This is a genomic window from Wohlfahrtiimonas populi (assembly GCF_002006795.1).
GTDB lineage: Bacteria > Pseudomonadota > Gammaproteobacteria > Cardiobacteriales > Wohlfahrtiimonadaceae > Wohlfahrtiimonas > Wohlfahrtiimonas populi.
In genome coordinates, this window is sequence record NZ_MVDN01000004.1 from 1 (window position 1) to 57,671 (window position 57,671).

Below are 57,671 nucleotides of genomic sequence, written 5' to 3' on the forward strand. Positions count from 1 at the left end.
TCAACACCTTGCAAGTTACCACGACGACGGTTCAAGTCACCCATTACATCACCTAAGTAATCTTCTGGAGTTTCAACCTCAACTTTCATCATGGGTTCTAACAATACAGCACCTGCTTTACGAGCACCTTCTTTGAAGCCCATAGAACCAGCAATTTTAAACGCCATTTCGTTTGAGTCAACTTCATGATAAGAACCATCGAACAATGTTACTTTTACGTCAACAACTGGGAAGCCTGCAAGAACACCATTTTCCATTTGCTCTTGAACACCCTTATCAACCGCAGGGATGTATTCTTTAGGAACAACACCACCAACGATTTGGTTAACGAACTCGTAACCTTCACCAGATTCTCTTGGCTCGATACGCAACCAAACATGACCGAACTGACCACGACCACCTGATTGGCGAACGAATTTACCTTCTTGCTCGATAGATTTCTTGATTGTTTCACGGTAAGCAACCTGAGGCGCACCAACGTTACACTCTACAGCAAATTCACGCTTCAAACGCTCAACGATAACTTCCAAGTGAAGCTCACCCATACCACCGATAATTGTTTGACCTGATTCATGATCAGTTGAAACACGGAATGATGGATCTTCTTGCGCCAAACGAGATAAAGCAAGACCCATTTTCTCTTGGTCGCCCTTAGTTTTTGGTTCAATTGCAACAGAGATAACTGGCTCTGGGAACTCCATACGCTCAAGCGTAATTATATTCGCTTGTTCACACAAAGTATCACCAGTTGTTACGTCTTTCAAACCTACCAACGCAACGATATCACCTGCGCGCGCTTCATCAATTGGATCACGATCATTTGAGTGCATTCTGAACATACGACCAATTCTTTCAGAACGTGATTTAACAGGGTTATATACTGAATCACCTGATTTGATTACACCTGAGTACACACGAATAAACGTCAAGTTACCAACGAATTTATCATTGATAATTTTGAACGCCAACGCAGAGAACGGCTCATCATCAGTTGAATGACGCTCAGCTGGCTCACCATTTGGCAACTCACCACGAATCGCTTCGATGTCTGTAGGCGCTGGCAAATAACGAATAACGTTATCCAACATTGCTTGAACACCTTTATTCTTAAACGCTGTACCACATTGCGCAGGAACAATTTCAGAGTTCAACGTACGAATACGCAAACCTTTATAAATTTCTTCGATAGTCAACTCACCTTCTTCAAGGTATTTTTCCATCATTTCTTCTGAGCTTTCAGCAGCTGCTTCAACCATAGCTGTACGGTATTCTTCAGCTTGAGCTTGTAAGTGCTCAGGAATATCACGATATTCGAATTTCAAACCTTGACTTGCTTCATCCCAGTAAACTGCTTTCATCAATACTAGGTCAACAACACCTTCAAAGTTTTCTTCTGCACCGATTGGGATCTGAAGAGGAACTACGTTTGCACGTAAACGCTCTTTCATTTGCTCCATTACACGGAAGAAGTCAGCACCAGTACGGTCCATTTTGTTTACAAATGCCATACGTGGAACTTTATATTTATTCGCTTGACGCCATACTGTTTCTGACTGAGGCTGAACACCACCTACAGCACAGTAAACCATTACAGCACCATCTAATACACGCATTGAACGCTCAACTTCGATTGTGAAGTCAACGTGTCCCGGAGTATCGATCAAGTTGATCAAATGCTCTTGGAATTGGTTATCCATACCTTTCCACCAGCAAGTTGTTGCTGCTGATGCAATTGTAATACCGCGCTCTTGTTCTTGATCCATACCATCCATTGTTGCCGTACCATCGTGTGTTTCACCGATTTTATGCGTACGACCTGTATAGAATAGAATACGTTCAGAAGTAGTAGTCTTACCAGCGTCGATGTGAGCACTAATACCGATATTACGATATCGATTAATTGGCATTGTACGAGCCATATTTATTTCCTTCTATTTAGAAAATTATCTTAAAAACGACGATGCGGCACCATCAATACTGATAGCACCGCATTACATTCATACTAAAAACACGCGACTACTACCAGCGGAAGTGAGCAAACGCTTTGTTCGCTTCTGCCATTCTGTGTGTATCTTCACGTTTTTTCACTGCAGCACCACGACTTTCTGCAGCATCTAATAATTCTGCCGTCATTCTACGTGACATTGATTTTTCTGAACGCTTACGCGCAGCATCAATAATCCAGCGCATAGCCAAAGTATCACGACGAGTTGCGCGAACTTCGATTGGAACTTGATATGTAGCACCACCAACACGGCGAGATTTAACCTCAACCTTAGGGCGTACATTTTCCAATGCTTGATCTAATACAGCCATAGGATCTTCGTGACCCTTCTCTTTAATACCTTCTAAAGCGCCGTATAAAATGCTTTCAGCAACGGCTTTCTTACCAGAAACCATTACCATGTTCATGAATTTCGCCAACGTTTTGCTACCATAAACGGGATCTGGCAAAATATCACGTTTTGGGACTTCTCTTCTTCTTGACATGAGATACTCTCAACAAATACTAAATCCTAACTAAAAGACCTTTTCAAAGAACAACTACTTATTCTTTAGGCTTCTTAGCACCATATTTTGAACGACCTTGACGACGTTTTGCAACGCCCTGCGCATCCAAAGCACCACGAACTGTGTGATAACGAACACCTGGAAGATCCTTAACACGACCACCACGTACTAATACTACGCTGTGTTCTTGCAAGTTATGACCTTCACCACCGATATAGCTCGATACTTCGAAACCATTCGTTAAACGCACACGACAAACTTTACGTAAAGCAGAGTTTGGCTTCTTTGGCGTAGCTGTATAAACCCTAGTACACACACCACGACGCTGAGGACAGCTTTGTAATGCAGGTACGTCAGATTTGTCAGCTTTGATAGAGCGTGGACGACGCACTAACTGATTTACTGTTACCATTAAAATTCAATCCTATGATTATAAAAATTATACATAAGCCAATCTTGGATAAAATAATCCAAAGATGCGAGATTTTATAAGACTGTATAGAAAGTGTCAAGTTGCGTAACAATTAACTCGACCTTTTCTTGCGAAACCCCAAAGGGATAAATGATACTTTTTGGCTAGCTGAACAGCCTTATCTGTAGGCGCTGACATTGTTACCAAGATTGGAATTTTAATCGCAATTGTTTTTTGCACAATTTCAAAACTGGCGCGCGAACTCATCAAAATAAAGACATCTTGAACGTTAACATTCAATTGCATCATCGCACCAATTAATTTATCCAATGCAACATGGCGACCAACATCTTCGCGAGTCATCATTATATCACCCTTTCTATCACATAGAAATGCTGCATGCGATGCGCCTGTTTGCTGACCATAATCCTGTACATCATAACTTTGTGACAATGCCTTTTGAATGTATTCATAAGTAATCGGTTCAGCGGGCATTAATTCAGCTAAAGTTTTCTCAACCAATGAAAGATTTTCAACACCACAAACACCACAACCTGTTCTCGCACTCATTTTGCGCTGATTACCTTCCAAACGGCTCATGAGAATTGGCTCAATTTCAATGTGCAATTCAATGCCAACTTGTGTTTCTTGAACCTTAACAGATAAAATCTGCTGTGCAAATTGCACAATGCCTTCAGTTAAACTGAAACCATACGCAAGATCTTCTAAATCTGTTGGCGTACACATCATTACCAAATGTGGCACACCATTATAGATAAATTGAATCGGCTCTTCTGAGATCAGATAATCATCTTTCTCATAATGATCAGCATCCTGATAGCTCACTACTTGGCATTTTTTGATCGCTTCCATAAGGCACACAATATCTATAATGAAATTCTGATCATTCTATCACTCTGGAAAGTAATAACGTATTTTTTGCTGAACATCGCAACCAATCTGCCACTGCCCTGCCACAATCAATGGCAAACGATACAAACAAGGGATCAACTCAATCACCTCATCAGTTGTTACATATTCAAATCCCACTAAACGCTCATCAAAAAATGGCTGACCTTTTAAATATATGCCAATAATACTTTGGCGAGTTTGATCCTTGGAATCCAACGCTGCAAATATCACATTATTTTTAATCAGCATTGCATCCAGCTTTTTTTGATGAATGATCATTCGCCAATTAGGATTTCTAGCATCATTGATATTCATTGTGACAATATCGCTATAATCATAAGCTGAATATTGATTCAGACGAAACTCAAACATCATACTCACATCAAAATGTAATTCTGCAATCGGGATCCACAAATGATAAAGCATCTCTTGCTGATTAATCTCATCTTCAAATACCAGCACAATTTCATAATGTGAATTGTGAATTCGCATAGTTTGATCGGCTAACTTTGGCAAATTATCTGATTCTATTAATGTAATTTCTTTAGAGAGCACGTCATTATTTAATATTAATTGCCAAGCATTTTCAGAGCCAATGATCTTCGCAGAATATTGTTCATCATTAATTTCATGCTGCCAATCTTCTTTCGCCATCAATTGATCAATCACTAAACGATCACCCAGATTATCCAAGCTTGCTAACCAAATGCGATGTGCAAAATGCCCATCATGACAATGATTGGCCAACTGTGCTTTGTGTAAAGACAAATCCCCTTCTATATTCTCATCAGGTAAATGCACAACATCACAGTGCTGCCACTCTTCCAGCTCATCATCTGACAAGCTTCTAGATACTTGCTGAATATTTTCTTTTCCTGCGTTTAATAACTTCTGACGATTATTCGCAGCACTTCGCGCCATCAACATATCTGAAAAATATTGTTGGTTCACAATGAACAGCATGCCCGCCAATAAATATAGTGCTCCCACCAGAATCACAACAATTGCTAGAATACTTCCTTTGGATTTCTTCATAGGTTCAGCAACCTTATATATAGTGCTTGTAGTTTAAGATTCGTAGGCGATAAATATGGCATCAACACATTTAAATTGAGCACTTGCCAATCCTCTTCTGAATGCTGAACAGCAAAGCCTTTTACATTGGGAAAACGCATATGATTAGAACCATCTAAGAAATTATGAATTAAATAATACTGATCCTTTTCATAACTCACATATATTAATGAACGATTAATTTTGTAATATTGAATATGTGATTGATTGCTTAAATGACGCTGAACATCGCTTTCAGATTGACTTGTAACTTTATATTGATTCAATCCTGACTTTTGATATCTACCCAATAAATAAGATTGGCAATCTGTTATGAATAGATAACCAATTGCACCTTTCACTTCATCCACATTTATGATTTCGCCATTTTGCACAACCAATGGCACTAACTCGATAATTTCTAATAAATCACTATCTGCGAGCGTTTTTAATTTATAGTCATTCAAAATTAAGCTGGAAAATTGTTGATCAGCATCTAGCATTACAGTCGTTTCAACTAAGTCTTCCGAATTTGCTGGATGCAAAATCACTCGTTCATGTCGTGCAATGAATGGCGCGATGGGATGATTGGATTCAGTTGCTTTATATTGTAACCATTCAGGATTCAAGCAATGTGGCTGAAAAATTGCTCGCCCCAATATGAAGCGAAGATAACCCGCAACTTCCAAATAATCCTGTGATAATTCGAGCTTAATAATCTCTTTATGGCTATTTTTAGATAAGGTTAATAAAAACCCCATCGAGGATAATAATAACAATAAGCCAATTGCCATGGAAACCATCAATTCAATTAAAGTAAATCCCATGACTTTTCGCATCAAAACCTCACTGAATAATCTTGATCAAACTGATTTTCATCGGACAAGAGATTCTCTTGGCGCTTTAATAGCTCATGATTGCTCACCATCATCGTTGCATGATATTGATAGGCAATCATGACAATCCCAACTATAATAGCAAGCGCAATCATCACTTCCACTAATGTCATTCCTTCATCGATCATTTTCCTTTTCATGAGTGAAATTTACATTAATTAACAATTATTGAACAATATATTTTATTAATTGTCATGACTAGAAAAATTCTTCACGTTGATATGGATGCATTCTTTGCTCAAGTTGAGCAGAGGGATTTTCCACAATATAGAAACAAACCTTTAGTGGTTGGCTCGGCAGATTCTCGCGGTGTTGTGGCAGCTGCCAGTTATGAAGCTCGTAAATTTGGTGTCTATTCCGCAATGCCATCTTCCACTGCTAAAAAGAAATGCCCGCATTTAATTTTTGCGCCACATAGATTTGATGTTTATCGCTCTGTTTCTCAACAAATCCATGCAATTTTCGCAAGATATACAGAATTAATTGAGCCATTATCATTAGATGAAGCTTATTTGGATGCCACAGCCATTACTCAACATGGGCAATATGCAACAGAGATTGCCAAAAGCATCCAACAAGCCATTTATAAAGAATTAAACTTAACATCTTCTGTGGGTGTTTCTTATAATAAATTTTTAGCCAAAATTGCATCCAATATGCATAAACCTTTTGGCATTACAGTGATTACTCACAAAACTGCCATAAAAATATTAGAAGAATTACCCATTGAAAAGTTCTATGGCATTGGACAGCAAACTGCCAAAAAAATGCATCGATTAGGTATTAAAACAGGATNAAAGCATCCAACAAGCCATTTATAAAGAATTAAACTTAACATCTTCTGTGGGTGTTTCTTATAATAAATTTTTAGCCAAAATTGCATCCAATATGCATAAACCTTTTGGCATTACAGTGATTACTCACAAAACTGCCATAAAAATATTAGAAGAATTACCCATTGAAAAGTTCTATGGCATTGGACAGCAAACTGCCAAAAAAATGCATCGATTAGGTATTAAAACAGGATTAGATTTAAAACAAAAATCCCGTGAAGAATTAAAATTACACTTTGGTAAATCTGGGGAGTTTTATTATCAAAATGCGCGTGGCGAAGATAATCGCGCCGTTGATCCCATTCAAGAAACTCAATCTGTGGGCGCTGAAAATACCTTTTCAAAAGATATCATTTCAACAAAAGACATCCAAAAAGAAGTGGATATTCTCATCACAACATTATTAGAACGATTATCCCACGATGATTTTTACGGCAAAGGTATCTCGATCAAGATTCGCTTTGCAAATTTCGCAGCCGTTACCCGTAGCAAAACATTCAGCACTGTTTTACCTTATGAACGTGAATTCATTGATCAATGCTTTTGGGAATTGTTCAATAGCATTCCTAAGCAACCCATTAGATTAATTGGCATTACCATTCAGTCACCAGATCCATATCATCACCAACAAATTCAGCTACCTTTTTAATTTGCAGCACAGCGACCAATGCGCGTAAATGTAATTTTCTCCACATAATTAATCGCACGAGTATATGGAATTGTTGTTAACGAGCGCTCCAATACATATTTATTGTAAGCTTCTTTCGTGAGCTTATAAGAGTCCATCGTTGTAAGTTTTTGCTCATCACATTTCAATAGATATATCTGACTATTACGAGTATTTTCGGCTGTCATTCTACATTTACGCTTGTTCGCTTGGGCTTGTTCTAATAATGTTTGTGCGGTATAGATTGGTAACAATTCACCCAATGCAAAACAACGCTGTTCTGATTTTTGACCTTCTTTATCATGATCAAAGTCTACGCGCCATTCGCCTTCCAACATAGGTAAAAATGTTGGGCTTAATACTTCAGCATAACTGATGCCATACAACAATAATACACATACACCTAATAAATATTTAAAGATTTTTGTATTCATATCCATAACCATTCATTGGCGTTATTCGCCATTTATTTTTTTATTAACAATAGAAATACGGTAAATCACTGTTTACTTACCAAAAAGTTAACGGTATTTTTATTTTACATAAATTAATATTATTATCAACTATATTTACATTTATATTACTTAAAAAATTTATGCAACAGAAAAATAAAATTATGTTAAATTATTTATTATAGAACAAAATATAAATTTTATAGGTCCTTTAGATAATTCTGTGCCCAATCATACGCAGTTTCGTGCCAATCCTGCTGAATGCCTTGCCAATATGATTTTGCTTTTTCCAAATCGCCTTGATTTGCAGCCAATACCCCCAACTGCAATTGCGCCCAAGCATAATTAGCATCCGTTAATTCTCTTGTGATTGCCTGCCAATATTGCTCTGCTTCTTTGAGATTCGCTTTGCTCTTTTCTAATTTGCCTAAGCTGTATAAAGCTTGACCGTAGCACCATTCGCTTGAATGAGCATCAATATTTTTCCAATGGATTTCTGCTTGCGCCTCATCACCTTGATTCATGGCGAAGTCTGCTAAATAGAGTTGCGCCCAAGCATAAGAGTTATAATCCCAATCTTTCTCAATTTGCGACCAATAAACTGCACCAGCTTTTTGATCCTTACGTTGATCTTCCAATTCGCCCAAATTAAATAGCGCCTTGGCATAGCAACGCAAATCCCAATCCTTTTGGATGGATTGCCAGTACGCAATTGCCGCATCTTTATTATCACGATTAGATTCTAATTCACCTAAATTCAATTGTGCTTGTGCATAACAGGATTCATTCCAAGCCAATTCAATGGATTGCCAATATTGAATGGCTAAATCTAGTTCATTCTGCTCTTCTGCTAAATCGCCTAAATACAATTGAGCCAAAGCATAAATGGATAAATCCCATTCGGCGTAGATCTTTTGCCATGCTTCACACGCCTTTTCAACTTCACCATTTGCGGAACAAGCCATTCCCAAGAGCAGTTGCTTTCTCGCAGAATTAAATGGACGATCTGTATCGATCGACTCTAAAAACTCCGCTGCATCCGCATTTTCTTGTTCGTACAATAATAACTCTGCATTATGTAACAAATGATCAACACCTGAACTCATTTGGCTTCTCCCGATTAAACTAGGTCGCCATTCTACGCTATCTTGCACTAAATGCATTAATTAGGATCAATTGTTCTGAAGGTTAAGTTAACTCTTGCTGTTTTAACTTTCTTTGTGGGCGGTAAACGGTGCTGCCAAAAGGCTTGGGTTTCATCTTTCATAATGAGCAAACTGCCATGCTCTAAATCAATGCTGACTTTCTCTTCACTGGCTTTATGTTTGAACCAAAATTTACGTTCTGCGCCCAAAGTTAAAGAAGCAATCGCCCCATTCTTTTTGAGATCCTTTTCGCCATCACTGTGCCAAGCCATTCCCTCTTCACCATCATGATAGAGATTCGCTAAGCAGGAATTGAAAGTTTCCCCTGAAGTTTCTTCCACCAATTGCTTCAATTCTAATAACGCAGGCAACCAAGGCAAAGCTTCTTTCGTTGTATTGGAATAGGTATAAGAGAAAGTTTGATCGCCATACCAAGCCACTTTGCGCTTTGTGAAAATATGCTTACCATAAATCACAGCTTCATCGCTCTTCCATGCAATATGATTCAAAAGCTCATTAAAATAATGATCCGCCGTTGCTTCATCCATGATTTTACCGAAATATAAAACAGTGCCATCATAAGGCAAAAGGTTAATTATTGGATCAATCTCATCATCAAATAAGCTCATGGTTTGCTGTTTCATGCTAATCTCACTTTAATCATTACTACCCATTAATATAGAGATATACAGCTGATGAAGCCAGAAGAATAAAACAGATGCTATGTGTGATCCAAATCCATCTATGATGAATATAATCTTGCGCTGATAAAAAACGATGGCTTGCCCAAAGATAAATCTGGCTCAAACCAAATAATAATAACCATGTTGATGCACTAATAATCCATACAAGAATCATCCCATGAAATGCAGAATTTACAAGCCAAACAATGGCAAATCCATAAGCAACAAATAACAATGTTACTTCAAAAATAATTCTAGAAAGATAAATAACTTGTGAATATGATCGAATTTTATCAATCTTTTCTACTTTGGATTCACGCTGAGTTGGTGAAAACAGATCAATCCACTCAAATAATCCTAAGAACCATTCAATGATTTTCATATTGTGAACCTTAATTATTTTAGTTTTGATATAAAGATAATTGATTATAATCGTACTCATTATTTTTACAGCAATATCTTAGGCTTTTATGACTGAATCCATTAAACCTTTTCACTTTTTAATTCACGATGATGGCAAATCATCATTCTTCTTTATGTCGGATGCTTTTTATAATGATCCAATCATGGATATTTTAGAAGCGCAAACAGGCACAAGCCGCGATTATTTCAACGGTTATGCTTGGCAAAAAGTTGTGGCTAAATTCATTGAAGAGAGTTTCAGCGAATCCGCTCACTTAATCGAATTCGATCCCGAAGCAGATATGTTTTCAGCAATTTCTACAGATGTGGAATTATTGAAAACTGTAGCGATTGAGTTTCAAGCATTTTTAAAAATAAACTTGGCAAAGGTAAGTAGATACTAATCTATATTTAAGTAATTAAATTTTATTTTTCGGGGCGAAATTATTATGAGTACATTTCCATATTCTCTAGCAATTATAGATAACATAAGACAAAACTATGAACGCTTCCGATTTATAACCGCAAACCAAATACATAAGGGGCTATATTATGACAAGCAACAGATTTATGCAGTTATAGAAACTGATGAGGCAAGTCTTCTTGATCTACAAAACATTTACGATGAGTGGCGCACCTTAGCTATCCCACCTGCAATGATTACAAATAAAATATTACCTGAGTTTATAAAACTACCCACAAGAAACCCATATGAAAAAATTAATCACTTTGGTTTTCCTTTAAATATATTTGAATTCCATAATCTATTAGATTTAAATATACCCAAAAAATATCATCCTTTTACGGCAGATATACTATGGGGAGATAATACGTTTACTTTAACTTTTGCTACAGAATTAGAAAAAAACTCAAAAGAAGAAATCCAATTAATTTGTGAGTCTATTGGATATCAAGGATATAAATATATTTTTAAAACAAATACAGACTTAAATATATCTTCTGAAAAGAAACTCTCTACAGTAAAAAATCCAAGCCAACTTAATTTGATACCTAGTAGCAATATACAAAACCAATTTCACAAAAGCATACTTGAACAATATGAAGAGGATGAAGAATTTTGGTTAGAAAATAAATTTTCCATTTTTAATGGTAACCAAAAACTTGTAATAAATGATTTTTTACCCAAACCTTTTTTATTAAATGCATCTAAATGCTTCATAGATGCATCTGTTTTTATTCGACAAAACCTGCGAGTTTATTTATCTATTTATGAGCAAGTTATTATTGCTTTGCCATTTAATAGAACTGATGATCATGATTTTTATAACATGTTCAAACTAAAGGAACATGAACTTACAACTCTCATTCAAAGAGGCAGGCTCATTTTTGTGATTCCACAAAATTTGAATAGATACCCAGAAAAAATTATACGAACTATTCTTGAGGCAAATTCTAATGCTATTCTTTTCCCTAGAAAATTAGCTGCATCTACCATATTAGGAATACAAAATAGAACAGGAGCAATTAGCACTACATTTTCTAGCGATGCACAATATGACTTTTTACATTTTTGTTATACATCTAATAATATAGGCTTAATAGATTTAGCCAATGCCCTAGCACACCAATGGTCATTTAATGAATTTGTTATTGACACCCAAGGACCGATCTCTGTAAATCAAATTGGTTTATCAAATTTAGCAATAGAAATATATAAACGACAAGGCAAAGATTTTTCTATAGAATTCAATTCTGCTAGTAGCGGTTTTGAGTTTGCACAGGGCTTAAATGCGCACCATTTCCCATTTGACTCTGATAGCTATTCAGAAGTAAATGCATGTAATATACTCAGCGGGCTATATAATGGCGTTCATCAAAAAACAAATTATTTGCAAGAATCTAAATTAGAAATACTTCTTAAAGATATTTTGGCTATTAATAATGATATGAATATATTAGAAATGGATGATGTATTATCAAAAAACCTTATTCGTAAAATCCCTGATATATTAGCCAAATTCACCACCTTAAGCGAAGATGAGAAAGAAGAAAAATTATATGAGTTACGCAAGGATATAAGGCAAATTGAAAAATCTAATGATCGATTACAAAAATTAGATTTTAGTGGAACCGCTATTCCTACAATAGCAGGCGCAATAATGGCTTACAATGGAATTCCAGAAGGAGGGTACTTATCTCTAAGTTCTTGGATACTAAAAGCTTTATCAATATATCTACCATCTTCTACGATTGAAAATAATCCTATTTACACCAAGTTACAAAGCTTAAATTATCGCGTACCTAATGAAACAATTATCATTAAATCATATAGAGACTCAATAAAATCCCTATAAAACAAAACCGAGCGTAGCTCGGTTTTATCTTTTCTAATCTAGGTTAATTCAGCGATTAAACCGAAACATCCACCAATTTGAATTGTTTAACATCAAATAAGCCATTAGATGTTAATTTCAATGCAGGGATTACTGGCAATGTCATAAACACCAATGTCATCAATGGGTGGAACTCATGGGACAAGTTGAATTTATCACGCGCTGTAATGATCAAATGCTCAATGATTTCTGCAACTTCTTCCGCTGTTTGATTCGTCATCAAACCGCCAATTGGCAATGGTAAATGCGCTAATACTTCGCCATTTTGCACCAATGAGAAACCACCTTTGATTGCTTCAATGTCTTTCACTGCTGCCAACATATCCGCATCATTATCACCAACCACAACGATGTTATGTGAATCGTGCGCAACTGAAACCGCGATCGCACCATTTTGAATGCCGTAGCCTTCCAAAATACCAATGCCCATTTTACCTGAAGCATGATGGCGCTCGATCACTGCCATTTTATTCAATGCACCATTTGCTTTAGCATTGAATTGACCATTTTCATCACGCACAACATTCACTTCCAAGTTCTTCGTCACAACGCTTTTTGGAATCACGCCTATCGCGCGTGCTTTATCACTTGTTAAGTTCAATGCGAAATCTTCAACGGAAATTGGCGCAATATTGATTGTATTCAATACATCTTCACAATGATATTCAGGCAACTCGATCAACATTTTGCCATCGCGTGCAACTTCTGTACCCATTGAGAATACGTGCATTGGCTCGAAATCTTTTAGATCTTTAACAATCAACAAGTCCGCATCTTTACCCGGTGCAATCGCGCCTTTATCATGCAAGCGGAAGCATTCTGCACCATTTAATGTTGCCATTGTGATTGCGATCATTGGATCAACACCATATTCAACGGCTAAACGTAAGCTCTTATTGATATGACCTGTTGTTAAGATATCATCTGGTTCACGATCATCCGTACAGAATACGCAACGGCGTGAGTTTGCAGGCGTAACCGCTGGCAACAAGTTCAATAGATCCTTACAGGTTGAACCTTCACGGAGCAAAATGTATTGACCCATCTGCAAGCGTGCCAACATACCTTCTGTATCACTACATTCGTGATCTGTCATCACACCAGAAGCAACATAAGCATTCAATGCCAAGCCTTTAACACCTGGGCTATGACCATCGATCACACGGTTATGACGCTTTGCCATCAATAATTTATTGATCATTGGTTCAGCATGATTAATTACACTTGGGTAATCCATCACTTCGCCTAAACCTAAAACACCTTCATCTGCAAATAAAGACTCTAAATCTTCAGCTTCTAAAACTGCACCCGCTGATTCAAATGGCGTTGCAGGCACGCAAGATGGCAACTGAATTTTTACATGCAAAGGTAAGTTACGGCTCGCATCCAACATATATTGAATACCTTTTACACCACAAACGTTACCAATTTCATGTGGATCAGCAATGATTGTCGTTGTACCAAAAGGTAAAATCGTGCGTGCAAATTGTGCTGGCGTTAATGATGATGATTCAATGTGAACATGGCCATCAATCAAGCCTGGCATTACAATGCCACCTTTCGCATCTAAAGTTTCTTTCGCATCGTAAACATGGCCAATACCAACCACTTTACCATCACCAATTGCCAATGGACCTTCGATCAATGTTTGATTATAAACATCCACAACTTTACAGTTAGTGATGAGCAGATCAACTTGCGCTCTACCTGCTGCCATATCAATCAAATGATTTAATTTTGCTTTCTCTGACATATTTGTTCCTCAAGATTCCTGCAACTCTTTTCCCTTATGGGAAAAGAGTATGTTTTATTGAATATAAGATAAATTACTTACCTGCAATTCTACCGTGGCTACAGCTACATTTTAGTACAGGTTCTGCAACTGCTTGTGCTGCGAAATCAATCACACCCAAATCTGTGATAGCAAAATCAGGAATCGCCGTGATTTGTAAACAGCACATATAGAACATTGGATCAGGTAAATCACAGCCTAAATCACGTGCTAAGTTGAATAACTTCTCTTCTTCAATCGCCATTGCTTCAGGCTCTAAATCAGACACAATGCCCGCGATTGGTAATGGTAAGAAACCTAAGATTTCGCCATCTTTCACGATCACTTGTCCGCCACCTTGTGCTGCCAAATGGTTCACTGCAATTGTCATATCTTTGCTATTTGTACCGATACAAACTACGTTGTTATCATCAGGTGCACATGAGCTTGCCATTGCGCCGCCTTTCAATTTCCAACCTGTTACAAAACCAACCGCTGGTTTCACATCTGTAATACCAAAGCGCTCGATCACTGTTGCGTATAGAACATCTTGTTCCAAATCAGGCTGAACAACACCATCAATCACTTTCAATTCTACATTGCGAGCTTTACGCACGAATGGTACATCGAAATCTACTGCCAATGATAAAGCATGTACTGAATCTGCATCCAATTCTGTCTTCACATTCATGTCAGCTTCAGCAACTGGCTTCATTTTCATTGTGTTCAACAATAATTCGCTACGCTTTGGTGGTGTTAATGTTTTGCTCATTTTACCAGCTTCAACAACTGTTTCACCTTTTGCGATCACTGTATCGATTTCAAACTTCACTAAGTCTTCAACCATCAAGATATCAGCATAACGTCCTGGAGAAATTGAACCCACTAAATGATCCACACGATAAGCTTCCGCTGAGTTGATAGAACCCATTTGAATTGCAGTCAAAGGATCAACACCGTTTGCAATCGCCATACGGATCAATTTATCCATGTGACCATTTGCTAAAATTTCTGATGCAACAACATCATCTGTACAGAAGCTCACACGGCGTGCAACACGAGGATTTAAATGCGTTACGATCTTCATATTCTCTTCCAAGAAGTGAGAAATTGAAGATTCACGAATGATTACGAACATGCCTTTACGCACTTTTTCCATCATCTCTTCGTGGTTATAGCTTTCGTGATCCAAACGAACACCCGCACATAGTACTGAGTTCAATTTTTCACCACGATTCATTGGTGCACAACCAAATACAGGTAAGCGGTTTTCACGTGCTAATTCTAATGCACGCATTACATCAGGATGTTTGTTTTCTACGAATTCAGAAACAGTTTCCCACACGCCGAAAACTTCAGGCCACTTTTGAACTTCTTCATGAACTTCTGCTGTTACGTTAAATGCAACATTACTTTGTGGCAATGTATATGGCGTGAAGAATGGCAAGCCCCAGAATACATGCAATGGTAAATCATCAATTTCAGCTAAAACTTCTTTGATGCCTTCCAAACCAGTTGTTACAACGTATTGATCTAAACCAGAAACAATACTTGTTGTACCATGAGGAACAACTGCTTTTGCAAAACTTGTCATAGACAATTTACTGCATTCGATGTGCAAGTGACCATCGATTAAACCTGGCACTAAATATTTACCTTTCGCATCGATGATTTCTGTTTTCTCACCAATGTAAGCATCTACATTGCCTGTTGCTACGATCTGTGTTTTGTAGATCGCAACATCCGCAGGATAAATTTCGCTAGATGTAACGTTTACCAACATACCGTTTTTAATCACGCGGTCCGCTGGAATTTTAGCTGCGCCTGCATCAATCATTTCACGAATAGGTTCTCTTCTCATGTTTTACTCCTGATAAAACTAAATAAACTCAAATTAAAATAAATTTAAAACTCTATGCTCTGCCTTTAAGGTTGAGCGAACTCAGTATGTTTAGTCTTTTACAAAAAGATGTAGCGCAATAAAAATAGAAGCGCCATGATGCCTGTGCACCATGTAATGTCTTTGAATTTACCTGCGGCAATTTTCAATACAACGTAAGTAATGAAGCCCAATGCGATACCTTCTGTGATTGTGAAAGTAAACGGCATTGCAACTGCTGCAACGAATGATGGTGTTGCTTCTGTTAAATCTTCCCAGTCAATTTTAGCCAACTCAGAAATCATCAAAACGCCGATATAAAGAAGCGCGCCCGTTGTTGCATATAGCGGAATCATTTTTTCCAATGGCGAGAAGAACAGTAATATTAAGAATAACAAGCCAACGCCCACAGACATCAAGCCTGAACGACCACCAACAGCAACGCCTGAAGCACTTTCGATATATGCTGTTACTGCTGATGTCCCCATATAAGAACCCACAGCTGATGCACTACTGTCGATCAATAATGATTTTTGCTGATTAGGATAATTGCCTTGCTCATTGGTTAAACCTGCTTTTGAAGTCACAGCAATGAATGTGCCTGATGATTCAAATAAGTTAATCAACATGACTGAAACAATGATGCCAACCATAGATGCACTAAATACATCTTTAAAATCTAAATGCCCTGCAACAGGTGCAATAGATGGTGGCATACTCACTAAACCGTGATAAGAAACTTCAGGATCAATCAATAAAGCAATCGCTGTAATCACAACAAATGAAATCAAAACAGAAGCATAAACATTGCGCTGCGCGAGTACGATTACAATTAAAAATCCTAGAGCACCCAAAGCAAATGAAATACTTTTAGGATCGCCGAGTGCAACCATTGTGTCTGGATTAGCAACGATGATGTGCGCGTTATGCAAGCCAATTAATGTGATTAACAAGCCACAGCCAACGCTGATCCCGATTCTCAAAGAATATGGAATATTGGAAACCATCCAATAACGAATTTTGAATAAAGACAATAAGAACAGAGAAACAGCACTGAGGAAGATCAATGTCATCCCTGTTTCCCATGTGAGGCCGTTCGCCCCAACTAAAACATAAGCAAAGTAAGCATTAATACCCATTCCTGGTGCTAATGCGATTGGCAGTTTTGCAACTGCACCCATTAAAACTGATGCAATGGCTGTGATTAAAACAGTTGTCACAAACACAGCTTGTGTGTCCATACCCGCTGCGCCCAAAATTTTTGGGTTAACAAACGCGATATAAACCATTGTGATAAAGGTTGTGAAAGCAGCAATTAATTCCTGCTTAATCGTTGTATTGTGGCGCTTTAGTTCGAAATATCGTTCTATAAAGGCTAACACTTGTGACTCCTAGATAATTTAGATGAAGTGCATCGATGAAGATGCTGATTTGAAAAGGTAACTTAAACATTTGCTTATATTTCTTTGGGTATGTCTTTAAGTCACCTCCTTCACCTATTTAATCTAGCGTCGCCTAGCGAATGTTAGAAAGGAAGGAGATACAGCTATGCTGATCCCGCTCTCGCGGTATCTTGGGGGGTATTAAAATGCGATAAAACATTTAAAGTCCTCTAGCTGTATTCAACATGAAAATATGTTTCGCATTGTAAGGATATTTTACTGAATGTCAAATTTGAATAATCTGGTTAGTTATTTTCTGAATTATTAAACTTCTCTAATAACTCATTCATTTCTTTCTCATTGCTCTTAGGTGTTTGGGTTAAAAAGTATAGACCAAAACAGAAAATTACTACCATGTATACAATGAGTTCCACAATAGAGCCCATATCATCTCTAGGAGATAATCGAATATTGATGTAATCACGCAGCATCAATTTTAATAACAATAGAATGAAAACAAAAAATGCAAATAAACTACAACATAAAGCCAATAATTTTAAAAATTTATAGCCCAACTTATCAAAAAAGCTTAGTGGCTGAATACAAATTTTATTCTCAATCAAATCAAACTTAAAGCGATAATAATTCAAATCCCTTCTGTATAAAACAATAGAATCATGCGTCAATAGCTTCATTATCTTCATCGATAAATCTGATCTATGGATTTTAGTAAGTTTAAATAGTACTTCTTGATCACGCCTTTTATTCAGCAATTTTTTCAGACCATGATCTGTGGCTGCATTAATATATTGTTCATATCTCTTTAATGATCTGTAATTTAGATATTCTTCAATTGGTCTTAAACGGTGCAATGAATAGAACAACAAACACACAAATAAAATAATAAATGTTGCCATAGTTGGATTTTGAAAAAAATCTTTCAATATTTCAAATAACTTATCCATGTTTCCTCTATCATTTTTTATTTAAGATGATCATACAAGAATCACCAAATTTTATCTTATTCTCATGAAGAAAATTGGCAAGATCAATTTGAATAAGCGTATGATAAAACGATAACAAAAAGATGGAGAATAATATGTCGACTCACTATTTAAACCAAAACCAATCCTACTGGGATCAACAGGCAGCTCAGGATTCTCCATGGTCACAGCCAGTTTCTGATGAATTAGTGCTCAATGCTAAAAATGGCAATTGGGATGTTCATCTAATGCCATCAGCCATTGATAAAAATTGGCTAGGCAATATTCAAGGTAAGACAATCTTGTGCTTAGCTTCTGCTGGTGGGCAACAAGCACCAATTTTAGCAGCAGCTGGCGCAATTGTGACTGTATTGGATATTTCTGAAAGGCAACTGAAAAAAGATCAAGAGATAGCAGAAAAACATCAGCTGACACTCACAACTGTACAAGGCAACATGAATGATTTGAGCCAGTTTGAAGATGGTAGTTTTGACTTAGTTTTCCACCCGATTTCTAATTTATATGTGCCAGATGTGAATCCTGTATGGAAAGAATGCTTCAGAGTTTTAAAAAACAATGGAAGACTATTAGCGAGTTTCTATAACCCGATTGTATTTGTGGATGACCGTGATGCTCTACTTCGCCAAAAGGGATTATTGAAACCAACTTATAAAATTCCTTTTTCGGATATTCGTGATTTACCCAAAGATTTACTACAACAAAAAATCGATAAAGGTGAATCATTGGTATTCGGGCACTCTTTAACAGATTTAATTGGCGGACAAACTAAAGCAGGATTTTTGATTAAAGATTTTATCGAAGAATTTGCACCACGTGCACGATTCTTAATCGATGATTATCTACCAACCTTTATAGCAACTTATGCCATTAAGTTAGATTAAAACAAAAAGCCCAATGAAATCTCATTGGGCTTTAACTTTTGTATCCAAGTTTAGTTACCAGCGATAAAACCTGCGGCAATGATTAATAAACTGCCTGAAAAACCTTCCACTAATCGGCGACGCTTATCACTCGGTGCACTTTTACTACTTAAGTTCGCTAAGCTCACACCAATGATTGTATAAACGATCGCACAACTCACAATAAATACAGCCGCCAATGACAATGCTTGCAAGCCATAATTACCAGATTTATCGATAAAATTCGGCAAAATTGCCAAATAAATCAATAAACCTTTCGGATTTAAGAAACTTGTTAAAAAGCCCTTACGATATAAATGTTTGTGAACTTTGGCATCTTTTTGTATTTCTAATAAGCCTTTTTTCATTGCTGAACGAATCATACAAAATGCCAAATACAGCAAATATGCAACGCCCACCCAACGAATCACATTAAACAATACAGGCGAAGCTGCAACCAATGCCGCAACACCCAATGCACTCAAAACAGCATGAACACAATAGCCAGTTAAAATCCCCGCATTTGCCTTCATCACTGCCTTTTTACCTGCTGTCAAACCCTGAGATGCGATGAATAACACATCAGGCCCTGGCGTACACACTAATGGAAAAACTGCCAAACCAAATAACAACAAATTATCAAAATACATGATCTACGATCCTCTCAAAAATCGGAGGCTATTGTAGTCTTTCACTCTTGAAATTTTTACTTGTTGTTATCAACTACGAATGATATTTTGATTAATAATTTCATTGTTTTTAAATTTTGTGAATTAAAATGCCAATAAAATTAGATAGCATAGATCGTCATATTTTGCGCATATTGCAAAAGGATGCGAGCATTCAAAATGCTGAACTTGCCCAAATTGTAGGATTATCCCCTTCCCCTTGTTTACGTAGAGTTAAACTCTTGCAAGAAGCTGGCGTGATCAAGCGCTATATCGCAATTGTGGATGGTGCAAAAGTGGATGCAGGTTTAACCCTTTTTTCCCGAATTTGGTTCAAAGCACAAGATGCCAAAACTATCGATAGCTTCATTGAAGCGATTCAAGATATGCCAGAAATTATCGAATGCCACTTAATGGCGGGCGAATGTGACGCTTGGCTTCGCATCGTGACGAAAGATTTGGATAGTTATCGACAGTTTCATGCCCATAAACTCACAACTATTAAAGCCATTCAAAGTGTTAAAACGGATGTGCCAATGGATACGGTGAAACTCACATATAGCTTGCCGATTTAAATCATTATTTAATTTTCATTCAAATAATAAAAAAGCCTTTAGATTTTTCTAAAGGCTTTTTTAAATAATATATTTTCAGTGATTATTGAGTGATTAACTGTTCAATCGGTACTGGCGTTTCTTGTGCTTTCAATGCCGCTTTTTCAGCATTGATGTAATCCATAATTGCGCTTGTTAATGGTTTTGTATTGTCACCAGAAATCGCAGAAATTTGGAAACATGGACCTTCCCACTGAATCTCTTTCAAGAAATCAGCGATGCGCTCTTCGCGCTCATCTTCAGGAATCAAATCCAATTTATTCAACACTAACCAGCGATCTTTTTTCGCCATCTCTTCATCATATTGGTGCAATTCATTTGTAATTACACGGAAATCTTCAACAGGATCTTGTGAATCGCTGTATGGAGACATATCAACCAAATGTAACATGATGGATGTACGAGATAAGTGACGCAAGAATTTATGACCTAAGCCAGCACCTTCTGCAGCACCTTCGATTAATCCTGGAATATCTGCCATTACAAAGCTATCCAATGGACCAACGCTCACAACACCTAAATTAGGGTGCAATGTTGTAAATGGATAATCTGCAACTTTTGGACGCGCTGCTGATACGGCACGAATCAATGTTGATTTACCAGCATTTGGTAAACCTAACAAGCCAACGTCCGCCAATACTTTCAATTCCAAACGCAAACGGCGTTCTTCACCTGGTGTACCTGGCTTAGTTTGTCTTGGTGCACGATTAGTGGATGACTTAAAGCGTGTATTACCCAATCCGTGGAAACCACCTTGAGCAACTTTAGCCACTTGGCCATCTTCTGTTAAGTCGCAAATGAATTCGTTTGTGTCCGCATCGTGCACTTGCGTACCCAACGGAACCACCAAAACTAAATCTTCACCTGCTGCACCTGTACAGTTTGCACCACGGCCATTTTCACCACGCTTTGCTTTAAACGTTTTAGCGAAACGGAAATCTACTAATGTGTTTACAGCATCTGATGCTTGTAGAAAAATACTACCACCATCACCGCCGTCACCGCCATCAGGTCCTCCGAAAGGGATGAACTTCTCGCGACGAAAACTTAAACACCCATCACCACCATTACCGGCCTCAACCGCAATGATCACCTCATCAACGAATTTCATCTGCCCTCCTTAATCTGACAGCATAAATAATAAAAGCCCCAATAAAAGGGGCTTTTAAAACAACTAAAATTTATTAAGCAACTGGTTGGATGCTTACAAACTTACGGTTTTTTTGACCTTTTACTTCAAATACAACGTGACCATCAGCTTTAGCGAATAAAGTATGATCTTTACCCAAACCTACGTTATCACCAGCGTGAAAACGAGTACCACGTTGACGAACGATGATAGAACCAGCTGGAACTAATTCACCGCCAAAACGCTTAACACCTAAGCGTTTACTTTCGGAATCGCGACCGTTACGGCTCGAGCCGACGCCTTTCTTCTGTGCCATGTTTAAATCCTCTTATACGTCTAGGAATCTCGCAATTATGCAGAGATGCTAGAAATTTTAACTTCAGTAAAGTGTTGACGATGTCCAGCGTGCTTGCGAGAGTGCTTACGACGACGGAATTTGATGATTTCGATCTTACGTCCACGACCTTGTTTCAATACTTCTGCAACTACTTTAGCATTTGCAACAAGTGGTGTACCAACAGTTGTAGAACCATCTTTACCTACTAACAATACTTCTGCAAATTCTACGTTAGAACCTTCAGCAGCGCCTTCTAATTTTTCAATGCGAAGGATTTGACCTTCAGCTACACGGTATTGTTTACCGCCTGTTTTGATTACAGCATACATGTGTAATGCTCCAAATAGTTAAGTGAATCTGAATTCTTTTGCTATCACGTTGAACAAGTCAACAAGAAATAACAGTCCATAAAAAGGACGTGATTGTATAAAAAAAAATGGTTTGCGTCAAGATTAAGCACCTTATTCTTGACATCTTTTTTTCCATATTAATATGTTAATCTTGTCAATTGTAGCAAATAATACTGCATTTTTTAAGTAAAAATTTACTTTTACTGATTTTATTGCTTGGTACTTTTGTCAGCCATTTTTGCAAAAATATTCGCCAAAATCGCCCCACTGATATTGTGCCAAACACTAAAAAGTGCACTTGGAACAGCCACAATTGGATCAAAATGTTTATTTGCTAAAGCCGCACCTAAACCACTATTTTGCATACCAACTTCGATCGCAATAGCCTTACGTTGAGCCAATCCCAAGCCCATAATTCTTGCAATCACATAGCCAATTAAATAACCCAATGTATTGTGCAACATCACAATAGCAATGATGATTAACCCAGTTTCCTGTAAACGCGCCTGATTCAACGCCACAACGATCGCTACAATCATCACAATGCCAAATACAGATATAATTGGTAGCACAGGCATTACATATTTAACATTCGAACGTAAAGCCATGCGAACAGCTAAGCCCAATACAATTGGCACAATCACAAACTGCACAATTGACATCATCATTGCATAAAAAGAAACATTAACGCTTTCTGATGCTAATAATTTTAATAATAATGGTGTCATTAATGGTGCTAATAACGTTGTAATGCTTGTAATTGTTACGCTTAATGCCACATCTCCACGGGATAAATAAGTAATCACATTACTGGATGTACCACCTGGACAAGAACCGACTAACACAACACCTAAAGCTAATAATGGATCGATATTGAAAATCTTAACCAAAGCAACAGCCAACAAAGGCATAATCACAAACTGAGCAGCAATACCCAATAGAACTTGCCAAGGCTTCTTAACTACTTGAGAGAAATCTTCTAAAGTCAGCGTTAAACCCATTCCAAACATAATAATGCCAAGGAAATAAGTGATGAGCCAACCTAAAGAGCTAAATAATGATGGGATGAAGAATCCCAATAGTGCAAATAATAATGTCCAAAGTGCAAAAGTTTTGCCGATGAATTCTGAAAATAAATTTAACAAACGCATAAAACAGCCTTCAATCAATATCGAATAAATAAATTAATAATTTTTGTACAAACTTTGGATAGTGTGCTGATTGATGCGATTTTGTCGCTGATATTGCACTCATTCGAGTATACATCGCCTTTAAACGCTGTAAAGTACAATTTTCAAGAAATAGTTTACAAACTCTCTATAATGTTCCATTCGTTTAAATAACTTTTCAATCAGGTACTGATAATATGAATAATGATAAAGAATACGATGTAGTGATTATTAAAGATGAAGATAATTCATCACAGAACTATTCCAATAATAATGATAAATACAGATCATTGAATGAAGCCATTAATTATGATTACGATTTCTCTGTTTCTGACTTGATTTCAGAAGCTTGGGGAATGGTAAACGGTAATAAATTACCAATTTTCATCGCGATTGTTTTGGCTGGTATTTTAGGCACAATCGTTTCCTATATTGGTCAAATCATTTCTGCTTTAGTAATTGCCATTCCAGTATTAAGCTTTGTTGTGAATATCGTTTTTGGTGCTGCAAGTTCAATTTTTGCAATTGGTGTGATCATCGTTGTTTTAAAATTAGCAAATCGCGAAAAAGTCGATGCAGCAAGTGATTTCTGCCAATTCACAAAATACTGGGTACCAATTTTAATTTTATCCATCGTAATGTCGATCATTGTTGCAATTGGCTTCACATTATTAATTATCCCTGGCATTTACTTGGCTGTTGCTTATTCATTGGCTTATTGGATTTTAGTGATTCATCCAAATGCTTCATTTTGGGATATTTTAGAAGCATCACGCAAAATCGTAACGCGCCGTTGGTTTAAATTCTTCATCTTAAGCTTAGTATTGGGAGTAATTTTATTCATCTCTGCAATTCCTTTAGGTATTGGTTTAATTTGGACATTACCATTATGTAACTTTGCTTATGCTTTAATCTTTAAGAAGATTTTTGAAAAATAATTTTAAACATTAATATTGCTTTCATTAATAGCAATCACTCTGATATCAATATCTCACCTGCAGGGCGAGATACTCAGAATAAGCTCTGTAAGCCAATTTTATTTTAATAATTAAAAAAGCCGATTTCATAATGAAATCGGCTTTTTGTTTATTCAGTAAGAATATTAAACTATTTCTCTTTCAACATTGGGAAGCCCAGTGCTTCACGGCTTGCATAGTAAGCTTCAGCCACAGATTTAGCCAATTCACGTACACGTAAGATATATGATTGACGCTCTGTCACAGAGATCGCTTTACGCGCATCCAACAAGTTAAATGTATGAGAAGCTTTCAATACCATTTCATACGCCGGCAATGCTAATTTTGCTTCAATCAAACGCTTCGCTTCTTTTTCGAAGAAGTTGAATTGTTGCAATAAGAAATCTACATCTGCATGTTCAAAGTTAAAGGTTGATTGCTCAACTTCATTTTGGTGGAAAACATCACCATAAGTTACAGTGCCGAATGGTGTTTCTGACCAAACTAGATCATAAACGCTTTCAACATTCTGCAAATACATTGCTAAGCGCTCTAAACCATAAGTGATTTCGCCCATCACTGGCTTACATTCTAAACCACCAACTTGTTGGAAATATGTAAACTGCGTCACTTCCATACCGTTCAACCAAACTTCCCAACCTAAGCCCCAAGCACCCAATGTTGGTGATTCCCAGTTATCTTCCACAAAGCGCACATCGTGTACTTTTGTGTTGATGCCCAATACATTTAAAGATTCCAAATATAATTCTTGGAAGTTCTCTGGTGATGGTTTAACCACAACTTGGAATTGATAGTAATGTTGCAAACGGTTAGGGTTTTCACCATAACGGCCATCTGTTGGACGACGTGATGGTTGAACATAAGCAGAAGCCCAAGGCTCTGGCCCTAATGAACGCAAGAAAGTTGCTGAGTGGAATGTACCAGCACCCACTTCCATATCGTATGGTTGTAACAACACACATCCTTGCTCTGCCCAGAATGTTTGCAGTTTTAGGATCATTTCCTGAAATGTTAATACTTTTGACATAATTTCGTTTTACCTTAAAAAATTGGCGATATTATAGCGAGTTCACAGTTATTTAATCACTTTTTTTAAATAATGATAACTGCGCATCGCGAATATCATCTTTAAAACTCTTCTCAAATTCATCATCGTCATATGGCTTAATCGCCATTGCACTTTTCTCTCTAAAGCGTAATTCACTTTGTGGCACAGGGATTTCAATATTATTAGAACGAAGCGCTGTATCAATCGCCCACATATAAGCAGCATGTACAGCATTCGGGCGTTTAACCGCACGTGCAGTCAACCAAACCACCAATTCAAATTCATAATAATAATCACCAAAACGATTGAGCCAAACAGCAGGATTGCGTCCTGGAATTCCTTTCAATGTATGTGGAACTTCTTCCGCTGCTTTCAAGACAGCTTCACGCACTAAGTCTTTATCCACGCCATAAGCAACTTTAAATGGATAACGAATACGACGATGCGGCTCTGTTAATGTCCAGTTGAGCATCTTTGTATTAATGAGTTCTGAGTTCGGAATGACTATTTCTATATTGTCATTATCCGCAATGATCGTTGCACGAACGTTAATCGCACGAACTTCACCACGCAAATTACGATCTTGTAATTCAATGAAGTCACCCACTTTCAAAGAGCGTTCAAAAAGGATGATCAAGCCAGATACGAAGTTACTTAAAATGGATTGCAATCCAAAACCCAAACCGATTGCCAGCGCACCGGCTACTAAGGCAAAGTTGGTAAAATCAATCCCAATGATGGTTAATCCACCTAAGAAACCAATAGAAATGACTGAATAGTAAGTTAATCGTCCTGTTAAGTAATACGCAGGCAATTTTTCACCGCCATTACGATTACCTACGCGAACTAGCAGTTTGTTCATCCAAAATGCAGCCCACCAAGCAACAAATAGTACTAATACAAAGCGCACTAAACCACTTGCCGTTACTGGTGTATCACCTACTTTAAATAAAGCCGTAGATGTTGAATTTTTAACAAAACGCCAAGAATCGCTTAAAAATAAGCGCGCTTTATAATATGTATTTCTCCAGCCACCACTCAGTGCCAAAATCTTCTCTTTGGAAAGATTAGAGATATATCCACTATCATCCAGCAATACGTTTAAGCGCTGTAAATTAATGGCTGTATCTTGAATTAAATTAGAACGATCTTGAATAATATTACGTAGAAAAAGTGATTGATCACCTTCTGTTGGCGTTTCTGCCAATAATTCTGTTGAACGAATTCGTTCAATTTCATTTTGCTCTGTACGACCTGCTGCTTTGACATTAAGCTCTTCTAACTCAACATCATAACGACGCACATTTTTCAAAGCTGTTTCATAATCAGATTCTGGATCATGCAATAACTGTAACAAGTTCAACTGCATCTTATAAAAGATAATCTGCGCTTGTGCTGCCGCCAAATGCACTTGAGTATTTAATACTCGGAGTTCCCGATAACGCCCAACAGCAGCATCTTCTTTTGTACCTGTTGAATCTAATGAAGCCAAATATTGCTGTTCACGAGAGAGCTTTGTTGTCACTTCTTGAACGCGTTGCTCTGATTGATTCACAGCTTCTTTTAGTTGAGCAATTTCTTCATCAGATGTAGAAATGGCATTCACAGCAACGCCAATCACCACTTTGATATCATCCAAGCGTTGATTGATATTACTTAATTCACTCTTCATCGTTTTGTTGCGCTCATCAATCAACACAGCTTCTGTCTGCGTTAAAATGATGTTTAAACCTTCACCAAAACGATTATTATCAATGCTCGTCATATCCAAATAGCGAGCAAGATTTGTGTTCAATTGACGCTCTAAAGCTTTAAGCTGTTTTTCATATTCACTGATTTCTAAACGAATGCGTTGTGCATTGCCTTTCAATTCTCTTTCTTGATGAGTTAAATCTATCAGCTGTTTAATCGTATATTTTTCAGCAATGACTAATTTCGCTGTACTCACTTCAGGTTGCTTCTTACTCACCAAAGTTTCATAAGCCACCAAATTTGCTGAAATCTGGCTCAAGATCGGTTGATATTTTTTCTGTTCATCCAATGGCAAATGGCTGATTTGCTCATTCACACGCCCGATGAATCCTGCAATCCCTTGCTTTAATTCATCACCAGATTTTGTTGAAAAGTAGCCCCACCATGTTGTCACTAATTTTAGAGGATCAGGTAAATCATGAACTTTTTTATCGTTATTTTTAGTTCCCAATCCTTCAGATAAAATTGTATTCAGTGGTAATCCTTGGCTGAATGCGACATTTGTTGTTGACTGAAATGCCAACAAATTAAACGTCAATATCGCCAAAGCTATAATTCTTTTTTTCACCTAACCACCTTAAGTCCCAAAATTTAATCTTACTTGATTATTATTGCATTAGTTGCTTTTTATGACCCAAAAAGACAAAGAGCTAGTATTATATACTTCATTTGAGTAAAATTGCAGAGTTTAACTCAGTCATTCAAGATTAAAAACACCGAGGATTATTGTGGCGAAAAGCAAAAATACGGATGAAACAATTGAAGGTAAATTGCATTCAATTGATACAATCATAGAGCAGCTAGAATCTGGCGAGCTAACGCTTGAGCAATCATTAAAACTATTCACTGATGGTACTCAACTCATTCATGATTGCCGTAATATTTTGGATCACACTGCCAAAAAAATTGAAGAAGTTTCACAGTCAAAAGTTGCTGAATCACATTCAGATAGCTTTGATGACGATGACATTCCTTTTTAAGCCTCAGTTTAGGTATCGATTATGTTTCAATTTAGAGAAGAATTTGAGTGCTACTTAGCCAAATATTTAGATAAACTTTCCACAGTTCCTTTATTAAAGGAAGCGATGGAATACAGCGCTTTGGATGGTGGCAAACGCATTCGTCCATTACTCGCTTTTGCAGGCGGCCAGCTAAGTAGCGCAAGTAATCAAGCACTATTGCCTATTGCAGCAGCCATCGAAATGATCCATTGCTATTCGTTAGTCCATGATGATCTTCCTGCTATGGATGATGATGATTTTCGCCGTGGCAAACCCAGCAATCATAAAGCTTATGATGAAGCCACAGCCATTTTGGTTGGTGATGCACTATTAACAGAAGCATTTGCTTTATTAACACATGATGAAAACTTCACCGCGGAAACTAAAGTTGAGCTATTGAAAATGCTCAGCACAGCTTCTGGTGCACTTGGCATGATCAAAGGTCAATTCCTAGACATGCAAGCAGAGCAAAAACCTGTGACGTTGGAAGAACTACAAGAAATCCACAACAACAAAACAGGCGCATTGATCAAAGCTAGTATCATGATGGGCTATATTGCAGGTCAAAACCAATCGCAAGAATCCTTACAATCTTTAGCAACATTTGCACAAAAAGTTGGACTTATGTTCCAAATTCAAGATGATATTTTAGATGCCACCAGTTCATCTGAAGTACTAGGCAAAAGTGCAGGCAAAGATGCTGAACAAGAAAAAGCCACCTATGTTAATTTGCTAGGCATTGAAACTGCACAGGATTACATGCAAAAACTCAACGCCGAAGCTTTAGCACTATTAACACCGTTTCAAACCAATGCAGATCCTTTGAAAGCCTTAACGCTTTATGTGATCGAAAGGCAGAATTAACAATGTCACTTTTAACCCAAATTCAAACCCCACAAGACTTAAAACGTCTCTCACCACAAGAATTGCAACAACTTGTGAATGAATTGCGCCAGTTTTTAATTAACAGCGTATTGGAAAGTGGTGGGCACTTTGCATCTGGTTTAGGTGTGATCGAATTAACAGTTGCATTGCATTATGTATTTGATGCACCAGAAGATTCCATTGTGTGGGATGTCGGGCATCAAGCTTATCCCCATAAAATTTTGACTGAACGTCGTGATCAACTTAAATCCATTCGTCAAAAAGATGGTTTAAAGCCATTTCCTTGCCCAAAAGAGAGCAAATACGATGCATTTACAGTTGGCCACTCTTCAACATCAGTAAGTGCTGCTTTAGGTATGAGCATTGCTAATGAGTTATTACATGCTCATCATCATGCAGTTGCTGTGATTGGCGATGGTGCATTAACAGCTGGTATGGCTTTTGAAGCACTAAATCATGCAGGTGCAATCAAAGCAGATATGTTGGTTATTTTGAATGATAACAACATGTCAATTTCACCAAATGTTGGCGCACTCAGCAACATGGTGACAAAAACATTATCTAACCCAATCATGCAATCACTCCGTTCGGAAGGTAAACGCTTCATCCAAAGCTTACCATTACCACATGCTGTAGAGTTGGCAAAGCGCACAGAAGAGCAAATCAAGAATATGGTTGCAGGTGATGGTGGATTATTTGAATCCCTAGATTTCCAATATTTTGGCCCTGTGGATGGTCATGATTTACTATCATTGATCAAAATATTACAAAATTTGAAACAAAAGCGTGGCCCAAAACTTTTGCATTTAATTACGCAAAAAGGCAAAGGTTACTCACAAGCAGAATCTGCACCTGTGAAATTCCACGCAGTTTCAGCCCCCAAACCTGTCGACAAAGTTGAAACTAAACCTGCTGCAAAAACTTATACACAGATTTTCTCACAGTGGATTTGTGACGTTGCAGAAAAAGATCATAAAATTGTAGCTGTAACACCTGCAATGCGCGAAGGCTCTGGCTTAGTTGAATTTGATCAACGTTTTCCTAAACGTTTCTTTGATGTTGCAATCGCAGAACAGCACGCAGTAACAATCGCCGCTGGTATGGCAATGAAAGGCTTAAAACCTGTGGTTGCAATCTATTCAACATTCTTACAGCGCGCTTATGATCAATTAATCCATGATGTTGCGTTGCAAGATTTGCCAATTGTATTTGCCATTGATCGCGCGGGCGTTGTTGGCCCTGATGGTCCAACACACATTGGTGCATTTGACTTAGCATATTTGCGCATTGTGCCAAACATTGTGATCATGGCTCCATCCGACGAAAATGAACAATATCACATGCTAAATTTAGCATTAACTGTACCCCACCCAACCGCTGTACGTTATCCTCGCGGTTCTGGCGAAGGCATGGAAGTGACAGAAACATTGGACATACAATTTGGTAAAGCCAATATTATTCGCAAAGGTGTAGATACTGTAATTTTTGCAGTGGGCACAATGCTACATGTTGCAGAAAAAGCAGCGAACGCACTCAATGCAACATTAGTGGACTTACGCTTTGTGAAACCATTGGATGCAGAATTAATCATCGCGGAAGCTAAAAAACACAGCATCATTATTACGATTGAAGATGGCGTTGTGACTGGTGGTGTTGGTACAGCAATCCAAGAATTATTGGCACAAAACTATATCTTCAAGCCCATCAAAACTTTTGGTTTACCTGATACATTTCTAGAACATGGCGAGCGCCATGAAGTCTTAGCAATGGCAGGATTAGAAGAGAATCAATTCTTGAAAGATGTAACAGAATTTAAAGCAAAAATTTTAGATTAAATTCATCACACATATTTTGATGCGGCATGTGCAGAAGCCCATGCCCATTGGAAGTTAAATCCACCCAATTGCCCCGAAACATCCAAAACTTCGCCCACAAAAAACAGGCCTTTTTGTTTTTGGCTTTCCATCGTTTTGGATGATATTTCTGTTGTATCTACGCCGCCTAAAGTGACTTCTGCTGTGCGATAGCCTTCAGTGCCTGCGGGTTTCACTTCAAATTGATGCAAGGATGATGCAACTTGCACAAGCCTTTCATCGCTCCATTGACCAATCATAATTTCAGCTTGATCTCGCCACAATAACTCTTGAAGCTCTAACACTAAATTTTTAGGTAAATATTCCGTTAATAGTGTGCGTAATAAAATTTTAGGTTGGCTATTTTTCTTAGCTTTAAACAGCTGTGATAAATCTTCTTGCGGTAAGAAATCAATATTAAAACTCTGCCCTGCTTGCCAATAATTAGATAACTGTAATGAGCTTGGCCCACTTAAACCACGATGCGTAAATAGCAATGCTTCTGTAAAGCTTTGCTGATCATTCGATAAAGTTGCATCAATCGCATTACCACTTAAACGCCCAGTAATGTCTTTCATGGCATCCGAAAATGTAAATGGTACTAAACCAGCACGCGTTGGAAATACTTTATGACCAAATTGCTTGGCAATCTCATACCCAATGCCAGAACCGCCTAATGTAGGAATGGATAATCCACCTGTTGCCACAACCACAGATTCAGCTTCAAAATTTCCTGCAACTGTTTGAACTTTGAATCGTCCATTTTGTAAAACATTCACGGATTGTACTTCGCTGTGTGTGTGAATTTCTACATTTCTAGTATACTCACATTCCTCAACTAACATTGCGAGAATCTGCTTTGCACCATTTAATGTGAATAATCGCCCATGTGCACGCTCTTCATACTCAATGCCATGCTCGCACACTAAACTGATGAAATCCCAATTGGTGTAACGCTTCAAAGCAGAAATCGTAAAAGGATGATTATGCGTAATGTAATTATTGGATTCCACATCTAGATTGGTAAAATTACATTTTCCACCGCCAGACATTAAGATTTTTTTGCCGATCTTATTGGCTTTTTCTAGCACAAGAACTTTGCGACAACGCTGCCCTGCCATAAAAGCCAACATTAAACCAGATGCGCCTGCACCGATGATAATCACATCATATTGTTTATTCGACATAGTTCCACAGCTGATTGGCTAAAACGCGCCATTATATGTGATTTTGTCAGCTTGTGCGACTTAACAAAAAATCAGCAAAATATTATTTAGGCAATTTTCTGATGCCATAGCCATCTTCATTACAGAATAAAATACCATCATCCACTAGTTGGTCCAATACATCTGCAATCAATATTGACATAATATATGTATATTTTAATGGCGATGAAGCTTTAGTAATCATCGCACCTTTATTATCAGGATCATCAAAGTTTAAAGTTGGTGAATATTGCATTTCATACATATCTCTCACCTTCAATTTTTGATTAATAATATCTTTTCGAATTTCCAAACTGACCGTTGAAAAATGTTTCTTTTTATACATAAATACTCACATCCTTGAAAGCACAGATACTACAGCTATTTATCTGTCACAGCAACCTGCTAACAAATATCTGTGACACCAAGGCGACACTGCCTTGGTGCTTACCCTTTTTAAGCCCCTTTTTTGAGAGGTTCGAAACTGAGAGATAAGAAATACTCTAAAGTATCATCTTTAATCTCTAACCATGGCTTGGGTAATTGTGGTGCCAAAGTTTGAGTTTGTGTGGAACGATAAGACTTTTCACGGAATCCCATAATATCTTCCTTCTTATCCTCTTGCCACTCTTTTAAAATTTCTGCTTGTTTTTCAACAGCAAAATCAGGGTAATCAGTTAAATTCACTAGATCACGAACATAAGATGCTTGGAAATCAATTGATGCATAACAAGTTTTTGCAGCTTGTCGTGTTGCTTGCCATTGATCCATATCCGCTTGTCGATCTGCTTCATTCGGTAATTCAAAACGATCAATCATATAATCACGAGCCAGCCATGCTTGAGCATCAAACATATTGAATGTGAAATATTGATCTTGCATACCTAAATAAATTAACTGAGGATGCTCCTGCCAGAAAATACCTTTGTAAAGATTTTCAGGATAGAGGCAATTGTGCGTTTGTAAACGCAAACGATCTTCCAAAAATGGAAAGTGAAATTGATAACCAGTACACAAAATAATGGCATCAAATTCTTGGCTTGTGCCATCTTTAAAATGCGCAATATTACCATCAAAATGCGTCAATAATGGAACTTCTTTAATACCTTCAGGCCATTCAAAACCAAGTGGCTTCGAACGATAGCTGATCGTAATAGAGTTCGCACCATATTTGTAACATTGTGTCGCGATATCTTCTGCAGAATAACTACTGCCCACTAAAAGAATATCTCTCCCTTCAAACTCCAAAGCATCGCGGAAATCATGTGCATGTAGAATTCTACCTGGGAACTGATCTAAACCTTCAAAATATGGCATATTCGGTGTAGAGAAATGCCCCGTTGCCACGACAACATAATCAAATACTTCTGTTTCTTGTTGTTCTGTTTTGTGATTCATCACAGTGACTGTGAGTTTTTGGGTTTCATCATCGAATGTTACCCAGCGGACAGGACATTCAAATTTAATGTATTTACGAATGTCTTGTTTATTGATGCGCCCCATAATGTAATCTTTTAAGACTGCACGAGGCGGATAAGAAGGTATTGGCTGACCAAAGTGCTCTTCAAATGAGTAATCTGCAAACTCTAAACACTCTTTTGGACCATTTGACCAAAGATAACGGTACATGCTGCCATGAACAGGTTCGCCATGCTTATCTAGCCCTGTTCGCCATGTATAATTCCACATTCCCCCTATATCATTTTGTTTTTCATAACACACAATTTCTGNCAATATTACCATCAAAATGCGTCAATAATGGAACTTCTTTAATACCTTCAGGCCATTCAAAACCAAGTGGCTTCGAACGATAGCTGATCGTAATAGAGTTCGCACCATATTTGTAACATTGTGTCGCGATATCTTCTGCAGAATAACTACTGCCCACTAAAAGAATATCTCTCCCTTCAAACTCCAAAGCATCGCGGAAATCATGTGCATGTAGAATTCTACCTGGGAACTGATCTAAACCTTCAAAATATGGCATATTCGGTGTAGAGAAATGCCCCGTTGCCACGACAACATAATCAAATACTTCTGTTTCTTGTTGTTCTGTTTTGTGATTCATCACAGTGACTGTGAGTTTTTGGGTTTCATCATCGAATGTTACCCAGCGGACAGGACATTCAAATTTAATGTATTTACGAATGTCTTGTTTATTGATGCGCCCCATAATGTAATCTTTTAAGACTGCACGAGGCGGATAAGAAGGTATTGGCTGACCAAAGTGCTCTTCAAATGAGTAATCTGCAAACTCTAAACACTCTTTTGGACCATTTGACCAAAGATAACGGTACATGCTGCCATGAACAGGTTCGCCATGCTTATCTAGCCCTGTTCGCCATGTATAATTCCACATTCCCCCTATATCATTTTGTTTTTCATAACACACAATTTCTGGTAAATTTTCTACACCTTGTAATCGTGCTGCTTCAAAAGCACGTAGCTGTGCTAACCCGCTTGGACCTGCGCCCAAAATTGCAATACGTTTCTTTTCGATCAAAACATACTCCTTTTTTGTTGAGGACCTTTTACCGTATAAAATTATTTGACCTAAGTCAAATGAGTGTGTGGATAACTCAATATCCACATCCATCTGAAAATATTATTTTTCTTTTATGAAAATAGTTAATCTATTGATTATTTTTATAACAAATCAATACAAATTATTATGAATTTTTACAATAAATTTTATCAATTCNTTTGACCTAAGTCAAATGAGTGTGTGGATAACTCAATATCCACATCCATCTGAAAATATTATTTTTCTTTTATGAAAATAGTTAATCTATTGATTATTTTTATAACAAATCAATACAAATTATTATGAATTTTTACAATAAATTTTATCAATTCTGACTTACGAACACTGTGTTGTATAAGCTTTTTTGATCTTATGTACGCGCCCTCTTTCATCTTTTGTAATTAAATCTACAGGTAATAATTCAGAATCAAAGGCGATATAAAAAACACTGAATTCATCATTCGGCCATTCTGTTACGGCATAATTCACATTGGGATTATAATTCTGAGATTTTGTACCTTCGTTAATGTACTCGCCTGAAACCACAACATATCTCAAACGATGTGCTGAGCTGTACGAACCATCACTTTTTTGTGGCATAACACAGGCAATACCTTTATCCAAAATTTCCCCAAATGATAGATTAAAAAATGATAATGCCATAATAGAAGCCATTAATATTTTCAGCATAACGATCTCTTTTTATTATAAAACAACTAACAATACACTATTTTAATAAAAATTTTTTAAATAATAAAAAGCCCTGATAGATCAGAGCTTAAAATAATAAGCATGCAGGGATATTTTATTTTGCTATCTCTGTATTTACAACATTCCTTTCTGCCATTTGCCGCTCTTCCTGCATATAAGGAAAGTCATACTCCACTTCCTTACCTGATTTAACCTGAGATTCATAATCTTTCAGAGCATTAATGGCAGGTTTATGTAATAGGATGATAGAAATTATATTTAACCATGCCATAATTCCACATCCTAGATCGCCCATAGCCCAAGCAAAATCAGCAGTTTTCATTGCGCCATATCCAACCATAATAACCATAACTACTTTCAATATTGGTGCTGCCCAGATTAATGTTTTATACCGCTTTAAATAAATCAAATTTGTTTCTGCAATATAATAAAACGCAACTAAAGATGTAAATGCAAAGAAAAATAGTGCTATAGCAATGAATGCTGATCCAAATCCAGGGAATGCTGTTTCGACAGCCAATTGAGAATAACCAGATCCCATGCCTATTCCTGGAATACCTTCATACAGAAAACCTTTCTCCACAGCGGGATTTAAAGTATTGTATTTCCCAGTCATAATTAACATGATGCCAGTTGCACTACATACTAATAAAGTATCAATGAATACTGAGAAAGATTGCACAAGCCCCTGTTTAGCAGGATGACTTACACTCGCAGCAGCGGCTGCATGCGCCCCTGTCCCCATACCTGCTTCATTTGAATAAACACCTCTTTTAATACCCCATTCAACAGCCAAACCTAATAGAGCACCAAATGTTGCATCAGCACCAAATGCAGATTTTACAACTAGAGTAACGACTTCGGGAACCTTGCCAATATTCATGATAATCACAATGATGGCCATTAGGATATATCCTATTGCCATGACAGGTACTATAATTTCAGAGAATTTTGCAATTCTATGAACACCACCCATAATGATAAAACCGAGCATCACAGCCATGATGACAGCAGAAATATAAACATCTAAACCAAATGCAATTTTTAAACTTTCTGCAACCGCATTAGCTTGAATACCTGGGATTAAAAAGCCACAGGCAATCATTGCAGATATCGCAAATGCAATTGCTAATGGTTTATTTTTTAGACCTTTTTCAATATAAAAAGCTGGGCCACCACGAAATTCATCGTTATATTTTTCTTTATAAATTTGTGCCAATGTTGACTCAACAAAAGCTGTGCCAGCTCCGAAAAATGCAACGACCCACATCCAAAATAGTGCACCAGGACCGCCATATGTAATAGCCGCAGCAACACCAGCGATATTTCCAACACCTACTCGACCTGCCACAGAAATTGCTAAGGCCTGAAAGGATGATAATCCCGCCTGAGAACTCTTTTTATCTAATACTAAATGAAAGAATTTAGGTAAATGTCTAATTTGTGCAAAACGTATTCTACAAGAAAAATATATCCCTAAAGATAAGCATGTAATAATTAAAGCCTTACTCCATACCCAACCATTTAACCAATTTACTATTGTTGATAAGTCCATAGCCCACCTCACTTCACGATGTATGAGTTTCTACAAATTCTAAAATGACATTGCCTGTAAAATCTGGGCTAATCAAAACAGAATCATGAGTTATATGACTATTAATGTTCTCTGCGAGAACAATATCCTTAACAATATCTAGAGATAAGGTATTTACTTGAATGAGAACAGCATGAATTGTATCACTCTCCCATTTAGGCAAAGAAATATTGGGATATTGATTAATAAAATCCTGCTCCTTCATACCTATCAATAAGCTTGATGTCGTATCTACTTCTACTTTTCCTGCTCGCACTTGAACTTTATCACCATATAAAGCTCTCCAACGTTGTTCAATGATAGATAAATCACCAATATAAATGATCTGAGTAATACCATTCACTTGGTTGATGTGCTTTTGCCATTCTGGTACCCAAATCAATTCTGGCTTGTGTTGCTGACAGATAAAATTTGATAAATCTGGATTTTGAGAATCAATGAATAAAGCTAGCGACACAACTGCTTCATCAGGGCCTTTAGGCGTTTTAATCGCTCGTCTAAAATCAACTCGACCTTGGCTCACCAAACCATTTTTCAATAGTAATTCATAATCTTGATCTGCATTGCCGCTATATAAGGCCAACAATGCAACACCTTCTTCTCTTTGTAAAAATTTATCTAAATTATCACCAAAGCAAAAAGAATTTTTACCATTGATATGAAACTTGCTTCTGTCATCCACCGAAATCAACTCAATAAAATTTTTTGCAAACATCACTAAACTAGTGACTGTTCCCCAAGGGTGATAACTAATAGGTGATAAATTAAATCCGAGTTTTCTATAATTTTCTAATATACGAGTATGATCCCTCANAAAATTTATCTAAATTATCACCAAAGCAAAAAGAATTTTTACCATTGATATGAAACTTGCTTCTGTCATCCACCGAAATCAACTCAATAAAATTTTTTGCAAACATCACTAAACTAGTGACTGTTCCCCAAGGGTGATAACTAATAGGTGATAAATTAAATCCGAGTTTTCTATAATTTTCTAATATACGAGTATGATCCCTCACAGTAACTAGAGGATGATCAATACCAAACCGCTCTTTGCTAACTTTATCCATATACTCCTCCATATTTATTCTTTAATAGCCCATATTATTTGGTGCTTAAATGGAGTATATGTGAATAAAAATGAGAACAACAATAAAGGGTTTTGAGATTATTGTTGCTTTTTAGGCAACGTATTATCAGAAAGCTCCCTGTATAAAATCTCACGAAATGGAAGTTTTAAAATTGAAAAAGCCCTGATAAATCAGGGCTTAAAATATGGCGGAAGCAGCAGGAATCGAACCTACCTCAGCCGATAGGCTGACAACGGTGTTGAAGACCGCGGAGCCCCCAGGACCCATTTACTTCCGCGTGTACTATAACATTCGATATGACAATTCACAAATTTCTCACTGTAGATTGATTCAGCGCCCTTTCTCTCAATTTTTCAATTATAATCAACCAATACTGTCATTAGAAAAATAGGCGAAGACCGTGCAATTATCCAACATCATTCAGGTGGGCAAACTGTTAGATCGCCCTGAATTTTCTTCTTACATCACAACATTGGGCCGCCCTATTGTGAGTGAGATCATTCGCACTACGATTGATCAATACAAAAACCACATTATGGAAGCACAGCGTGCTGTGGATTTAGATGAATTAACAGCACAAATCACTCAGCAACTACAACTCGTGATGCGTGAAAAAACTCAGCCAGTGATCAATGGCACAGGGATTTTAGTACATACAAATCTTGGTCGTTCACCGATTAATCAATCTATTTGGCATCAAGCAAGTGAAACCGTTTGCCGTTATTCTAATTTAGAATTCAGCCTAATTGATGGCAAACGCGGTAACCGCATGGGCATGCTTAATCGCGTGATTCGCGCTTATTTTGGTGGTGATGACAATGTCATCGTCAATAACAATGCCGCAGCCGTTCATTTGATATTGAAAGCCTTTGCCATTGGCAAAGAAGTGATTATATCCCGTAGTGAGCAAGTTCAAATTGGTGGTGGCTTTCGTATTCCTGATATTCTAGAAGAATCGGGCGCAATCATGAAAGAAGTTGGCACAACAAATATCACAACACTGGATGATTATTTAAATGCTGTGACAGAAAATACTGCGATGGTGTTATTGGTGCATCAATCCAATTATTACATTGAGGGATTCACAGAACAAGTTGACCCCAAAGAACTCAGAAAGCATTTACCTGAACATGTCATGCTCGTCGTCGATCAGGGCTCAGGCAATCAATCGCCATTGTTACGCGATGAAACAACTGTGAGTTATTATGAAAAATTAGGCGCAGATATCATCTCGTTCTCAGGCGATAAAATGGTTGGTGGCCCACAAGCTGGTATCATCATTGGCAAGCAAGAATATATTCAGAAAATTAAAAAGCACCCTATGATGCGAGTTTTTCGCCCTGGCAAAGAAACTTACGCATTATTAGAAGCATTATTGATCACGCAACTGAATGATAAAAATAGTGCTGCCAATCGTACAGAATGGGCTTTGAAACAACCTTTAAGTTGGCATAAATCATTGGCTGAAGAGCTAGCCCAAAAAATTGGCAATAATGTCAAAGTGATTAAGTCTGAATTTCTTGTGGGCGGTGGTACAACGCCAAAAGCCAAATACCCAACGTATGCTTTAGAAGTTCAATCTAAGCAATCCGCAGATGATCTATTAACTTTGCTTCGCGATCAACCCACAGCCATCATTGGCGTGATTCATCAAGGCAAAGTTTTAATTTACCCTATTTCACTTCTCTCTTCTGAATATGATTATGTTGCTCAAGTATTAACTGAGCTAAAGGATGAACAATGAATGCAGTTATCGGAACCGCAGGCCATGTTGACCACGGTAAATCTTCACTCATTCATGCACTCACAGGCATTAATCCTTCTCGCTTACCACAAGAATTAGAGCGATCAATGACGATTGATTTGGGCTTTGCTCATTTCACATCACCACGTGGTGATAAAATTGGCATCATCGATGTTCCTGGGCATGAACGTTTCATTCGTAACATGGTGAGTGCAGTTTGGGGTTTGGATTTAGTTTTATTTGTGGTTTCTGCCGATGAAGGCTGGGCGCCATTATCCATGGAGCATTTACGAATCATCACTGCAATGGGGAAGCGTGAGTGCATTCTTGTACTCACTAAATGTGATTTAGTAGATAAAGCACAATTACAATTAGTGGAAGATGAAACTCTAGAGCATTTCTTGGACACAATGGGAACATTACCTGATGTTGTGCATGTTAGTGCTCATACTGGCCAGAACATAGAACAACTCAAACAAGTCATTGTGGAAAAAACCCAAAATCTACCTGAACGTGATGAATTGGATCATGGTGCTCATTTATATGTGGATCGTGTGTTTTCAGTCAATGGCATTGGCACAACAATCACAGGTACATTGCGTGGCGCTGAAATTAAAGAAAATGATACATTAACGTTATTCCCTGGCAATCAGCCTGTTAAAGTCAGATCCCTCCAGCGTTATCACAGCCAAGTGGAAATTGCAGAGCCATATTCACGAACGGCTGTAGGCTTAAAGCAAGTGAATAAGAAATCTGTCAGCCGTGGCAGTTGCTTAGTTGCCAATCCTGATGCGATTACCATGAGCACAGATTGGATTGTACAACTCGATCCACAATTCAGCAGTTCATTGAAGAAACAAGGCGTGGTGGAAATTGCATTAGGTACATCACACACACAAGCAAAATGCTTTGTCTATGCGGATGGGCAATTGGCTAGATTACAATTGGAAGAAGCAATTCCTGCATTTTGGGGACAACCCATGTTGATCATTCAACATGGTGGTAGCCGAATCATTGGTTCAGGTAAAGTTGCATGGTTACATCCTTTGAACCCTAAATTACGAAACCTATTACAAGAAGCGCTCACAACCATCAACATCAAAAGTGCAGATTTAGAATCCAAAATTGCCTTAGAAATTCAGCTCAATGGTTATACTTTGCGTCATGCCAATATTAAGCAGCCTGATCATTCAGAAGTTTTAGGTGCTTGGTGGATTTTACCTAAAGCCAAGGCAAAACTTCATGATGCTTGTGCAAATGTATTGAATAATGCCATCAGCGCGATGACAATTGAGGACATTGCTAAAAACATTCAGCATCCGCTCACATTAACAGAAGCAATGATTGATCAAGGTTGCGCGAGTAACGAATGGCAGAAAATCAAAGGTGGCATTGTTAATTCGTTCAATCTTTCGAGTGATGCTCTGCCTGATAATCTCCAAAATTTATATGATGATATTAAAGCTTGTGGCATTTCAGGCTTTGAAGCAGGGAAATCTCGCATTGTAGGTATTAAACGCTTACTGCGTGCATTGACAGAGAAAGACCTCATTGTGCCAACAGAAGATGATATTTTCTTCGCCTTAGAGGTTTATAACGGCATTGTGAAACAGATCATGATCAACCGTACAATCGGCGAGTTATTTACGATCGCAGATGCAAGAGAACGCATTGAGCTTTCCCGCAAACAATTTATTCCTCTATTGAACCGTATGGAAAAAGATGGCTGGGTAAAACGCATCGAAAATGATCGTGAAGTTTGCAAAGAATATGTAGAGAATTAAAGGAGTTAAAATGATTGAAGTTTATGGCATTCCCAACTGCGACACAGTGAAAAAAGCGCGAGTTTGGCTCGCTGACAACAATATTGAATACACATTTCAAGATTTCAAAAAAATTACTGTAGAAACAGCAACCATTCAACATTGGATTGATGCTTTTGGCTTGGATGTTGTGATCAATAAACGTGGCACAACATGGCGCAAGTTATCAGATGATGAAAAAGTATTGTGTGAATCAGCAGATACTGCTATTCCACTAATTTTAAGCAACCTCAGCATGGTTAAGCGCCCTATTTTAGCTCAAGATGGCAAAGCAACACTGATTGGCTTTAAAGCTGAAGACTGGGCAAAGCACTTTCAATAATCCATAAAGATTCATACAAAAAATAAAGCTTCTCACCCTAGGTGAGAAGCTTTATTTAATTAAATCTCATAAATTAATTATTTATCATCTTTTGGGAAGATTAAATTCAAGATAATCGCGGTGAAACCACCTGCTGCAATGCCTGATGAGAACAATGTTTTAATCATATCTGGTGCAAATTGCAGAATCATAGGTTGCTGAGAAACACCCATACCAACTGCTAATGATAAAGCCATGATCATAATTGCACGACGATTCAATGCTTCACGAGAAACAATACGAACACCTGAAGCCGCAATCGTACCGAACATTACTAATGTTGCACCACCTAAAACTGGCTCTGGAATGCGCTGAACAAACTGTGCAACTGCTGGGAATAAGCCCAATAAAATTAACATGCCCGAAACAACAAAACCAACATGACGACTTGCAACACCTGTTAACTGAATCACGCCGTTATTTTGACCAAAACATGAATTTGGGAATGTATTGAATACTGCCGAAACCATTGAATTCAAACCATTCGCTAAAACACCGCCTTTTAAGCGTTTCATATACAAAGGACCTTCCACAGGCTGATCCGATACATCTGATGTTGCTGTAATATCACCAATCGTTTCCAATGATGTCACCATAAAGATTAAGATCAATGGTAATAACAAGTTCCAATCAAATGACAAGCCATAATAGAAAGGTTCAGGAATTGCGATCGTTGGTACTTCTTCCAATACTTTATTTGGCAACATATCAATTGCCCATGCAACGATATAACCCACAGCCATTGCAATCACTAATGAAGCAATACGTAAGTAAGGATTTTTCTGGCGATTCAATAAAATGATTACAGCTAAAACAGATGCTGCTAATAATAAATATTTTGGTGAGCCAAATGTGTTATCCGCCAATGCATCATAACCACCACCGATGGATGTTAAACCTACTTGAATCAACGATAAACCGATGATCATTACCACAATCCCTGAAACTAAAGGTGTGATGATGCGGCGCGCTAAATGCAATGTGCGAGATAAAATCACTTCCGTCATTGCTGCGACCAATAATGTGCCAAATAAAGCGGCCATCATTGCGTTATCGTCTAATCCACCTGTTTTTAACGCTGTACCGCCCATGATGAGTGGTGCAACAAAGTTAAAACTCGTACCCTGAATAGACAAAAGACCAGATCCAACTGGTCCCCACTTACGAATTTGAATCAATGATGCAACGCCTGATGCAAATAAAGACATACTAATGATGCGCTGAGTATCATGCGCAGACAAACTCAAAGCCTGACAAATGATCATTGATGGTGTGATCACCGCAACAAACATCGCTAGAAGGTGCTGAAAAGCTGCAAAGATGGTTTGGGGTAATGGCGGTTTATCTTCTAAACCATAAATTAGGTCACTTTTGACAGCCTGCTCTGACATTCTAGGATTCTCCTGATCGCAAAATGCGCATTGTAATCTTGATAGAAAAAAAGGCAAGCAGATATTTATTTATATAATTAAAACAAATAAAAAAGGCTAGATTTTCATCTAGCCTTTCTATTATGGTGGGTAGTGAGGGGATCGAACCCCCGACCCTCGCCTTGTAAGGGCGATGCTCTACCAGCTGAGCTAACTACCCGAGTAGGTGCGTATAATACTGAATGGTTCTGATCATGTCAATCTCTTTTGATGATCAATTTTTTACCAATCAACTTGCTAACGACTTAAGCAATACAACACTAGATTTCTCTAGTCTTTCGATATGGTGGGTAGTGAGGGGATCGAACCCCCGACCCTCGCCTTGTAAGGGCGATGCTCTACCAGCTGAGCTAACTACCCGAAAGAGGTGCACATAATATCGAATGAATCATGTGCTGTCAATTTTATTATTGATTAAATATTAAACACCTTGCTCACTACCAACCAAAGCAGATTTCAAAATGTGTGGTTTGATCTTACCCATTACATGCATTTCGCATGGTCGGCATTTGAATTCTAAGCGAATTTCCTCATCTTGATGCATTAAAACCATCGGCTCAGCACGAACTTGCCCTTGAACACCTTTCACACCTTTCGCTTGTTTTGGACATAAATTATACGCAAAACGTAAGCAGTGTTTAGTGATCATCACAGGCACTTCACCTTTTTCTTGGTGAGCTTCATACGCTGGCTCGATTAATTTTACGCCATGCTCTTCATAAAATTCACGCGCTTTCTGATTATAAACATTCTCTAAGTATGTAATATGCTCAGAAGGATACGCAGCTTTATCTTCACTTTCATACAAACGAACGCCACGTTCATTGCTTTCAACATAAGCAACACGCAATTGTTCAATAGCATCACGACGAATCTGATTCAACAAGCTTTTAGGCATGAATGGTGCTGTTTTAACATTCACCGTCACGCTTTTGGCTTCAAAAATTGTTTCGCCCAACTTCTGCAAACCTTCTTCTAAACCTTGCAATGTTTTTTCAACATTATTGGCAGCTTCAAATTCACCTTCGATTGGATAAGTCACAGCTAAGCCATCTTCACCAATCATCACTAAATCATATTTGCCATCAGTTTCTTGGAAAATGATATCAATGCCAATCTTACGGCTCGATGATTCACGTGTTAATAGTTTTTGCCAAGCTGTATCTGCGTTGCGGTACAAAACCTGCCCTGCTTTGACTTTATCAATATTCTCTGGCGCCTCTTCATGCCAATAAACTAAATAATGTTTATCGCCAATCTCTTTCACTTCACTTGCGCGGAAACCGACAACTTCACGTTTAATCAATACATTCAAACCATCGCCATTCGCTAAAGGCTCTGCCGTTTTAACTTCCAAGTGATTGCCACCAAATTTTAAAACTTCACCCACTTCAACACCGCGGAATTTCGGTGAATCAAACGCACCGATATCATCTTTACGCGCGTTCACAAAGTAATCTGTCGAACCACGATTGAAGGTTTTATCAGGATTAGGGATAAAATGATGAACTGTTGTACCGAGTGAACTACGAGAATAATCAGGATTGACATCCAAAAACTGATCCAACATTTGGCGATAATGTGCTGTGATATTCTTAGAATAAGCCATATCTTTATAGCGCCCTTCAATCTTGAAGGATTGCACGCCAGCATCCACTAACGCACCCAAGTTTTCTGTTTGGTTATTATCCTTCATAGATAATAAGTGCTTATCAAAGGCAACCACGCGCCCTTCTTTATCTTTCAATGTATAAGGCAAACGGCAAGCTTGTGAGCAATCACCACGATTTGCACTTCGGCCTGTATCCGCATGGGAAATATAACATTGCCCAGAGAACGCTACGCATAAAGCACCATGAATGAAGAACTCTAAAGGTGTATCCACAGTGTCATTGATGGCTTTGATCTCTTTTAAAGACAATTCACGCGCCAATACCAACTGAGAGAAACCTACTGTTGATAGGAATTTTGCACGATCTAAAGTACGGATATCCGTTTGCGTGGAAGCATGCAATTCAATGGGTGGAATATCCATTTTGAGAACACCCATATCCTGCACGATCAAAGCATCCACGCCTGCATCATACAATTCATGGATCAACTTGCGGCCTTTTTCCAATTCATCGTCATGCAAAATCGTATTAAATGTCACAAAGATCTTTGCATGATACTGCGATGCAAAATCCACTAACTTTGCAATATCCGAAACGCTATTATCCGCATTATAACGTGCACCAAAGCTTGGGCCACCTAAATAAACTGCATCTGCACCATGCAAAATTGCCTCGCGCCCGATCTCGATATCGCGCGCAGGACTTAAAAGTTCTAATTGATTATGTTTTAACATTTCTACAAATCTATAAAGTTACTTAAGCGTTCTTGTCCATTTTCTTTTTAATCTGAAAGCCCACAAATGTGATGGCTAACCATGCAGGGATTACAAACACCGCAGGTTTGAAGCTACCCAATTGCGTCATTGCACCCACAACAATCAATAAGAAGATTAAACAAAAGTAGTTCACATAAGGGAAAAATGGTGTTTTAAATTTTAATTTTTCACCTGTATGCGCTTTTCTGAAGCGTAAATGCATGATGATGATTAAGCCCCAAGTGATCACAGCAGCTGCGATCGCAACTGACATCACAATCATAAATGCACCATTTGGTACCATAAGATTGATCACAACTGCGATCAATGTAATTGCTGATGAGAATAAAATCGCAGCGTAAGGCACACTATTTTTGCTTAATTTTAAAAATACTTTAGGCGCGTGTCTTTGCTCAGCCAAACCGTACAGCATACGACCATTACTATAAATGCCGCTGTTATAAACGGAAATGGCCGCTGTTAAAATAATGAAATTCAAAATGCCTGCAACATTTGGCAAACCTAATTGATCAAATACCAATACAAATGGGCTAATACCTGCTTTAATATCTGTCCAAGGTACCAATACCAACATGATGATGATTGAACCTACATAGAATAATAGTATTCTCCACATCACTTGTTTAATCGCAATTGGAATTGTTTTCTCAGGGTTTTCCGTTTCAGCCGCTGCAATTGCGATCATTTCTGTACCACCAAATGAGAACATTACAATCACCAATGAAACCCATACACCCCAAGAACCATTCGGGAAGATATTACTCAATCCACCACTGCCATGATCCCAAAGATTTGAAACTTTTACTGTAGATGTTTCAACAAATAAGCCTTTGCCTACTAAGTAAATGCCGAACACAATCATACCAACAACGGCTAAAACTTTAATTAAAGCCAACCAAAACTCTGTTTCACCAAAAAACTTCACACTGGCAAGGTTAATGGATGTGATGATGATAATGGTCGCAAGCACTGATGCCCACATTGGAAAATCTGGAAACCACTTCGTGATGTAAACACCAATCGCTGATAGTTCTGCCATGCTCACTAAAATATAGAGCAACCAATAATTCCAACCTGCGAGGAATCCTGCATATTCTCCACAGTATTTATTTGCAAAGTAGCTAAAAGCACCTGAAACAGGCTCTTCTGTTGCCATTTCACCAATCATTCGCATGATCATATAGATCACAAAACCACCGAGCAAATAGCCCAAAATTAAACCAGGACCTGCTAATGGAATAGATTCTGCCGTACCGTAAAATAGACCTGTACCAATACAACCGCCCAATGCGATCATTTGGATATGTCTATTTTTCAAATTGCGCTTGAGCGCTTGCTTATTTTCCATGATTCATTTTTTTGAGTAATAAAGTAGCCATGATAAGTCATCTAAAAAAAATAACAAAGGGCTGACGATATTAAATAACAAACATAAAAAAGCCTCTGTCATAACAGAGGCTTTTTATATTCAAAGTAGATTATGCAAAATCTAAAGTTGGTGGTGTTGGTTCAGCTTTTGGAGCATTATTACCATCATCTTTTGATTTTGTATTCAATGAAGAATCACTAAGTTCACGATCATTCATAATATCATCCACTTGCTGAGCATCAATGGTTTCAACATCCAACAAGATGTCTGCCATGCGATGCAAGCGATCAATATCATCTTCCAATACTTTCTTCGCTCTAGCATAGTTAGATTCAACAATGCGACGAGTTTCTTCATCAATCAATTGTGCTGTTTCGTTAGAGATGATTTCTTGACGTGATCCACGACCGCCAATACCGCCATCGCCTTCACCGAAGAATAAGAAACCAACTTTGTCAGATAAGCCCCATTTCGTGACCATCTTACGAGCCATATCCGTTGAATGTTGAATATCACTCATTGCGCCTGTTGTGACATTGTCATAACCGAAGATAATCTCTTCAGCAATACGACCACCAAACACCATCGCCATTTTGTTATTCAACCATTCGCGAGAGTTACTCACTTTATCATTTTCAGGTAAAGTCCAAGTCACACCCAAAGCACGACCACGTGGAATGATTGTTACTTTATACACAGGATCTGATTTCAAACGATAAGCAACGATTGCATGACCAGCTTCATGATAAGCGGTTAACTTCATTTCATCTGCTGTCATCATCAATGAACGGCGCTCTGCACCCATATAGATCTTATCTTTGGCATTTTCCATATCGTCCATGCCAACTTCATTTTTATTCTCACGCGCTGCAAATAATGCACCTTCATTCACAAGGTTTGCCAAATCCGCACCTGAGAAACCTGGTGTACCTTTTGCTAAGCTCAAAATATCAACATCAGAAGCGATCGGCACTTTACGCAAATGCACTTTCAAGATTGCTTCACGACCTTTAATATCTGGTAATGGTACTGTCACTTGACGGTCAAAACGACCTGGACGTAATAATGCAGGATCCAATACATCCACACGGTTTGTTGCCGCAATGATGATGATGCCTGAGTTATCACCAAAGCCATCCATTTCTACCAACATTTGGTTCAATGTTTGTTCACGCTCATCATGACCACCACCCAAACCAGAACCACGGTGACGACCAACTGCATCGATTTCATCGATGAAAATAATGCATGGCGCATGTTTTTTAGCTTGTTCAAACATATCACGAACACGTGCAGCACCGACGCCCACAAACATTTCCATGAAGTCAGAACCTGAAATCGTAAAGAAAGGTACGCCAGCTTCGCCTGCAATTGCTTTTGCTAATAATGTTTTACCCGTTCCTGGTGGACCAACCATCAAAATACCTTTTGGCATTTTTCCACCTAAACGTTGGAATCTTGTTGGGTCTCTCAAGAAATCTACAACTTCTCCCACTTCTTGCTTAGCTTCATCTGCACCAGCAACATCAGAGAAACGAGTTTTCACTTCATCTGCTGATAACATACGTGCTTTTGATTTACCAAAGCTCATAGGATTTTTACCACCGCCGCCTGATTGGCGCATCATAAACATGATTAAACCAAATAAAATTAAGATTGGTAATAAGTTCAAGATGATGGATAACAAAATTCCGCGTGAACGCATTTCTTTACCTACAATGGTAACGTTCTTATCGCGCAATGTATCAATCAACATACCATTGCTAGTTTCAGGGTTATAAGTTGTAAAACGCTGCCCACTGCTATATGTACCATTAATTTCTGGTCCAGCGATTGTTACTTCCTTAACACGCCCATCATTAATGGCATTTAAAAATTCTGAATACGCAAGTCCCTGTCCTGGGGAACTGCCAAAGTTTTGAAATACAAGCAATACACCAAGTATTGCAACGATCAAAACAATGATATCTCTTCCGTTATATTTCAAAAGATTAACCTCTATACTAAGTTAAAAAATTGTCGTTCATGAGAATAAATTTCAAACTGCAACTATACCGAATATCTTTAATTTAGTCATCATTCAGACAAGAATGGGGCTGAAATTATCGAATTCAATAGCTGTTATTAATTATTCTGGCTTACCTTTAAAACCACGCGCTAACAAATAAATCTCTGCACTTCGTGCACGCGATGCTTTTGGCTTTCTTGTCAATACCTTATCGAAGTTTGCACGAAGCATTTTCAAATATTCTTCAAAGCCTTCACCTTGGAAAATTTTCATCAAGAAATCTCCACCTGGCTTCAAATGATGAATAGAAAAATCAAAAGCCAATTCCAATAAATACATCATACGTGGCTGATCAACACCTTTCACACCACTTGTATTCGGTGCCATGTCTGAGATCACGATATCAATCTTACGACCATCCAATAAAGTTTCTAATTCGTTTAAAACAGATTCTTCACGGAAGTCACCCGTAATGATGTCAACACCTGCAATTGCACTCATTGGCAAAATATCCAATGCAAACACTTTGCCGTTATGACCCACTTTATGCATCGCATATTGTGACCAACTGCCTGGTGCAGCACCTAAGTCTACAACCGTCATACCTGATTTGAACAATAAATCTTTTTCATCCATCTCAGATATTTTATAAATCGCGCGTGAGCGCCAGCCTTCGTTACGTGCACGCAACACATATTCATCATCATGATGTTCTTTTAACCAACGAGAACTACTCGGTGTACGTTTTTTTCCCATACTTTAAAATCACTTTTAATATTGCAATTGGGCACAATCCCACAGCATTTTCACTTCTTCAATGGATAATGCTCGGAACTCGCCCGGTTGTAAATTATGATCCAATTTCAACGGACCATACTGAATTCTTTGAAGATAAGTTACATATAAATTCACAGCTAAAAACATTTTTTTAACTTGATGAAACTTCCCTTCTGTAATTGTTACCCACGCTTCACTTTCATTTTGATTCGCATAGATAATCTCTAGTTTAGCAGGTGCACAACAAATTCCACTATAAAACTCAATACCGCATGCAAATTGTTCAATTTCTTTAGAAGTTAATAAACCATTTACTTTAACTCGATAGGTTTTTTCCACTTTATATTGTGGCATTGGCAAACGAAAGCTTAATTGCCCATTATCTGTTAATAGTAATAGCCCTTCTGTATTTCTATCCAATCGCCCAATCGGCCAAATTTTTTCTGAAAACTGATCACAAACTGTAGGCAAAGATTTATCTTGTGTCGCAGAAATCAATCCCTGAGGCTTATTCAACATATAGTAATAATGTTGCGTTAAACCACAATTTTCACCACGAATAGATAATTGATGCAATAAACCATCTACTTCTATTTTGTCATCCGTAGCAATTTTACCATTAATACAAATTACATTGGATTTAATGAGTTGATGTATCGCTTTTTTAGAAAGCTTTTTCTCTGTTAATAGATATTGATAAAGATGCATCAATGCTCTTTTTTTTGCTCTGATGCCAATATAAATGAGCGTGCACGTGCCATTAAAAATCCAGCACTCACAACACCATAAAATATCAATAGGATAAATTCATCTCGTTTAGATAAAGAAAAGAATGGTAAAATGATCACAAGGATTATACCCGCAACCAAAAACATGAGAGCCAACATTCTTAAACTTAAGAAAAGCTGGTGAATTCTTCGTGGTTGCGCTAAGCTTGCCTCCACTTTTTTTAGACTAGGATCGTTATTCATGACTCAAATGAAATTAACAAAAGAACACATACATGCTTTAAAAGGCCTCGCTCATTCAATGAAACCTGTATTAATTATGGGTGAAAAAGGCGTAACTGAATCATTTTTAGCAGAAGCAGAACGCGCTATAGAATATCATGAATTGATCAAAATCCGTATCTCTGGTGATGATCGCGAGACAAAAAAAGAAATTGCTGCTGAAATTACTGCTGCATTAAATGCCGTAATGATTCAACATATTGGCAATGTGATCACACTATTTAAACGTAATCATGAAGCACCAAAGATTTTCTTTTCGAATAAATAAAAATAAAACCCTTGTTTTCACAAGGGTTTTATTTTATCAATTAATCTTTCTCTGGCACCGCTGAGACTGCACTAATCACACTATAACTATCCAATACTCTAGATATAATAGTAATTCTAGATAATAAATAGCCTATATTTTCAGAATCTTTTCCTAATTGTTGAATAATATAAAAAGCACTACCATCACCAGAAAATGTCCCTTTGAATCCTTGGCTAATAAGATTCTCCCATCCTGGTTTATTTGCAGTACTGCCAGTCAATCCACCTGTTTCTCTCAATTCTGTTAATGCTTCATTGATTGTTTCATCAGAAATCGGATCACAATTTTCAACCTTGTTTGCCAAAATATTATTGCCATCCGAATCTTTAATTGGCTGACCATTGTTATCTAAAACAAAGGCACCACAAATATCGCGTTTTGGATATTTTGATTGCCCATTAATCGTTACTTTTAAATTCGCCTCTAACTCATTTAATGCTTGTATCGCCAGATCTTCTGCTTCTTGTTTAAACGTCACATATTGCACATTTAAAGTCGCAGTTGTTATCTGTTGATACAGGCCTATACCTAAAATGGCAAAAATAATCAACATCATCAAGGTGATGAAGAGAATAAAACCTTTTTGTAATTGCTTTTGTATCCTCATAATTTAAATCCTAGTGCTCTCTTCCGCTATAATCAATCACCACCGTATAGTCATGGGTTTTAGATGGATCAAGTATATCTGTAATAGTAATAGTATCTTTAGATTTCAATGCAACTTCTTTCATCATGACCTTTGCAGTATCTTGTAATTCTTTTAAAGATTTGACATCTATATCATTATTTTCTGCAATATTAAGCCTTGCAGTAAAATCATCAATCAAAATTGGAATCGCCATATCTGAACCTAAATCTCCCAAATCTGAAATCGCTCGATTCTGTAACTTTACTAAACCAACAATTGCAATAGAGAAAATTCCTAAAGCAATTAGGAACTCTAGTAGAAATGAGCCTTGTTGTTGTTTTATTATCATTTTACCCTCTAATTATCTCTGCGTATTCTGATCATTCTACCAAAATTTCGCATTTAAGTAATCATTGCGGTTGTGTTGAGATAATCAACTGAATTAATGGCATTGGGACAATTTCAATTGATCACCATAGCTAATACAATCAAACTCCAAATTTCTGTACAAAATCTCATCTAAGACTTTTGCCATTTCTTGATTAATCTCATTAATCAGCCGATCACAATTTTCATTATCTTGAACAATCATGCCGCGTACTTTTTCTTCAAAACCTTTCAAAGAGCTTTGCCAAATCTCTGCATGTACATTTTCATGTTTTTCTAATGCAATTTGTTCATCTTCAAAAGTTTGACGAATCTTTAAAGGATAATTACCCATTTTCAAACGAGGCAATGTCATGATGCCATTTAATTCCATTTCAAAAATTTTTGCTTTACATTGCCCATTATCATACACCAGATTCATTCTACTAATCATGGCGGATGCTTCATAGCCACCAACAGTATGATTATCATCTGTCGACTCACTCAAATGCGAAGCTTCCATCATCGCCAACCTAATCATTCCAACATTAGCAGGCGCAATATCATAATATTCTTTGGTTAAATTAACTTCTAACCCATCAGCGAAGTTAACTAACATTAAAAAACTAATAAGAGCAGCAATGTTTTGCATTCAATTCATCACAATAGATTTTTCAATAAACCTTTCACAGCTGGGTTTTTCTGCAATTGCTTTTCTATTTCTCCATCTAGCTTATCTTGCAACTTATCTTTTTGCTTATCGAGCTCTTTACGTGCTTTTTCCTTAATCGCTTGCTCAGCCAAACCCGCAATCACTTGCCCTAATTGATCTGAATCTAAACGACATAACCCATCCGTTTTTTCCAATGAACCTTCACAAATTAACGGAATTGGAATACCTTTGAAGCGCTCATTAATCTGACAAGCAGGATCAGGATTAATGGAATGATCACCAGTTAATACAGCATTCATACGATAATTAATTGCCATGCGATTCAAATTCACATCACCTTTACCATTTATCGCTAAACCTGGTACCAACATTTGTAATGGATCATTCGTCACAACACCATTTTTAATTATAATTTTGCCAGAGAGCTTTTGGAAATCAGTATAATTTCGATTGAATGAACCTGTTAAAGGTTTTTGGTTTAACAAAGCAATACCTTGGCACATGAGCTTTTCATAATTCAAGTTATTCACTCGGCCTTGTGCCAAATCAAAACTGGCATCGCCATTCAGATTTGCAATCACTTGATTTTGTAATCGCCCAGAAGTTGTGATGCCAAACTGAGCATTCAAAATACCTTCAACGTTGATATTTTTATGATTTTGATTCAAGCGTGATAATAAAAAATCACTATCAATATAATCTTTCAAAGAAATTTGTGGCAAAACTTTCGTTAAATCAATCTTCTGGATTTTGCCATTAAAGATAACTTTTGGCGTTTTCTGGCCTTTCAACGAACCACTGAATAATAAATTACCACCATAAATATTGGTTGATAATTGATCCAACACTGCATCACCATTTTTGAGTGAACCTTTCACACGATTGTTTGCCAATTGTAATTGGTCTAATATTAAGCGCTCCCACTGAATATCCGCAATCACATTAATTGTTTTTGGCAATACAGGAATTAACTCAGGATTAGTTGGCTCTTTTGTTTTAGGATGGGCTTTGGCCGTCTCTTGGCTTGTATTAGTTACTTGTTTTTTAGGTGGCAAATAATGGTTCAATATTAATTGATCACCTTTTAAAGCAACTGCAATTGTTGGCACTTTATCTAAAGCTATTGCACCTGAACCTTTGACTTTTGTATCATCAAAAGCAATCTCAATAGGATTGATATCAATATTTTTCAGGTTGCCATTGACACTCATCTTAATAGAAGCTTTTTGTAATGCTGTTTTAGACTCAAATTGTGGCAACTCAATCTTCAATTGGTTCAACAATGCTTTCAAATTAAAAGTATTCGTTGCAATATTGCTCGCAAATTTCAATTGATCATTGGAATATTTTTCAACTATTACATTGCCTGTTACAGCTAAATCATCCATTGATAATTTCAACTGATCCATATTCAGTAACTCTTTCTTCAAATCAGCTTTCACTAAACTTTGAATCTGTAAATTATCCACAGCAAAATCTTGAACTTTCCCACTGCTTTGAATGGATAAATTAGACAATTGTAACAACTGTGCATTGAGATCCATATCCACAATCGTTGATAACTCAGTTAATAACTGAACATCATCAATTTTGATATCATTCTTCAATTTCAAATCACGCATTTGTAGACGTTTCTCTACAGAATTAAAGTCAATAATAGTGGATGCTTCGACCTGCCCTTCTACTTTGGGATTAAATAACAAGTAACCGCTATTGAATGCAACAGAAACTGGCTGATTCAATATTACTTCACCAGTCATTACATTCAAATTTTTCAACGCCAATGCCTGATTCTTTTGTGCATCTTTATAGATAAAATTCGCATTTTTAATGCCGATGCTTTTCACATATAAATTTGGGGTGGGCTTTGTATTAGAATTTTCTGATTGATTTGTCTCTGCCTCAGCTTTCTCCTCTGTTGTTTGTACTTTTTTAGGCAATGACCAATTTGTATTGCCATTAGCATCTTTCAACAATGAAACAGACAAGCCTTCCATCACAACATCGTTGATATTGAGTTCTCGATTGAAAAGGCTTTTTAACAAAATAGATGCTTGTGCCAATTTAATATTGGCAATGGGAACTGTTGGTGTATTTGGGCTTGCTACAGAAATATTTTGTACTTTCAATCCCAACCAAGGATAAAAAGTCCATTCGATATCGCCATCGATGGTTAAAATAACATTGGCATTCTTTTGCACCAATTCTGTAATTTGTGGCTTAAATTGATTGGGATTGACAAACATTACAATCCCACCAATTGCTAAAGCAATAACGACAACGACCGTGAGAATCAAATAAACAAAAATTTTAATCAATTTTTTCATGGTAGTACCCAATGGATTCAATCATTAGGTTTTAGAATACAACAGTTTTTAATCTTGTGCTGTCTCTAATACGTTTCGCTTGCCGATATGATAAAAAAGCCCCAAAATCCCCACTGAGAAAAAAATTCCGAAACACACCATCAAAGTCACAATGGAAACTTCATAATAAGCTAGCGCGCCAAAGATAACCATCATTAAAATCATCACAAAATTCTCTGAGAAATTCTGTACTGCAACTGCTGTACCTGCACTTTCAAATAGCTTTCCACGTTCTTGCAATAATGCATTCATAGGAATCACAAACGTACCACCACAAGCACCAATTAAAATTAAGAAGATATAAACGCTGTAGATATTGGTTTGGAATGAGAAAATCGTTGCAATCACGCCCATTGCTAAACCTGCCCACAAGCACAACTTGATATTCTTCACGCTGATGAATAGTGACGCGATCAATGCACCAAAAACTATGCCAATACTCACAATAGCGCTCAACATTGCAACCATTTCTGTGCCACCATCCAATACAACACGCACCCAATCATTCAATAATAAGCGTAGAGTTGTTGCAGCCCCCCAAAATAGACTTGTACCTAAGATCGCAAAACGCGCTTGTTTATCACAAGCCAATTTCACTAAGATACTACCAAAGCTTTTCAACAATGCTTTAGGTGTAAAGCTATCTTTACGTACAGCCTGAATTTTAGGAATGAAAATATTAAACACAACTGCAACTGCATACATTCCACCAGCGAAAACAAATGCCATCACAATATTGCGCTCTGCTAATAATCCACCTAAATAAGCACCCAGTAATATAGCTAGGATTGTCGAGCCTTCAACCATACCATTCACTTTGACTAATAAACGTGTTGTCACTAATTCACCTAAAATACCAAACTTAGCTGGTGAATAAATTGCAGCGCCAACACCCACAATTGCATAACATAAGAATGGGCTTGCATCAAAGAATAATAAAGCAACGCCCAATAATTTCATGCCATTACCAATCATTAATACACGAGATTTAGGTTGGTTATCCGCAAATAATCCTACAACTGGCGCTAATAAAATGTATGAAATTAAGAAACATGCCTGCAATAAATAAGTACTTTCCTTCAATGCACCCAATTTATCCAAGAGCTCTAACAAGGCGAAGAAGAGCGCGTTATCAGCTAATGCTGAGAAAAACTGAGCATTAACAACGCTGATCACACCTTTATTGAATAATTTATCTGATGGCTCTCTTTTCATGAATTACACTTCCTGTGCCATTTTAGTCAAAGTCACGTAGTCAATTTTGCCTGATCCCAATAATGGAATGGTCACTAAAGTTCTCACATCACGTGCTACTGCTAATTCTGGCATACCTAAAGACTTAGCCATTGCCGCAACATCTGAACGGACAACATCTTTTTGAGTTGTGAATAATACGATCGCTTCACCTTTACTTGGATCTTTACGAACAACGGCTGCGTGATCATCTTCTGCATATACTGCTTTGAATAAGCGCTCTGTTGTTTCTAATGTCACCATTTCACCTGCAATTTTTGCAAAGCGCTTTACGCGGCCTTTGATCGCCATATAACCATCATTATCAATCGCAACCACATCACCTGTATCGTACCAACCTTTTTCACCATTATATTCTGATGGTACTAATTGCCCAGGGCGATCATAGAACAAATAACCTTTCATCACGTTTTTACCCTTAACAACCAACTTTCCTCCTTCAGCAATACCATCAATTTTTTCTAATTCATAATCCATACCAGGTAAAATGCGGCCAATACTGTGATCTTTATAGCTCATTGGCACGTTGATAGAGATAACAGGTGAGCATTCTGTCGCACCATAACCTTCCAAAATGCGAATGCCAAATTTATCCATCCAAAGATCACGCACAGATTCTGATAAACGCTCTGCACCAGCAACTGTATAGCGCAATGTTGTGAAATCATAAGGATTCGCGTATTTTGCATAATTTTGTAAGAACGTTGATGTACCAAATAACACTGTTGCTTGAATGTCATAAACAATTTCTGGAATCACACGATAATGCAAGGGTGATGGATATAAGAATGTTTTACAACCTGCACGCAATGGCAAGATGACACCCGCTGTTAAACCAAAAGCATGAAAGATTGGTAGTGGACTCATAAACACATCTTTTGTTGTAAAATCTGCCACTGTGCATAATTGCTCTACATTGGTTAATAAAGAACGATTTGTGTGTACAACACCTTTGGGCTTACCTTCTGAACCTGATGTGAATAACACAACAGCTTCATCA

At 37.5% G+C, this 57,671-nt stretch carries 55 protein-coding genes, 3 tRNA genes and 2 pseudogenes (1 of these 60 running past the window's edge); 14 read left to right on the plus strand and 46 right to left on the minus strand.

Features of this window, described 5'->3' with window-relative positions; all coding sequences use genetic code 11:
- From fusA to BZK16_RS05775, 7 genes are all read right to left on the minus strand, one after another.
- A partial coding sequence (fusA, locus tag BZK16_RS05745; RefSeq protein ID WP_077927952.1) for an elongation factor G occupies positions 1-1,919 on the minus strand: 1,919 nt, incomplete at its 3' end.
- Positions 1,920-2,019: 100 nt separating this feature from the next.
- The gene (gene rpsG, locus BZK16_RS05750; protein WP_077927953.1) at positions 2,020-2,490 is read right to left on the minus strand and encodes a 30S ribosomal protein S7; all 471 of its coding nucleotides are present in this window, start codon (positions 2,488-2,490) and stop codon (positions 2,020-2,022) included.
- A 58-nt stretch (positions 2,491-2,548) separates the two neighbouring features.
- A complete protein-coding gene (gene rpsL / locus BZK16_RS05755; protein WP_077927954.1) occupies positions 2,549-2,923 on the minus strand; it encodes a 30S ribosomal protein S12 in 375 nt (124 codons plus the stop codon).
- Positions 2,924-3,019: 96 nt separating this feature from the next.
- Entirely contained in the window at positions 3,020-3,796 is a 777-nt protein-coding gene (gene fdhD, locus BZK16_RS05760) for a formate dehydrogenase accessory sulfurtransferase FdhD (protein WP_077927955.1), read from the minus strand.
- Between the two features lie 39 nt (positions 3,797-3,835).
- A complete protein-coding gene (locus BZK16_RS05765) occupies positions 3,836-4,870 on the minus strand; it encodes a hypothetical protein (RefSeq protein ID WP_077927956.1) in 1,035 nt (344 codons plus the stop codon).
- Positions 4,867-5,715 (minus strand): prepilin-type N-terminal cleavage/methylation domain-containing protein, encoded by an 849-nt coding sequence (locus BZK16_RS05770; protein ID WP_158076813.1) that lies wholly within the window; start codon positions 5,713-5,715, stop codon positions 4,867-4,869. Before BZK16_RS05770 ends, BZK16_RS05765 begins: the two co-directional genes overlap by 4 nt.
- Positions 5,716-5,726: 11 nt before the next feature.
- Positions 5,727-5,912 (minus strand): type IV pilus modification PilV family protein, encoded by a 186-nt coding sequence (locus tag BZK16_RS05775; protein WP_158076814.1) that lies wholly within the window; start codon positions 5,910-5,912, stop codon positions 5,727-5,729.
- A gap of 66 nt (positions 5,913-5,978) precedes the next feature.
- Here BZK16_RS05775 and dinB point away from each other — a divergent pair.
- Both dinB and BZK16_RS05785 read left to right on the plus strand, forming a co-directional pair.
- Positions 5,979-6,578: pseudogene (gene dinB, locus BZK16_RS05780) on the plus strand (DNA polymerase IV); the annotation flags it as partial.
- Between the two features lie 94 nt (positions 6,579-6,672).
- A complete protein-coding gene (locus BZK16_RS05785) occupies positions 6,673-7,266 on the plus strand; it encodes a DinB/UmuC family translesion DNA polymerase (protein WP_143691141.1) in 594 nt (197 codons plus the stop codon).
- On the opposite strand, the gene BZK16_RS05790 is transcribed toward BZK16_RS05785, so the two are convergent.
- The 4 genes from BZK16_RS05790 to BZK16_RS05805 all read right to left on the minus strand — a co-directional run bounded on the left by BZK16_RS05790 (position 7,263) and on the right by BZK16_RS05805 (position 9,946).
- Entirely contained in the window at positions 7,263-7,718 is a 456-nt protein-coding gene (locus tag BZK16_RS05790) for a hypothetical protein (protein ID WP_143691142.1), read from the minus strand. The genes BZK16_RS05785 and BZK16_RS05790 overlap by 4 nt on opposite strands.
- A gap of 218 nt (positions 7,719-7,936) precedes the next feature.
- Positions 7,937-8,842 carry a tetratricopeptide repeat protein gene (locus tag BZK16_RS05795; protein WP_143691143.1) on the minus strand — a complete coding sequence of 302 codons (906 nt, stop codon included), beginning with the start codon at positions 8,840-8,842 and terminating at the stop codon, positions 7,937-7,939.
- 56 nt (positions 8,843-8,898) lie between these two features.
- On the minus strand, positions 8,899-9,510 hold the full coding sequence (locus BZK16_RS05800; RefSeq protein ID WP_077928182.1) for an alpha-ketoglutarate-dependent dioxygenase AlkB family protein: 612 nt from the start codon (positions 9,508-9,510) through the stop codon (positions 8,899-8,901).
- A gap of 37 nt (positions 9,511-9,547) precedes the next feature.
- Entirely contained in the window at positions 9,548-9,946 is a 399-nt protein-coding gene (locus BZK16_RS05805; RefSeq protein ID WP_077927963.1) for a hypothetical protein, read from the minus strand.
- A gap of 88 nt (positions 9,947-10,034) precedes the next feature.
- Here BZK16_RS05805 and BZK16_RS05810 point away from each other — a divergent pair, with 88 nt between their 5' ends.
- Both BZK16_RS05810 and BZK16_RS05815 read left to right on the plus strand, forming a co-directional pair.
- The gene (locus BZK16_RS05810; protein ID WP_077927964.1) at positions 10,035-10,370 is read left to right on the plus strand and encodes an Imm51 family immunity protein; all 336 of its coding nucleotides are present in this window, start codon (positions 10,035-10,037) and stop codon (positions 10,368-10,370) included.
- A gap of 45 nt (positions 10,371-10,415) precedes the next feature.
- Complete coding sequence (locus BZK16_RS05815; protein ID WP_077927965.1) at positions 10,416-12,281, plus strand: hypothetical protein; 1,866 nt, start codon at positions 10,416-10,418, stop codon at positions 12,279-12,281.
- A 55-nt stretch (positions 12,282-12,336) separates the two neighbouring features.
- Here BZK16_RS05815 and ade read toward each other — a convergent pair whose 3' ends face one another.
- From ade to BZK16_RS05835, 4 genes are all read right to left on the minus strand, one after another.
- Positions 12,337-14,073: an adenine deaminase gene (gene ade / locus BZK16_RS05820; protein WP_077927966.1), complete on the minus strand. Its 1,737-nt coding sequence runs from the start codon at positions 14,071-14,073 to the stop codon at positions 12,337-12,339.
- Between the two features lie 73 nt (positions 14,074-14,146).
- Complete coding sequence (locus BZK16_RS05825) at positions 14,147-15,952, minus strand: adenine deaminase C-terminal domain-containing protein (RefSeq protein ID WP_077927967.1); 1,806 nt, start codon at positions 15,950-15,952, stop codon at positions 14,147-14,149.
- Between the two features lie 98 nt (positions 15,953-16,050).
- Complete coding sequence (locus BZK16_RS05830) at positions 16,051-17,352, minus strand: NCS2 family permease (RefSeq protein ID WP_077927968.1); 1,302 nt, start codon at positions 17,350-17,352, stop codon at positions 16,051-16,053.
- Positions 17,353-17,657: 305 nt separating this feature from the next.
- The gene (locus BZK16_RS05835) at positions 17,658-18,317 is read right to left on the minus strand and encodes a hypothetical protein (protein ID WP_077927969.1); all 660 of its coding nucleotides are present in this window, start codon (positions 18,315-18,317) and stop codon (positions 17,658-17,660) included.
- Between the two features lie 134 nt (positions 18,318-18,451).
- Between BZK16_RS05835 and BZK16_RS05840 the strand changes: the two genes are divergently transcribed.
- The gene (locus BZK16_RS05840) at positions 18,452-19,237 is read left to right on the plus strand and encodes a class I SAM-dependent methyltransferase (RefSeq protein ID WP_077927970.1); all 786 of its coding nucleotides are present in this window, start codon (positions 18,452-18,454) and stop codon (positions 19,235-19,237) included.
- Between the two features lie 50 nt (positions 19,238-19,287).
- On the opposite strand, the gene BZK16_RS05845 is transcribed toward BZK16_RS05840, so the two are convergent.
- Positions 19,288-19,905, minus strand: coding sequence for a LysE family translocator (locus BZK16_RS05845; RefSeq protein ID WP_077927971.1), 618 nt, complete (start codon positions 19,903-19,905; stop codon positions 19,288-19,290).
- 128 nt (positions 19,906-20,033) lie between these two features.
- On the opposite strand from BZK16_RS05845, the gene BZK16_RS05850 reads away from it, so the two are divergent.
- Positions 20,034-20,498 carry an Lrp/AsnC family transcriptional regulator gene (locus BZK16_RS05850; protein ID WP_077927972.1) on the plus strand — a complete coding sequence of 155 codons (465 nt, stop codon included), beginning with the start codon at positions 20,034-20,036 and terminating at the stop codon, positions 20,496-20,498.
- Between the two features lie 82 nt (positions 20,499-20,580).
- Here BZK16_RS05850 and cgtA read toward each other — a convergent pair whose 3' ends face one another.
- The 4 genes from cgtA to BZK16_RS05870 all read right to left on the minus strand — a co-directional run bounded on the left by cgtA (position 20,581) and on the right by BZK16_RS05870 (position 23,504).
- A complete protein-coding gene (gene cgtA / locus BZK16_RS05855; RefSeq protein ID WP_077927973.1) occupies positions 20,581-21,648 on the minus strand; it encodes an Obg family GTPase CgtA in 1,068 nt (355 codons plus the stop codon).
- 73 nt (positions 21,649-21,721) lie between these two features.
- Positions 21,722-21,982: a 50S ribosomal protein L27 gene (gene rpmA, locus BZK16_RS05860; RefSeq protein ID WP_077927974.1), complete on the minus strand. Its 261-nt coding sequence runs from the start codon at positions 21,980-21,982 to the stop codon at positions 21,722-21,724.
- 35 nt (positions 21,983-22,017) lie between these two features.
- Positions 22,018-22,332, minus strand: a complete 315-nt coding sequence (gene rplU / locus BZK16_RS05865; RefSeq protein ID WP_077925621.1) for a 50S ribosomal protein L21 — start codon at positions 22,330-22,332, stop codon at positions 22,018-22,020.
- Between the two features lie 230 nt (positions 22,333-22,562).
- Positions 22,563-23,504 (minus strand): bile acid:sodium symporter family protein, encoded by a 942-nt coding sequence (locus tag BZK16_RS05870; RefSeq protein ID WP_077927975.1) that lies wholly within the window; start codon positions 23,502-23,504, stop codon positions 22,563-22,565.
- 215 nt (positions 23,505-23,719) lie between these two features.
- Here BZK16_RS05870 and BZK16_RS05875 point away from each other — a divergent pair, with 215 nt between their 5' ends.
- Positions 23,720-24,460 carry a DUF975 family protein gene (locus tag BZK16_RS05875; protein WP_077927976.1) on the plus strand — a complete coding sequence of 247 codons (741 nt, stop codon included), beginning with the start codon at positions 23,720-23,722 and terminating at the stop codon, positions 24,458-24,460.
- A 169-nt stretch (positions 24,461-24,629) separates the two neighbouring features.
- Here the strand turns inward: BZK16_RS05875 and glyQ are convergent, their stop codons facing one another.
- Positions 24,630-25,526, minus strand: a complete 897-nt coding sequence (gene glyQ, locus BZK16_RS05880; protein ID WP_077927977.1) for a glycine--tRNA ligase subunit alpha — start codon at positions 25,524-25,526, stop codon at positions 24,630-24,632.
- A 52-nt stretch (positions 25,527-25,578) separates the two neighbouring features.
- Positions 25,579-27,867, minus strand: coding sequence for a mechanosensitive ion channel domain-containing protein (locus BZK16_RS05885; protein ID WP_077927978.1), 2,289 nt, complete (start codon positions 27,865-27,867; stop codon positions 25,579-25,581).
- A 160-nt stretch (positions 27,868-28,027) separates the two neighbouring features.
- Here BZK16_RS05885 and xseB point away from each other — a divergent pair, with 160 nt between their 5' ends.
- The 3 genes from xseB to dxs are packed head-to-tail and all read left to right on the plus strand — an operon-like array spanning position 28,028 to position 31,020.
- Entirely contained in the window at positions 28,028-28,279 is a 252-nt protein-coding gene (gene xseB / locus BZK16_RS05890; protein ID WP_077927979.1) for an exodeoxyribonuclease VII small subunit, read from the plus strand.
- 21 nt (positions 28,280-28,300) lie between these two features.
- Positions 28,301-29,164, plus strand: a complete 864-nt coding sequence (locus tag BZK16_RS05895) for a polyprenyl synthetase family protein (protein WP_077927980.1) — start codon at positions 28,301-28,303, stop codon at positions 29,162-29,164.
- Positions 29,165-29,166: 2 nt separating this feature from the next.
- A complete protein-coding gene (gene dxs / locus BZK16_RS05900) occupies positions 29,167-31,020 on the plus strand; it encodes a 1-deoxy-D-xylulose-5-phosphate synthase (protein ID WP_077927981.1) in 1,854 nt (617 codons plus the stop codon).
- 5 nt (positions 31,021-31,025) lie between these two features.
- On the opposite strand, the gene BZK16_RS05905 is transcribed toward dxs, so the two are convergent.
- The 9 genes and pseudogenes from BZK16_RS05905 to BZK16_RS14250 form a co-directional block, all read right to left on the minus strand.
- On the minus strand, positions 31,026-32,225 hold the full coding sequence (locus BZK16_RS05905) for a BaiN/RdsA family NAD(P)/FAD-dependent oxidoreductase (RefSeq protein WP_077927982.1): 1,200 nt from the start codon (positions 32,223-32,225) through the stop codon (positions 31,026-31,028).
- Positions 32,226-32,307: 82 nt separating this feature from the next.
- Positions 32,308-32,508, minus strand: a complete 201-nt coding sequence (locus BZK16_RS05910; RefSeq protein ID WP_143691144.1) for a hypothetical protein — start codon at positions 32,506-32,508, stop codon at positions 32,308-32,310.
- A gap of 191 nt (positions 32,509-32,699) precedes the next feature.
- Entirely contained in the window at positions 32,700-33,986 is a 1,287-nt protein-coding gene (locus BZK16_RS05915; protein ID WP_077927984.1) for an NAD(P)-binding domain-containing protein, read from the minus strand.
- A pseudogene (locus tag BZK16_RS05920) lies at positions 33,976-34,746 on the minus strand (NAD(P)-binding domain-containing protein); the annotation flags it as partial. The pseudogene BZK16_RS05920 and the gene BZK16_RS05915, both read right to left, overlap by 11 nt.
- A gap of 357 nt (positions 34,747-35,103) precedes the next feature.
- Positions 35,104-35,457 (minus strand): hypothetical protein, encoded by a 354-nt coding sequence (locus BZK16_RS05925; RefSeq protein ID WP_077927986.1) that lies wholly within the window; start codon positions 35,455-35,457, stop codon positions 35,104-35,106.
- Positions 35,458-35,572: 115 nt separating this feature from the next.
- Entirely contained in the window at positions 35,573-37,033 is a 1,461-nt protein-coding gene (locus BZK16_RS05930; RefSeq protein ID WP_077927987.1) for an alanine/glycine:cation symporter family protein, read from the minus strand.
- A gap of 13 nt (positions 37,034-37,046) precedes the next feature.
- The gene (locus tag BZK16_RS05935) at positions 37,047-37,787 is read right to left on the minus strand and encodes a VOC family protein (RefSeq protein ID WP_408645562.1); all 741 of its coding nucleotides are present in this window, start codon (positions 37,785-37,787) and stop codon (positions 37,047-37,049) included.
- 64 nt (positions 37,788-37,851) lie between these two features.
- A complete protein-coding gene (locus BZK16_RS05940) occupies positions 37,852-38,154 on the minus strand; it encodes a VOC family protein (RefSeq protein WP_077927989.1) in 303 nt (100 codons plus the stop codon).
- A 194-nt stretch (positions 38,155-38,348) separates the two neighbouring features.
- A tRNA-Sec gene (locus BZK16_RS14250) sits at positions 38,349-38,438 on the minus strand.
- Between the two features lie 125 nt (positions 38,439-38,563).
- Here BZK16_RS14250 and selA point away from each other — a divergent pair.
- Genes selA through BZK16_RS05955 form a run of 3 tightly spaced genes read left to right on the plus strand, consistent with a single transcriptional unit; the run spans position 38,564 to position 42,052 of the window.
- Positions 38,564-39,907: an L-seryl-tRNA(Sec) selenium transferase gene (gene selA / locus BZK16_RS05945; protein ID WP_077927990.1), complete on the plus strand. Its 1,344-nt coding sequence runs from the start codon at positions 38,564-38,566 to the stop codon at positions 39,905-39,907.
- Positions 39,904-41,691, plus strand: coding sequence for a selenocysteine-specific translation elongation factor (gene selB, locus BZK16_RS05950; protein WP_077927991.1), 1,788 nt, complete (start codon positions 39,904-39,906; stop codon positions 41,689-41,691). Before selA ends, selB begins: the two co-directional genes overlap by 4 nt.
- 10 nt (positions 41,692-41,701) lie before the next feature.
- A complete protein-coding gene (locus BZK16_RS05955; RefSeq protein ID WP_077927992.1) occupies positions 41,702-42,052 on the plus strand; it encodes a Spx/MgsR family RNA polymerase-binding regulatory protein in 351 nt (116 codons plus the stop codon).
- 77 nt (positions 42,053-42,129) lie between these two features.
- Here the strand turns inward: BZK16_RS05955 and BZK16_RS05960 are convergent, their stop codons facing one another.
- The 9 genes from BZK16_RS05960 to BZK16_RS06000 all read right to left on the minus strand — a co-directional run bounded on the left by BZK16_RS05960 (position 42,130) and on the right by BZK16_RS06000 (position 51,035).
- Positions 42,130-43,482, minus strand: a complete 1,353-nt coding sequence (locus BZK16_RS05960) for a uracil-xanthine permease family protein (protein ID WP_077927993.1) — start codon at positions 43,480-43,482, stop codon at positions 42,130-42,132.
- Positions 43,483-43,605: 123 nt separating this feature from the next.
- Positions 43,606-43,681: transfer RNA gene (locus tag BZK16_RS05965), tRNA-Val, on the minus strand.
- 124 nt (positions 43,682-43,805) lie between these two features.
- Positions 43,806-43,881 (minus strand) — tRNA-Val (locus tag BZK16_RS05970).
- A 61-nt stretch (positions 43,882-43,942) separates the two neighbouring features.
- Positions 43,943-45,868, minus strand: a complete 1,926-nt coding sequence (locus tag BZK16_RS05975) for a peptidase U32 family protein (protein WP_077927994.1) — start codon at positions 45,866-45,868, stop codon at positions 43,943-43,945.
- A 22-nt stretch (positions 45,869-45,890) separates the two neighbouring features.
- Entirely contained in the window at positions 45,891-47,258 is a 1,368-nt protein-coding gene (locus BZK16_RS05980; protein ID WP_198932437.1) for an amino acid permease, read from the minus strand.
- Positions 47,259-47,388: 130 nt separating this feature from the next.
- Positions 47,389-49,266 (minus strand): ATP-dependent zinc metalloprotease FtsH, encoded by a 1,878-nt coding sequence (gene ftsH, locus BZK16_RS05985; protein ID WP_077927995.1) that lies wholly within the window; start codon positions 49,264-49,266, stop codon positions 47,389-47,391.
- 141 nt (positions 49,267-49,407) lie between these two features.
- Entirely contained in the window at positions 49,408-50,043 is a 636-nt protein-coding gene (gene rlmE, locus BZK16_RS05990; protein ID WP_077927996.1) for a 23S rRNA (uridine(2552)-2'-O)-methyltransferase RlmE, read from the minus strand.
- A 15-nt stretch (positions 50,044-50,058) separates the two neighbouring features.
- Entirely contained in the window at positions 50,059-50,772 is a 714-nt protein-coding gene (locus BZK16_RS05995) for a 16S rRNA pseudouridine(516) synthase (protein WP_077927997.1), read from the minus strand.
- The gene (locus tag BZK16_RS06000) at positions 50,772-51,035 is read right to left on the minus strand and encodes a hypothetical protein (RefSeq protein WP_077927998.1); all 264 of its coding nucleotides are present in this window, start codon (positions 51,033-51,035) and stop codon (positions 50,772-50,774) included. The genes BZK16_RS05995 and BZK16_RS06000 overlap by 1 nt, the downstream gene beginning before the upstream one ends.
- A 7-nt stretch (positions 51,036-51,042) precedes the next feature.
- On the opposite strand from BZK16_RS06000, the gene yhbY reads away from it, so the two are divergent.
- Positions 51,043-51,342 carry a ribosome assembly RNA-binding protein YhbY gene (yhbY, locus tag BZK16_RS06005; RefSeq protein WP_408645564.1) on the plus strand — a complete coding sequence of 100 codons (300 nt, stop codon included), beginning with the start codon at positions 51,043-51,045 and terminating at the stop codon, positions 51,340-51,342.
- Between the two features lie 40 nt (positions 51,343-51,382).
- Here yhbY and BZK16_RS06010 read toward each other — a convergent pair whose 3' ends face one another.
- The 6 genes from BZK16_RS06010 to aas form a co-directional block, all read right to left on the minus strand.
- Positions 51,383-51,991 carry a hypothetical protein gene (locus tag BZK16_RS06010; protein ID WP_077928000.1) on the minus strand — a complete coding sequence of 203 codons (609 nt, stop codon included), beginning with the start codon at positions 51,989-51,991 and terminating at the stop codon, positions 51,383-51,385.
- 10 nt (positions 51,992-52,001) lie between these two features.
- Entirely contained in the window at positions 52,002-52,361 is a 360-nt protein-coding gene (locus tag BZK16_RS06015) for a type IV pilus modification PilV family protein (protein ID WP_077928001.1), read from the minus strand.
- A 93-nt stretch (positions 52,362-52,454) separates the two neighbouring features.
- Positions 52,455-53,030, minus strand: coding sequence for a DUF922 domain-containing protein (locus BZK16_RS06020; protein ID WP_077928002.1), 576 nt, complete (start codon positions 53,028-53,030; stop codon positions 52,455-52,457).
- Between the two features lie 8 nt (positions 53,031-53,038).
- Complete coding sequence (locus BZK16_RS06025) at positions 53,039-55,378, minus strand: AsmA family protein (RefSeq protein ID WP_077928003.1); 2,340 nt, start codon at positions 55,376-55,378, stop codon at positions 53,039-53,041.
- Positions 55,379-55,426: 48 nt separating this feature from the next.
- Positions 55,427-56,632, minus strand: coding sequence for a lysophospholipid transporter LplT (gene lplT, locus BZK16_RS06030; protein WP_077928004.1), 1,206 nt, complete (start codon positions 56,630-56,632; stop codon positions 55,427-55,429).
- 3 nt (positions 56,633-56,635) lie between these two features.
- Positions 56,636-57,671 carry the 3' portion of a bifunctional acyl-ACP--phospholipid O-acyltransferase/long-chain-fatty-acid--ACP ligase gene (gene aas, locus BZK16_RS06035; RefSeq protein ID WP_077928005.1) on the minus strand. The gene runs 1,088 nt beyond the window's last position, so 1,036 of the gene's 2,124 nt are visible here — the last part of the coding sequence; its start codon lies off the right edge, out of view; it ends in the stop codon at positions 56,636-56,638.

Excerpts from the sequence above, each read along its gene's own strand:
- rpsG (WP_077927953.1), bottom strand. The coding sequence starts at position 2,490 with ATGTCAAGAAGAAGAGAAGTCCCAAAACGTGATATTTTGCCAGATCCC.
- rpsL (WP_077927954.1), bottom strand. The coding sequence starts at position 2,923 with ATGGTAACAGTAAATCAGTTAGTGCGTCGTCCACGCTCTATCAAAGCT.
- fdhD (WP_077927955.1), bottom strand. The coding sequence starts at position 3,796 with ATGGAAGCGATCAAAAAATGCCAAGTAGTGAGCTATCAGGATGCTGAT.
- BZK16_RS05765 (WP_077927956.1), bottom strand. The coding sequence starts at position 4,870 with ATGAAGAAATCCAAAGGAAGTATTCTAGCAATTGTTGTGATTCTGGTG.
- BZK16_RS05770 (WP_158076813.1), bottom strand. The coding sequence starts at position 5,715 with ATGGGATTTACTTTAATTGAATTGATGGTTTCCATGGCAATTGGCTTA.
- BZK16_RS05775 (WP_158076814.1), bottom strand. The coding sequence starts at position 5,912 with ATGATCGATGAAGGAATGACATTAGTGGAAGTGATGATTGCGCTTGCT.
- BZK16_RS05785 (WP_143691141.1), top strand. The coding sequence starts at position 6,673 with ATGCATAAACCTTTTGGCATTACAGTGATTACTCACAAAACTGCCATA.
- BZK16_RS05790 (WP_143691142.1), bottom strand. The coding sequence starts at position 7,718 with ATGAATACAAAAATCTTTAAATATTTATTAGGTGTATGTGTATTATTG.
- BZK16_RS05795 (WP_143691143.1), bottom strand. The coding sequence starts at position 8,842 with ATGAGTTCAGGTGTTGATCATTTGTTACATAATGCAGAGTTATTATTG.
- BZK16_RS05800 (WP_077928182.1), bottom strand. The coding sequence starts at position 9,510 with ATGAGCTTATTTGATGATGAGATTGATCCAATAATTAACCTTTTGCCT.
- BZK16_RS05805 (WP_077927963.1), bottom strand. The coding sequence starts at position 9,946 with ATGAAAATCATTGAATGGTTCTTAGGATTATTTGAGTGGATTGATCTG.
- BZK16_RS05810 (WP_077927964.1), top strand. The coding sequence starts at position 10,035 with ATGACTGAATCCATTAAACCTTTTCACTTTTTAATTCACGATGATGGC.
- BZK16_RS05815 (WP_077927965.1), top strand. The coding sequence starts at position 10,416 with ATGAGTACATTTCCATATTCTCTAGCAATTATAGATAACATAAGACAA.
- ade (WP_077927966.1), bottom strand. The coding sequence starts at position 14,073 with ATGTCAGAGAAAGCAAAATTAAATCATTTGATTGATATGGCAGCAGGT.
- BZK16_RS05825 (WP_077927967.1), bottom strand. The coding sequence starts at position 15,952 with ATGAGAAGAGAACCTATTCGTGAAATGATTGATGCAGGCGCAGCTAAA.
- BZK16_RS05835 (WP_077927969.1), bottom strand. The coding sequence starts at position 18,317 with ATGGATAAGTTATTTGAAATATTGAAAGATTTTTTTCAAAATCCAACT.
- BZK16_RS05840 (WP_077927970.1), top strand. The coding sequence starts at position 18,452 with ATGTCGACTCACTATTTAAACCAAAACCAATCCTACTGGGATCAACAG.
- BZK16_RS05845 (WP_077927971.1), bottom strand. The coding sequence starts at position 19,905 with ATGTATTTTGATAATTTGTTGTTATTTGGTTTGGCAGTTTTTCCATTA.
- BZK16_RS05850 (WP_077927972.1), top strand. The coding sequence starts at position 20,034 with ATGCCAATAAAATTAGATAGCATAGATCGTCATATTTTGCGCATATTG.
- cgtA (WP_077927973.1), bottom strand. The coding sequence starts at position 21,648 with ATGAAATTCGTTGATGAGGTGATCATTGCGGTTGAGGCCGGTAATGGT.
- rpmA (WP_077927974.1), bottom strand. The coding sequence starts at position 21,982 with ATGGCACAGAAGAAAGGCGTCGGCTCGAGCCGTAACGGTCGCGATTCC.
- rplU (WP_077925621.1), bottom strand. The coding sequence starts at position 22,332 with ATGTATGCTGTAATCAAAACAGGCGGTAAACAATACCGTGTAGCTGAA.
- BZK16_RS05870 (WP_077927975.1), bottom strand. The coding sequence starts at position 23,504 with ATGCGTTTGTTAAATTTATTTTCAGAATTCATCGGCAAAACTTTTGCA.
- BZK16_RS05875 (WP_077927976.1), top strand. The coding sequence starts at position 23,720 with ATGAATAATGATAAAGAATACGATGTAGTGATTATTAAAGATGAAGAT.
- glyQ (WP_077927977.1), bottom strand. The coding sequence starts at position 25,526 with ATGTCAAAAGTATTAACATTTCAGGAAATGATCCTAAAACTGCAAACA.
- BZK16_RS05895 (WP_077927980.1), top strand. The coding sequence starts at position 28,301 with ATGTTTCAATTTAGAGAAGAATTTGAGTGCTACTTAGCCAAATATTTA.
- dxs (WP_077927981.1), top strand. The coding sequence starts at position 29,167 with ATGTCACTTTTAACCCAAATTCAAACCCCACAAGACTTAAAACGTCTC.
- BZK16_RS05905 (WP_077927982.1), bottom strand. The coding sequence starts at position 32,225 with ATGTCGAATAAACAATATGATGTGATTATCATCGGTGCAGGCGCATCT.
- BZK16_RS05910 (WP_143691144.1), bottom strand. The coding sequence starts at position 32,508 with ATGTATGAAATGCAATATTCACCAACTTTAAACTTTGATGATCCTGAT.
- BZK16_RS05925 (WP_077927986.1), bottom strand. The coding sequence starts at position 35,457 with ATGCTGAAAATATTAATGGCTTCTATTATGGCATTATCATTTTTTAAT.
- BZK16_RS05930 (WP_077927987.1), bottom strand. The coding sequence starts at position 37,033 with ATGGACTTATCAACAATAGTAAATTGGTTAAATGGTTGGGTATGGAGT.
- BZK16_RS05935 (WP_408645562.1), bottom strand. The coding sequence starts at position 37,787 with ATGTTTGCAAAAAATTTTATTGAGTTGATTTCGGTGGATGACAGAAGC.
- selB (WP_077927991.1), top strand. The coding sequence starts at position 39,904 with ATGAATGCAGTTATCGGAACCGCAGGCCATGTTGACCACGGTAAATCT.
- BZK16_RS05955 (WP_077927992.1), top strand. The coding sequence starts at position 41,702 with ATGATTGAAGTTTATGGCATTCCCAACTGCGACACAGTGAAAAAAGCG.
- BZK16_RS05960 (WP_077927993.1), bottom strand. The coding sequence starts at position 43,482 with ATGTCAGAGCAGGCTGTCAAAAGTGACCTAATTTATGGTTTAGAAGAT.
- BZK16_RS05975 (WP_077927994.1), bottom strand. The coding sequence starts at position 45,868 with ATGTTAAAACATAATCAATTAGAACTTTTAAGTCCTGCGCGCGATATC.
- BZK16_RS05980 (WP_198932437.1), bottom strand. The coding sequence starts at position 47,258 with ATGGAAAATAAGCAAGCGCTCAAGCGCAATTTGAAAAATAGACATATC.
- rlmE (WP_077927996.1), bottom strand. The coding sequence starts at position 50,043 with ATGGGAAAAAAACGTACACCGAGTAGTTCTCGTTGGTTAAAAGAACAT.
- BZK16_RS05995 (WP_077927997.1), bottom strand. The coding sequence starts at position 50,772 with ATGCATCTTTATCAATATCTATTAACAGAGAAAAAGCTTTCTAAAAAA.
- BZK16_RS06000 (WP_077927998.1), bottom strand. The coding sequence starts at position 51,035 with ATGAATAACGATCCTAGTCTAAAAAAAGTGGAGGCAAGCTTAGCGCAA.
- yhbY (WP_408645564.1), top strand. The coding sequence starts at position 51,043 with ATGAAATTAACAAAAGAACACATACATGCTTTAAAAGGCCTCGCTCAT.
- BZK16_RS06010 (WP_077928000.1), bottom strand. The coding sequence starts at position 51,991 with ATGAGGATACAAAAGCAATTACAAAAAGGTTTTATTCTCTTCATCACC.
- BZK16_RS06015 (WP_077928001.1), bottom strand. The coding sequence starts at position 52,361 with ATGATAATAAAACAACAACAAGGCTCATTTCTACTAGAGTTCCTAATT.
- BZK16_RS06020 (WP_077928002.1), bottom strand. The coding sequence starts at position 53,030 with ATGCAAAACATTGCTGCTCTTATTAGTTTTTTAATGTTAGTTAACTTC.
- BZK16_RS06025 (WP_077928003.1), bottom strand. The coding sequence starts at position 55,378 with ATGAAAAAATTGATTAAAATTTTTGTTTATTTGATTCTCACGGTCGTT.
- lplT (WP_077928004.1), bottom strand. The coding sequence starts at position 56,632 with ATGAAAAGAGAGCCATCAGATAAATTATTCAATAAAGGTGTGATCAGC.